This window comes from Methanolacinia paynteri, from assembly GCF_000784355.1.
Lineage (GTDB): Archaea > Halobacteriota > Methanomicrobia > Methanomicrobiales > Methanomicrobiaceae > Methanolacinia > Methanolacinia paynteri.
Genome location: NZ_KN360928.1, coordinates 67,820 through 125,490 on the forward strand (window position 1 = coordinate 67,820; position 57,671 = coordinate 125,490).

Here is a 57,671-nt window from a genome sequence, read left to right on the forward strand (position 1 = left end):
AAAGGCAACCTCGCAAAGGTTCGAGAACTTTCGGCCTGACACTCCCCTCCCTCCCGACCTACCAAGATGCTATTATCCATAAAAACCAACCTGTTCTTTCAAGTGAAGGCTTCTTTTGACGGAGAATGGGTATGCCCCGGGGAAGACGGGACTACCCTGTATGAAAACAGCGGTTACGGCAGGCCGGACGGAAACAGGCTGAAACTGTTTCCCGAGGAGGCCCTCTACCTCGCCGGAAAAGGCAAACTTACGGTTGACAAGCTCGACTTCGATGCACTCGCAATGAAGTTCTCGGAAAAACCCGGGTTCATGCGGAGATTTCTGGTGTACAGGGACATCCGCGAGAGAGGCCTCGTCATCCAGACTGGACCTCAGGACTTCAGGGTATTCCGGAGGGGCGAGAAGCCGGGAAAGGGAAGATCCCAGTACCTGATAAGGGTGCTCTCGGAGCGGGACTTCGTAGACTTCGAAGCGATTGCCGCCGACTCCCATTCTGCGGCAAACATGCGGAAACAGTTCGTAGTCGCTGTCGTAGACGACGAGAACGAGATCACGTACTACGAGATAAAGACAAACGACCTCCCCAAAGGAGAAAGCTGCGACGAGATAAAAAAGGTAAAAGGGCAGCTCACCGGCAGTTCGGTCTTTGTCATGCCGAAGGAAGGAAAGAATACTCTTCCCGAAGGGGCGATGTTCGGAACATGGTTTGACGAAAACCGCCTGGTTCTTTCGCCTCTCGAAACGCTCTATCTTCTCGACAAGGGCCTGCTGGAGATCGGAGGCGGAAAAGAAGAAGAGTTCAGGGAGAGACTTGAAGAAGAGGACCCCGAACTTCCGTTCAAGATGAACGTTTACGAAAGCCTCCGTGACTCATGCTACATACCGAGAACCGCCTATAAATTCGGCCATCACTTCAGGGTGTACAACGAGAGATCCAGCCATTCGGCGATGCTCGTCCACGCGATTCCCGGCGGATCCGGGATGCCGATGAGCAGGGTGTCGAGGTCGGTCAGACTAGCTCACAGTGTCAGGAAGAAGATGCTTTTTGCATGTGTAAAGCAGAATAATATAGAGTACATCGAATTTGCAAGAATAAAGCTGTAATAAACTGGAATACTGTAACATACCGAAGTTGAAAACCCATGCAGTCCGAAATCAACCCGTGGTCAAGCAATCAGGATATCGAGACGAACAAGCTCTTCAGCGAGTTCGGGATCGAACCTATCGAACCGCTTCTTGACAAGATCAAAAACCCGCCGGCGTTCCTCAGGAGAAATATCGTAATCGGCCAGAGGGATTACGGCCGTGTTGTCGATGCGATGGCGAAGAACGAGAAGTTCTTCGTCATGACAGGATTTATGCCGTCCGGCCACCCACATCTGGGCCACCTGATGGTGATGAAGGAGGTTGCATGGCACGTTCAGCAGGGCGGTATCGGTTCCGTTGCTATAGCAGACCGCGAGGCGCATGCCGTAAGGGATATCTCGTGGGAGAAGTGCCGCGAATACGGGAAGGAATATCTCAAATGCCTCTATGCTCTCGGGTTTGAGGGAAGAACATACTACCAGAGCAGAAACAACGATCTAAAAGACCTCGCCTTCGAATCGGCGACAAGGATCAACTTCTCGGATCTACAGGCGATATACGGATTCTCGCAGGATACCGCTCTTGCAAAGGCGATGAGTGTCGCGATGCAGGTTGCAGACATACTCTTCCCGCAGGCAGACGACGAACCCGCACCGACAGTAGTCCCCGTGGGGCTCGACCAGGACCCGCATATCCGGCTGACAAGGGATGTCTCGTACAAGCTCAGGATGTTCCTTGTCGAAGAGAGATGCGAAGGCGGCAGGCAATATATCAGCATCAGGTCGAAGAACGCATCCCCGGCAGCTATGGAGGATCTTGCATCCGAATTCCCTGGTGCAAAGGTGTACGAAGGCCATATAGATATCAGTGGCGGAAACTTCGAAGAGATCGAGGAGATCGTCAGGAAGGTCGAGAGAAGAAACGGCGGGTACGGGTTCATCTCACCCTCTGCTACATACCACACATTCCTCCAGGGGCTCCAAGGCGGAAAGATGTCGAGCAGCGTCCCTGAGAGCCTCTTTGGTTTCTACGAGGACGAAAAGTCGGTGAAGAAGAAGATCATGGGCGCCCTCACCGGCGGAAGAATGACGCTCGAGGAGCAGAAGAAGCTCGGCGGCGAACCGGAGAAATGCTCGATCTATCTCCTAAACCGCTTCCACATGCTTGAGGACGACGTGGAGCTGAAGGAGATGTGCCGCGAATGCAAGGCGGGAGAACTGATGTGCGGTACATGCAAGAAGGAGACCTTCGAGAGGGTGAAGGAGTTCCTCTCCGACTTCAGGGAGAAGATGGACGAGTGCGAGCACAAGGTGGAGGAATAACTGAAATGGAACTTACATACAACGAAAAGAGGCTTCTTGCGGTTTTAAAGCCGCTCAAGGACGCCGAAGAGGCAAGATCGAAGGCTGTCGAACCGATCAGGGAGACTTTGAAAGGAATGGGTGACAGCCGTTCGACCAGGATTAATCCTCTCAAGGATACCCTGAAGGTTCTTGAAGAGACCAGAAATATCGCATTCCTCCCGATAAAAAAGGCAATCGAGCTTCTTGAAAATACGACCGAAGGAACCCTCGGCCCGATGCATACGCCGGATGCGGCATATCTCGCAAGGATAATGGACTCCACTGAAGAAGCGGTCGTCCAGTACGCCAACCTCCTCCAGGATCGCGGCCTTGCAATAGTCGAAAAGAAGAGCGTCGTCACGTACAAGCTCACCGAAGAAGGAGAACAATACAGAAAGAATGGCCTTCCGGAGAGGAACCTGATAGAATCCTTCGATGCCGAAATCCCGATGGCCGAACTCCAGAAGCACCCCCAGTCGAGGCTCGGAATAGGCTGGCTCCGGAAGAAAGGCTGGGTTGATATCAAAGACGGCATCATAATCAAAAAAGGTGAAGCAGCGGAAGGAGCGGACGAATCGGCTCTTAAAAACCCTATCCCCGGCCAGCCCGGCATCCAGGATCTCCTGAAGAGAAAACTGGCTGAAGAGATCGAGAGCGTCTCGTATATAATATCAATAACACCCGGGGGTGAGAATCTCGTCGAATCCGGTCTCGACCTGAGGCAGGAAGTAATGACGCTCACCTCCGAACAGATACGAACCGGCGAGTGGAAGAACCTCAGGCTGAGGAAGTACAGTACGAAGACCCCGAAGAGGATCTACGCGGGAAAGAACCACCCCTACCAACAGCTTATCGACGATATGCGCCAGATACTCTTCGAGATGGGCTTCACCGAGATGAACGGGGGCATCGTCGAGAGTTCGTTCTGGAACTTCGACGTTCTCTTCCAGCCTCAGGATCACCCGGCAAGGGAGATGCAGGACACGTTCTTCCTCGATCTCGAGGAGGAGCTTCCGGCCGGTTACGAAAAGATCAGGGACATGCACATCTCCGGCGGCGACACGACATCAACAGGCTGGGGAGGCGAATGGAAGGAGAAGAAGGCGATGCAGTGCGTCCTGAGGACACACACCACCAGCCTTTCGATCCAGTATCTCAAGGATCACCCCGAACCGCCGGTAAAGGCGTTCTGCATAGGCAGGGTATACAGGCGCGAGGCGATCGATGCGACCCATACGCCGGAGTTCGAGCAGCTCGAGGGAATCGTGATGGACAAGGACGTAAACCTCCGCCACCTGATGGGATTTCTGAAGGAGTTCTACCAGAAGATGGGATTCGAGAACGTCCGTTTCAGGCCGGGGTACTTCCCGTATACAGAGCCATCGATCGAGCCCGAGGTATGGGTCGACGGCCTCGGTTGGGTGGAGCTCGGCGGGTCGGGTATATTCAGGGAGGAAGTCACTGCACCTTGGGGAATAAAATACCCGGTCCTTGCATGGGGTCTCGGCGCATCGAGGGTCGCGATGCTAAAGATGGGCCTGAAGGACCTCCGCCAGCTCTACAGGAGCGATGTCGACTGGGTGAGAAACGAACCGATAGCGAGGAGCAGGAGATATTAAAATGCCGGTCATAAAACTCCCGTATAAATACTTGGTAAGACTCACCGGAGCTGAACGCGATACGATCGTCGACAGGCTCCCGATGATGGGATCTGATGTCGAAAGGATCGAGGAGGAACAGATCGATGTCGAGTTCTTCCCCAACAGGCCCGACCTCTTCTCGGTGGAGGGTGTCGCAAGGTCGATGAGGGGATTTCTCGGGATCGAGACAGGACTCCCCGAGTACAAAGTGGAGCCGGGCAATACAGAGTTCTCTGTCGACCCGAAGCTTGCCGATATCAGGCCATACCTCGGATCGGCGATAATCAGGGACATATCCTTCGACGACGAATCGATCGAATGCCTGATGGGGCTCCAGGAATCCCTCCACTGGGCGGTAGGAAGGGGAAGAGCGAAGGTGGCGATAGGCGTCCACGACCTCGACAAGGTAAAGGCACCGTTCAGCTACATCGCTTCGCCCCGGGACAGGAAGTTCGTCCCGCTCGACTTCGACCGAGAGATGACGATGGAGCAGATGCTGAAGGAGCACCCCAAGGGCGTCGACTACGCTCGCCTCGTAGAGGACAAGCCCCTCTTCCCGCTGATCGTAGATGCGGACGACAATGTCCTTTCCTTCCCGCCGATCATAAACGGAGAGCTTACAAGGGTTACAAAGGACACGAAGAACATCCTGCTCGACTGCACAGGGACCGACGAGAGAGCGGTCATGACAGCAGTTAAGATCATCTGCACCGCAATGGCCGAGGCGGGCGGAAGGATCGAGACGGTGAATGTCAACGGAACTCCAATGCCCGATCTTTCGCCTTCGGAGAGGAGAGTGGATGTCCATGAATGCAACAAACTCCTCGGCCTCACCCTTGCCTCTGCTGAGATGGGGAAACTCCTCGAAAAGATGAGGTTCGGAGCAGTTCCAGACGGGAAATCGCACGTGAAGGTCACCGTCCCGTGCTACAGGTCGGATATCCTGCACGACTGGGACATCTACGAGGACGTGGCGATCGCATACGGTTACGAGAACGTCCCGGCAGAACTTCCTCCGACATTCACGATAGGAAAGGAGAATCCCGTCCAGAGAACACTCGGGACGATCAGGGAGATCATGGCAGGACTCGGCTATATGGAGATCATGCCGTTCACGCTCTCGAACGAGAAGGTGCTCTACGACAACATGCAGAGGGACAGAAAAACGGAGGCCCTTTCGTTGATGCATCCCATATCGGAGGACCATACCCTTGTGAGAACCGACATCCTCCCGCTCCTTATGGAGACCCTGAAGCTGAACCAGCACAGGGAGCTTCCGCAGAGACTCTTTGCGGCCGGCGATGTAGTGGAGAATGTTGAAACGTTCCAGAAGGCCGCCGCTGTAATAATGCATACCGAAGCGGACTTCACGGAGATCTACTCGGCAGCCGATGTCCTCCTCAGGGAACTGGACCTCGAGTACACGATTGAAGATTCATCCGATCCTGCATATATCGAAGGAAGATGCGGCGACATCTATGTCGAAGGAAAGAAGATCGGCTCGTTCGGAGAGATCCACCCCCAGGTCATATTGAACTTCGATATGGATCAGCCCATAGCCGGTCTCGAGATCGACCTGAGAGTTCTCCGGTAAAAAAAGAATTTTAATTAAACTCTTTCAGGTTTAATTTCCTTTTTTAAACCATATACCAGATAGTAGCATCAGTTACGCTTGCGGTATTCTGGCTTGGGTTATACAGAACAATGTTCAGGTACTCGTCAGAAGACTCTTCCAGAACGCTCGATACGACGTCGTTATAGGTGCTTATAGGAGTATAACTTCCCTGGTTTGTCCACATTTTGTTCTCGAAGTTTCTTAGCTCCGTATCATTGAAGAACATGACGACAATCGGGTCACTCGAGATTACCTGGATCTTCAGATTCATAAACTGCTCCGAATCGACACTGGGTGTAAATGCCTGAAAATCGCCAAGCGGACCAAGTGTCTGCCCTGCACCTTCACGCCATAGTATCCATTCCCCCATAATCACTGGTTCGGTAGCCGTAGCGGTCACCAAAGGAGTTGACACTTCAGTAGGTGTAGGGGTGACTTCGGTCTGGGTACTAGTGCATCCGCATACGAAAGCGGCTGCCACAACCATCAGCACGATAATTCCAAAAAGTTTGCGATTGTTTTTCATCCACAATCCTCCGAAGAGTAGATCAATCCAACCAGTATTTAGTATTTTTCAAATTTACATGCATGACATGCGGAAAGGTTCATATTCATTCCCGTAAATCTTCAGTTTATGAGATACTACCCCAATCCTGCCGGAAATCTCGACCTGAAGGCTGTAAACAATGCAATCAGGGAGGCATTCGCAGAACACGGAAGAGGAAACGTCCAGATGCCTCCTAAGGACTATGTATTCTTTGAAAAGGGGGATTTCCGGACTATGCCGGGATACATCCCCTCTCTCGGCATCGCAGGAGTAAAGGTTGTAAATGTCCACCCGGACAACAGAAAGGAGGGGCTCCCGACTGTTATGGCAGTCATCGTGATAATCGATCCCGAAACAGGATACCCGGAGGCGATCCTAAACGGAACAAAACTCACCGATCTCAGGACGGCTGCGGCCGGTGCAGTCGCGGCAAAATATCTCTCCCCTTCCGGTAAAGTATCGCTTGGCGTCTTCGGTAGCGGAAGGCAGGCGCAGACGCAGGTAGCAGCAACCGCCCTGGAGCTCGAGGTGGACGAGATCCGGGTGTGGAGCAGGAATGAATCTCATGCCGAGTCCTTCTGCAGTCTCTTTCCCGATCATGAGTGCCATCCCGCTGACCCGGAAGACGTATGCGTGTGTGACGTCATCGTCACCGCCACCCCGTCACGCGAGCCGATCGTAAAGGATGAGTGGATCTCCGAAGGAACGCATATCAACGCAATCGGTGCCGATGCTCCGGGAAAAGAGGAGCTCGACCCGGCCATACTGAACAGAGCCACCGTTATCGTCGACGACCCGAGGCAGGCCGTACATTCGGGTGAGATAAATGTCCCGATAAAAAAAGGGCTGTTCAGCGAGGACAGAATTGCAGGAACCCTGGGGGAGTATGTTCTCGGAAAAAAGAAGAGAATCTCAAATAAAGAGATTACAGTATTCGACTCCACCGGCCTTGCGATCCAGGATCTTGCTATATCAAGAATCGCGATGGAAAAAGCAGAATGGATTGAACTTGAATTCAGTTGAAAATCACTTTGGATAACGAAATAAATTGGGAATAAAACTGCGAGATTCATAACAGATCAGGAATAAAATTTTTAGAATGGACTTTATTGACTGGTGGTGCAGGCAGTCGGCTTATACAAAGATGCTGGCGGCTGTAACGGTCATTTCCTGTATTGCATATTCAATCATGTCTGCTATGAAAATTCTTCCGGATTTTCTTCTGATTCCAAATTATTTTCCGGTTCGGGACTTCTTCCCCATGATACTGTTTAAATACGACGTGACGGTAATTGCCAGTGCGATAACGGCCGGGATTATAATAAGTCTGTATTTGAGATCCGTTATAAGGATCTGGAATAGAAAGAGCTATTTCAGAGTGCTTGCATTTCTCTACGCGGGATTGCTCTTTTATTTATATTATTTACATTTTGTCGGTCACGCGCCTCCTCCCGGGATAGTGGAAGAGATCTTCTGGGTAATCATATGCGGTTTATCCGTCACCATTTGCGGACTTGTGATAGAATATATCTGCATGTTGCCGTGCAGGTGGTTCTGTCCGGAAAAAAGGTACATAACTCTGGCGGGAATCCGGTATCGCATCTCAGGGGAATCGGAAACATGCCATGCGAAGGCAGGCAGAAATAAGAAAAAAGCCAGTGATACGTTAGAAAACGGATCTAAATTCATCCAGTCCAACGAGAACTCAGTAAACCAGTACGATGAAAGTCAGGAACCGGAAGAAAAGGCTTTGGTGCAAGGTTTATAGCTGCACTCCGGAGCTATAATCTTACGGCAACCCCTTTCTTCGCAAGGTATTCCTTTACATCGGCAACGGTCATCTCCCCGAAGTGGAAGACAGATGCCGCAAGGCATGCATCCGCTCTCCCGTAGACAAAGCCGTCGTAAAAATGCTCAAGCTTTCCTACGCCGCCCGATGCGATTACAGGGATCTTCACCTCTGATGAGATCATGGATGTTACCGGAATATCGAATCCCTGCTTCACGCCGTCGGTTTCCATGCTGGTTAAGAGAATCTCGCCTGCACCGCGGCTTTCGGCCTCTTTCGCCCACTGCACAGCGTCTATTCCGGTCGGTTTGCTTCCCCCATAGATGACAACCTCGTACCAGCAACAGCTTCCGTCCGGCATCTCGATGACGGTCGCACCCTCCTTCATCTCGTTATTCCGGCGGACATCTATTGCAGCTACAATACACTGGTTGCCGAATTTTTCCGCACCTTTCGTGATAATATCCGGGTTCTTCACCCCCCCGGTGTTGATCGAGACCTTATCCGCCCCGGCACGGAGAAGATTCTGCATATCGTCTATGGTATTGATCCCGCCGCCGACTGTAAGGGGCAGGAAAAGCTCATCGGCGGCACGACGGATAACGTCGATAAGAGCTCCTCTCCCCTCTTTTGAGGCTGTGATATCGAGGAAGACTACCTCGTCGGCCCCCTGCGCGTTATACCGTGAGGCAAGTTCCACAGGATCGCCGGCGTCCTTTAGTCCGAGGAAATTCGTTCCCTTTACAACACGCCCGTCTTTGATATCGAGGCAGGGAATGATTCTCTTTGTAAGCACCATCTCTGTTATTATGAATGCAACTGAAGCCGTAAAGTTATTTCGAACCCGGGCCCCTCTGCCGGGTGCACCGCCATATGTATAACATGTAAGTGCATATCGCTCTACCAACAGGAAACCGGAGTTCCGGGAGACATTTCAAATGGTATATAACGGAAGAACAGACAGGAGTGTCAGGCAAATCCTCAAAGATATCCGGGGCGGCTCGATCCCGGATGAAACCGATGTGCTGGCATTACTCAATGCGACAGGACGGGATACCTGGGATGTTGCCTCCGCCGCCGACATTATCCGCGAGGAAAAAGCCGGCAATGACGTAACATGGGTGAGAAACCAGAATATAAACGTTACAAACATCTGTATAAACTCGTGCGGTTTCTGCGGCTTTTGCAGGAAACCCGGAGATCCCGATACATACTTCTTCGATAATGAAACCCTGAGAAAGAAAGTCCGTGAGGCTGAAGCGAGAGGGGTTACCGAGATCTGCACGGTAAGCGGACTTCACCCCGACTTCAACGCCGATTCGTATCTCTCGCTTATAAGACTCATCAGGGAGGAGGCGCCGGAGATCCATATCCATGCATCGAACCCGATGGAGGTATATTATGCTGCAAAGCAGAGCGGCATATCTACAGAGGAGATGCTTACCCGGATGAAGGAAGCCGGATTAGGATCGATGTGCGGAACTGCTGCCGAGATCCTCGTCGACGATGTCAGGAAGAAGATCTGCCCGGGAAAGATCAGCACTGGGGAATGGATTCGAATTATCAAAGAGGCACACAACCTCGGCATCCGGACGACGGCAACGATAATGTACGGGTCTATCGAAAGGCCTGAAGACATCGTCACCCACCTGAAAATTATCAGGGATATCCAGGATGAAACCGGAGGCTTCACGGAGTTCGTTCCGCTGAGCTATATCCACGGCCAGACGCCTCTCTTCAGGCAGGGGCTTTCGAGGGCGGGGGCGACCGGAAGAAACGACATCCTTATCACGGCCGTAGCAAGGCTCTATCTCGATAATTTCACGAACATACAGACATCATGGGTGAAATACGGGACTAAAGTCGCCCAGTTATGCCTTATCTCCGGTGCAAACGACATCGGCGGGACGGTGTACGAGGAGAGCATCTCAAAATCAGCGGGAGGAAAGGACACCGAGTTCCTCGATCCCGTGGAGATGGAAAGGATGTCGGAGGACCTCGGGAGAAGACTTGTCAGGAGAAATACATTGTATCAAAAATTAGACTGAATATTAAGAATAAATATCAGATTCTCTCTTTTCTGGATTCACTACATTTTTTACGGGTTGATTCAACAAGATTCCTGTAATTCTCCACTGCAAGCAGAACCTTTTTGCTGTCGACGGTTATCTCACGCAGATTCCCGGACGGGAACTTCTTCCAGATCCGCCCTTCAACGGGATCGATTCGGGTGGAAGGTGTCACATGCTCCCCGCACTTGTTCAGTTCATCCCTCAGCCGTCTTCCCACAGACACAAGATTCTCCGGGTATTCATCATCCATATTAAACGTGGGAGTACGGTTTGAAGCGTTTTGTAAATAACTATTACCTTTCAGGAACAAAAATAAAACCAGTTTCAATAAACGGTGATATTTTGAAATCCGGTGAACTTAAAATGAGCTGGGCGAGGCAGTACATGCCCGTCCTCGAAGAGATCAGGAAAAGATTCGAGGCAGAGAAGCCCTTTAAGGGAAACAGGATCGGAATGGCCCTCCATGTAGAGGCAAAGACAGCCGTTCTTGTAGAGACTCTTGCCGCAGGAGGCGCAGAGGTCTATATTACGGGCTGCAACCCCCTCTCTACGCAGGACGATGTCGCAGAGGCACTGAACGATGTTCCGGGCGTAAAATGCTACGCAAAGAGAGCATGCTCGGTAGAAGAGTATTACGATGCGATCGATAAAGTCCTTGACGTCAGACCTACGGTAACGATCGACGACGGCATGGACCTCATCCACCGCCTCCATACGGAGAGGCGTGAACTTCTCGACGGGATCATAGGGGGCTGCGAGGAGACGACGACCGGAATTCACAGGCTCCGTGCAATGGCAGCTGAAGGAAAGCTTGAATTTCCTGTAATAGCGGTCAACGACACGCCGATGAAGAGATTCTTCGATAATGTCCACGGTACAGGCGAGAGTGCACTCTCATCAGTGATGATAACCACGAACACGCTCATCGGCGGAAAATGGTTTGTAGTTGCAGGCTACGGCTACTGCGGCCGCGGGCTTGCAAAGATGGCGCACGGCCTCGGTGCAAAGGTCATCGTCACAGAGATCGACCCGAGAAGAGCTCTTGAAGCCCACATGGACGGATACTTCGTGATGACTATGGAAGAGGCTGCAAAGATCGGCGACATCTTCGTCACTACAACTGGCAACACATCGATCATTACCGAGAAGCATTTCAGGGTTATGAAGGACGGGGCGATCCTCTCCAATGCGGGTCACTTCAATGTCGAGATAGATCTCGAATGGCTGCATGCAAACAAGGAAGGCTACGAAGCCCGCGACAGTATAGAGACATTTATAGTAAACGGGAAGAAGATCAATGTCCTCGCCGAGGGACGCCTTGTCAACCTTGCGACAACCAAAGGAATGGGGCACCCGATCGAAGTCATGGACCTCTCGTTCGCGCTCCAGGCGCTCTGCTCCGAGTATATCCTGAAAGAGGGCGCCGGGCTGAAAGGCGATGTCTACGACGTTCCGAACGGGATCGATGTCGAGGTTGCATCGCTCAAACTCGGGTCTCTCGGTATCAACATAGATGCCCTTACCGAAGAGCAGAATCTCTATATGAACTCCTGGGACATCGGGACATAGATTCCTACAAAATTGATAAAAACAGACATTTTTTTCTTATTTCAATTAACAGTCCGCTCTGGTCCGGATAAATTTATGCAGGAATAAAGGAATGAGAAGGCATCCCTGTTTTCTCCTGAAGTAAATACTGCATTAAAACGGCAACTAGGTCAGAATAAAAATCTGTTGAAAAAATATTGAAGATTTGAATTGTTATGTTTATCAGCTCATCCCGAAGAATCCGGCGATGATGGATCTGTATTCCTCATAAAAGTTATAGAACCGCCCCATCTCGCTCCTGAAATACTCGGTGCCCGGAATTCCGAATATCGTTGTGCCGGGAGAAGCACTGCTCAGGTCTACTTCAGTGGCTGTTGTGGTTACAGACGCAGTCGTCTCTACTGCGTATGTTACCGAAGGAGTCGTGGACTTCGCATTGACGGCAATTGTCTTGCTGGAAGTAGTATAGGAGTTCGAACCTTCATAGACGGTCAGTGTAACAGAGTATGAGCCGGCCGAATTATAGGTATGAGAAGTAGTTTTACTGGTTACAGAAGATGTTTTCCCGTCGCCAAAATTCCAGTAATATTGATCAATATCGTAATCTCCCGGATTTGCTGTGAAGGTTACTGCCAGCGGAGCTATACCAGTCGTAGGTGAAGCGGAGAACGATGCCGAGATATCGGAAGTAACCGTAATCCAGTCTTTTTCAACTATTGTACCGGCAACACCTTCCTCATCGACAACAGTGTGCCTGACCGTGTATTTTCCCTCTTCTTTGAACTTAATAGAGGGATTTTTGCTGGTGGAAGTAATCACGTCGATATCGTCATTGTCTTCATCATAGAATTCCCAGTAATAATCCTCGATATCACGATTATCATAATAATCAGACTCATTAGATGCATCTTCAAAACTTACGGTGAACGGAGCACTGCCATACCTGTCATCTACGGAAAACCCGGCAACAGGAGCATACTTTGAGGCTACTACTTCGATCTCCTTATAAGATATGGAATAATTTCCGTTTTCATCGATGACTTTCAGGGATACATTATATGTACCCGTGGAGGTGTAGGTATGTTCGGTATCGGCATCATCAGCGTCGTCTACTTCATGATCATCACTGTAACTGCCGTCACCGTCAAGATCCCACTTCCAGTATTTTATCGTATGTGATTTCTTCTCTGAAGTATCGGTGAACTTCACAATAAGAGGATTACTGCCTATATCAGAACTACCTTCGTTGTAATCTACTACAGAAAAAGATGCAGCGACATTAAGACCGTCATTGGCAACAAGTTCCCCCGCTGAAGCGGGCATACAGATTATTGATAATAAGACCAGCATAAAAAAAAACAGAATGCTGATCTGTCCTATGAATCTCATAAATGACTCCTTCTAATAATTTTATTTTTTAATAGATTATACATACCGACATTCATATCGTTTCTCCATGCCGTAACTTCACACTCACCCGAATATCGAAAAATTGTCCGCACCAAGCATTGTCATAATGATAAAGAGGACTACAAATACCGCCGCAGGGACCAAAACGGCGACAGAAGCCTGATCGGATTCCATGTAATAGGTCTCGCGCATCCCTGTATACTGAAGATAAATGCTCCAGAACGGTGCAATAATGATCCCCAAAAAAGGGATTAATCCTCCGACCGCATAAGGAGCCGCAGAATACGCCGCAACCTTGAGAGCCTGGCCGATATCCTCATCGAATCCCTCGTAATATGAAACGAAGTGCAACAGGACTCCTGTCAGGGCTGCACAGACTGTGCCGAAGATAATCATCTCCACGGATACGAATATGAGTGTCCCCATATTCGCAAGCCCGGAAAGATATGGATATGCAGAAGCATCGGATGCCATCATGCCAAGGAAGAATAGACTGCCGAATGCAAATACAGCAAGCGATACAAGAAGAACGGGAACTGCATCCATTACTTCCCTGCTCCTTACCTGCCGGAAAATTTCCTCAGGAGACCGGATGAGACCAATGATTGTTCCGGGAACGGAATCCGAATCCGAATATCCCCCTCCGGATCTCCTGGAACCATAACCATTCCTCTTCGGAGCGGTCCTCTGCCTTCTCCCTGACGGGGGGGCATATACGAATTCACTATCCGGCTGCCTATCCGGTCTCCAGGAGTCATTTCTTTCAAAACGACGAGTATATTGTGGAGCTACACGTTCGTCAGGGAAAGGATCATATGAATAGGGATTAGTGTTCCTTTCAGATCCGAATCCAAAGGAAGAATCCGCATTCTCATAAGAATCACGCGAATTCCCCGGACCTCGCGGCGGAGGGGGAGGGGGTGGAGGTTGACGGAATGCATCCTTCTGGCGAATACTTCGTGCCGGATCTTCAGAAACCCTCTGAAAAGTATTGCGTTCCGTTTCAAATCCGGGCGGAGAATTATTACTACCATTACGACTCCGGGGGAAATCCCTGGCAGGAGGTCTTGGTGGGGGAGGAGGCTGATGAAATACCCCCCCCGACCGGGACCGTCCCACCGGATCGGCGCCTCCTCCATAGAAAGGGCCTCTTTCGGTTCCGAATCCGGATGAAGGATACTTATTACCGTCATGACCACGGGACAGGCCCCCGGAAGATTGCTCTCCGGGATTAGACGGAGACCCGCGGAATGCACTCCCATACTCAGGACTTTGAATAAACTCTGAATCTTCCGCAGTACCGGGATTCATCTCCTGTCTGGAAGAATTTATGGCATAAGAACTTCTTTTTGCAGAAACCTTTTTGGAATCGGCACCCGATGGTAATTCACCTCGTTCTATAGCATGTAACAGGGCGTCCCTCTCTGACGACCGGTCCCCTGTTCCGGGATTATTTTGGAAAACGAACATCATTCTTCTGTCCGATCCATCAGGAGCTTTTATCGAGACATCAAGAACCGGTTCGCCCGAGTCATTATTACCCGAATTTGCCGATAGAATTACCGGCAGGGGGATCTGGGAAGATATCTCTCCTTTAGAACCTTTTTCAGAGAGAATTAGTCTTTTATTCGTTGAAAACAGGGTGAAAAAAATATCCTTAACTTTAATATCCGGAATTTCAAGTAGCAATGATTCATTATTTCCAAGTTCAGGTCCTGTCGTTATAACCGCCTCACCGTTATCATTCTCCTGGAAAGTCTCAACCGAATGGCCTCAATTATTTTCCATTTTGTTATATTTACTCAACATTGAGATGCTGTTTTATTTAACTTTACCCGGGTATGACATCAAACTGAAGTCCAGAGCCGCAGGTTGTCATTAGCCAAGGTTAATTTAAGATCTATATAAAATTTGTATGAGTTTCGTCGAATAAAAGATCATATCCTGAAAGAATAATAAAAATAGACAGTGAGTGCCACCGTCATATTCCCTTAATCCTTCCAGTTCCACCATTTGAGCAGTTCGGGGTCGCGGATCTCATTCTCTGCAAAATATACAGCGCACCTGAAGACGTAAAGAACACACCTGTCAACATGCCCGCCCTGAAATACACATAGTTTCGAATACATCTCTTCAGGATCTTCACCTTTAAGATCGTCTACGGAGCGATAACCAATATTCATCAGGTCATGTGCAATCGACTTCCCGACGCCGGGTATTCTCATCAAATCCGTCAGTGCGGATCTTTCACCAGGCTTTTCTTTCATTTCCTTCATTCACCATCGCAACCCCCATCGGGCACAGGTCATTCATCTTACATACGGAACAACTCTTCTTCCGGCTCTTTTTATTCCCAAAGATATATGCAATCAGTATAAGCAATACAAGGATCACAACCTTCAAAATCGAAAACTCAAAAACCATCGAGACCGCAAGGACGATTATAGGGAGAAGTGAAACCCCCATCCACAGGAATGGAGCAAAGCGAGCACCAAAACAGCCGGGAAAATCCTCAACATTGCCTTTCTTAAAAATCTTAGACGTGTACCAGCCCCAGCCCATAGAGCAGCGGCCGCCATAATACCGGCATTTTGTACAGATCGACTTCCTCATCACAAAGAGGAACATTAGTACAAGAAATATCCCCCATGCCACAGCCAGAAAAGGTACAACAAGCCAGATTGCATAAATTCCAAGCACAAGCCATATGAATACGACAATATTGGCAATGATAACGCTCTTCAACGTATAATCTTCAGAATCCCCTGTTTCCATTATGGAATACAGGCATTTATTCTGGTAATAAAACTATGGATGCGGGGTGAAAGTTCCGGTTACTGCCGGCCTGCAAAGAGATACTCCTGTGCATAGCCTGCATAATTTCCGAAATGCTCCCTGCCGAAATCCGCTATGCGATCATAATCCCTCTCCGAAAGAGGGCCTGCGGGATTACCGGTTCCGTAGAGATCATTCATGATCCTCCTGATCCAGACATCGACAGGGAATGACTCGTAAAACTGGAAACCGAAAAGTAGGATGCAGTCGGCAACCTTTCGCCCTACTCCCGGATACTTCATGATCTCCTTTCTTGCACCGGTATAATCGAGCGAGCGAATGCGATCAGCCCAATCCGGATCATCCGCGATCATTACAGATGTCCTGCATATATAGCCGGACCGATATCCTGTAGAGCATCCTTTGAGATCTGCGTCACAGCGGCGGGAGAGGTCATCCGCCCCCGGGAAGGCATATGCCTCCTGAACGCCCGGCACTATCTTTTTACCGTTCATCGCGGCCATATTACCAAGCATCCTCTTTATATTTGGAATTCCGGTGTTCTGTGCACAAAGATAAGACAAAAGGCATTCCCAGGGATCCTGCCTCATCACGCGAAGTCCGCGATACCATTCCACGGCCTCACCGATATACTCGTCAGTAGAGAACGATCCGATTGCACTTTCAAGATCAAAATCAAGATGAAACAGATATTCGAGATACTCTTCATCGCACCCGGAATATTCGATCTCACGCCCCGACTGCCTGATGCTTATCACACGTCCGGCCGACACACCGGTCCAGAGGTCCCCGTTCTTCTCCCACCTGAATACCTGGCCGCAGGAAAGTGTCACATCGAGATTGAAAGGCTGATCGGGTTCAAGATGATAAACGGATTTCAAACTTCATCCTCCGCATGTTCCCACCTGTGAAGATAACCGCGTCTTTCTACAACTTCACTATCGAAAAATACCCCGGGAGAGTCTATAACACGGCCTATACACACCCCCTCCACTTCAGGGATAGGCATCATACCGGGATCGCAGGTAAAAAGAAGGCCGAAGTCTCCGCCTCCATACAGGGCCTGCTCTAAGGTTACGCCCGGAGAGAGAGAAATACCTTCAGAGAATATCTCAAAACCCATTCCCGACGCGTCCGCAAGATCATAGAGCGATAATGCAAGGCCGTCGGAGACATCCATCATCGCCGATGCACCGGCCTTTGCAATCAGAAGTGCTTCGGATACGAAAGGATGCGGTTCGACAAGAGACAGCCAGTACCTGTTATCGCCTTCAAGCGCCGCCTGCGCTTCTCCCGGGTGCCCCAGGATGTATACTAAGTCCCCGGGCGAACACCCGCTGCGGATGATATAGCATTCCTTATCAGCAATGCCAAAACCTGTCGTGACTACGGTAAGCTCATTATGAGAATCGATATCCCCGCCGCGAATCTCCGTTCCGTAAAATTCACAGCATTCACGAGCTCCTTTCATGATCCCCTCAAGCCTTTCCTGTTTGTCAAGACCGACGGCGACAAGGATAAAAAGCGGAGCAGCACCCGATGAAGCGATATCTGATATTGTAACGGCGGCAGACATCCACCCGATCTGGCGATCGGTCATTCCCTTCGGGAAATCAGTGTTCTCGTGGAGCATATCTGTGCTCGCCACAATCATCCTCGACCCCAGCGGATACGACGCACAGTCATCGAGTACCTTGTCCCTGCCGACGATGCCTGCGATGGATCTTAAAAGCTCACGATCGTCCATGCCTTCTTGCCTCCAATTCTCTCTCTGACCTGTACTCGCTCACAATCGACTCGATCATCTCTGCGGACTTCTCCTTTTCAAATATCTCCTGGCCCTCCTTCCATTTTTCAAGCGCCTGGTCGAATTCTTTCCTGAATGCAAATCCGATGCTTCCTCTCGTAGCTACCGGAACATCAACTGAGCTGAGAAGGGGGATCTTTTCATGTCTCAGGGTATTTATCAGCCGCTGATCCTGATCAGGCGTTATGACTGCACAGACTCCTGCATCCCTCAGGAACGATATTACGGCATTGCCCCACCCCCCGGTCTTTTCGATATACAGGATATCTTCGGAACCGATACCGTATTCGTCGTCGACCGATCTTACGCACTCACGGGTCAGGTTCCGGACTACCTTTACGGGGATCTGCCGCTGATCGTTCTGGAGATCCGCATAGTTCTTCATGCGCTTTATCTGCCTTATGAATTTCTTCCGCCGTTTCTCTTCCTTCCGGAGTTTCGATTTCAGCGACTTTATCGTTGCATCACGCTTTTCTATCTCCGAATCACGTTTTATTCTCTCAAAGCGCCCTGACCTCTCGTCGCTGATAATCCTCCCGAGATGATCGATCTCCCTCTCCTTTTCGGCAAGTTCGTCCTGAAGATCAGACACATATTCCCTGAGATTCCTGACCATCCCTTCAAGCTGCGAGATTCTCGGGTCTTTTTTACTCTCTGGAGCGGTCGGCTCCTCCGTCTTCCGTTCCGCCACCGGCTCTTTCCGGGGATTGGAATCGGCGACGATCTGTTCGATGGAAAGGCCGCGGATGATCCCCGCCCTTGCTGTATCCAGATCGAATCCTGCAGGGATCCTCTTTTCGATATTTTTGAACTTGTTGTTGAAAGTCCGATATGCTTCGATTGCAGCTGCAAGAGAGTCTCTCTCGTGATCGTTCGCATATGAAAAACCGGAGCATATTGCAACCTTTTCCTCCTGTGTCCGGTCCTCAGGGGGATTATAGCCTGCTGCATGAAACGACCTTCTGATCTTATCAACAGACGAGGGCATATGGGCGACATCGGATGCAATCAGGACAGGTTTTCCCAATGCGGATATCTCCTCGATCCAGTCGTTGATCGACATCTGCCTCGAACTTTTAAGCTCGACAAGATTTCCGTCAAGATCAAGCGCCGCAATACCTACCGTTGTCCCGGGATCTACCCCGACTATGATATTTCTCTTCTTCGAATGCTGCGGCCTGAAATGTATCCGGTCGAGCCTTCTTGCACTGACGTTGACCTGAACATCCGCACGCGTCTCTTCGGATACGGGAATATGCTCCCGTGGGGCATGGACATGGAACTCCACTCTCCTGAGGCCGCCGTATCCTTTATGATCGATCCTTTCGTACCTGAGGATTGCCTCCTTAAGCGCATCCTCGACTTCGACCGCCTTCTGCTGGACGGAGCCGTGAATCTTTCTTATATACCGGTTCTGGCTCCAGCCTCCCTTACCTATCGACCTGTGCCGCGACACTATGATATCGGTGGTTCCCCCGAATGCTATTAACTCATAGCCGCCGCCGAGTTCCGCCACATGGGCGATGGTCCTCGCCTCGACAAAGGGATCGAATTTGTTGTTGAACTTCAGGTTGTATCGTGCGGCAACAACTGCAAGAGGTACCTGTTTTTCGCCACCGGTAACCTGCACAAGCCTTGTCTCGGGCGGAAGAATTCCGAGGACGGAATAGAGGTCATGATGATCCCTTGAGATCTCCTGGAGACTGTCGACAGCAAGGATGTCAGGTTTTTCGGATGCAATCCTGCGTAGAACCCTGAAGAGCGACATCTCCCCTTCTTCGGTGATCCCGTCGTTTTCCCTGACTACAACAGCAAAGACCGGCCTCTTCGTCCTTGAGCGGACAGAACCTTTGATCACGTCTATTCCGAAAACCTTCAACCGATCACCAGATTAATTACCTCGTCAGTCGTCTTCGTAAGCCCGTACTTCTTTGAAAAATAGTTGACAAGGTTGTTGATATCGCGCCTGAGTATCGTATCCGCATTGGGATGTGAAGGCTCTATCCACTGCGGCCAGTCGATGAGCCAGACCTTCTCGCCGTCGACCATGATATTGAATTCAGAGAGATCGCTGTGAATAAAACCGAGCTTGTAGGCCTTTGCAAGGTTCTCCACGACCTCGTCGAAGATCTCCTGCGGCTCTTCGAGGGTCACCTGGTTGAGGTTTAAGCCGGGAATGAACGACATGGCTATGACATTCCTGTTGATCGCGATCGGGACAGGGACAGAAACGCCCCCTTTCTGGAGTGTAGAGAGAGCCGTAAATTCCATCTTCGCAGACTCCATCGATGCAAAGAGCCAGGGGAAATGCTTCCACTCGGGAATATAGCTCCTGTTGAGCCTTACAGACTGGAAGGAGCGCTGTCCAACGCGGTGAATTTTTATTACGAGGACACCTAGACCGAGCGCTTCATATACCTCCGACTCTTTTCCGACGCCTATAAGCGAACCTAAGGCGTTCAGGGTGCCCTTCGTTACGAGAGACGATATTGCAAGAGCGTCATATCCCTTGAATACGAGCTGATAGCCGGTATAGGGTTTGGTGCTGCTCTTAACCATATCCATCTCCATCAGCCGGCCCAACCTGTATTTCATCTCGGATTCAGAGAGTTTCGTTGATTTCCTGAGCACATCCTCGGGGACCCACAGGTATTTCTTCATGAGCCACTCGAGGCTCTTTAAAATCCTGTATTCGTACCTGTGCAGTTCCTTTATTTCGTCGGCTGAGAGCGGCATATCTCTACACATTTTATTTGTAGAAGATGATAAAAACTGATTGCATTAATACAGGACAGGGATATGAAGTGTTCAAAGTGCGGCAGAGACGCCGTACTGTTCCAGGACTACTCGGGAATGCACCTCTGCGAGAGTCATTTTACAGCGGATTTTGAAGGCCGGGCAAAGAAGGCGATACGAAAATATCGCTGGATCTCCCAGGGAGACAGGATAGCCGTGGCGATGAGCGGAGGAAAGGACTCAAGCGCCCTCCTGCACTTCCTCACCAAAACATTCGGTGAAAGAAGAGACATCACCATATTCGCCATCTCGATCGATGAAGGGATACGCTGTTACAGGGATATGAAACCCGTCGAAAAGATCGCCGAAAGATACGGGGTTTCCTTCCATGCGGTCTCCTTCAAAGAGACATACGGGTTCACAATCGATGATATCGTAGAGAAGCAGGGCGACAGGATATCCTGCTCCCGGTGCGGGGTTTTAAGGAGGCATCTTCTCAACAAAACCGCAAGAGAGCTTGGAGCAACGAAGATCGCGCTCGGTTTCAACCTGGACGATGAGGCGCAGTCGGTCCTGATGAATGCACTCAGGGGCGATACCGAAACCCTCGTCCGCAGACAGGTGCCGAGAGAAGGATTCGTTCCGAGAATCAGGCCTTTCATCCATCTCCCGGAGAGAGAGGTCGCACTATATGCATTGCTCAACGTCGAAGGCTTTATCGAGGCGGGGTGCCCCTATTCCAAAAACGCCCTCCGTGCCGATGTCAGGGAGATCCTTAATATATACAACTACAGGCACCCGGCTGCAAAATATGCCCTCGTAAATCTCGGAGAAGAATTAAAAGGAAATGAGGGAGATAATAAGACAGAGCCATCGATCTGCCCGGAATGCGGGGAACCCGTGTTCGGGGAGTGCCAGGCATGCAGGATTGTCAGGGAGATGAAGAGATGAAAAGAAACCGGATTATCAGGCGTCTTAATCATTTCTTATTCCGTGACAGGCTCAATTTTTACATCGAACTGCTGATATTCCAGATTATCTTCTATTCGATTCTGCTTTATTATGCCATACCATATCTCGAGGGAACAAGACTGACCCTTCCGGAATCCGTTCTCTTCGTAATGCAGACGATGACGACGGTCGGCTATGACCTGCTCACGTTCTTCCCTACGGAAAATCCGCTGACAATTATAATTATTATAATAATTATGTCAACAGGCGTATTCACCGTTTTAATGATAATCCCTGCAGCAATGGCACCGTTCATCCAGGAGGTTTTCAGGCCGCAGCCTCCCGTAGCGGTTTCTGAAAAGATCAGCGGCCATGTCATAATCACCGGTTATGACGAACTCGTAAAATCATTGATCGAAAGCCTTCTTGTATCAAGCCTCAGGGTTGTTCTGGTCGAAGAGGATGAAAATAAGGCATTTGCCGCGATGAACGATTTTTCAAAATTTAAAAAGGAAATATATGTCATCAGCGGATCGTATGATGAAAACGAGACCTGGACCGGGGCGGATATCGCAACTGCAGCCAAAATAATCATCTGCGAACAGGAGTATATATCATCAAAGATTATCCTCGGGATCCGGGACAGGACCACCGCAGAGATCACTGCCGTCGTCGACAGGCTGTTATACGGAAGGTATCTCCTCTACGCGGGTGCAGATCACATAATATCACCGAAGGATGTAACCGGAAGAATTCTTGCAAGGCACGCATCGCTGACGCCGGAAGTAGACATCATATACGAAGCCACAAAGGGAAACAGGATACGACGAGCAGAAGTCAGTGAAAATTCCCTTAAATTCGTATATATCACCGTATCGGAAGGATGCGGGATCATCGGCAGGACCCTTGACGAACTGAACCTCTACGAGAATTACGGAGTCGAACCGATCTTCATAATGAAAAAAGGGCATTTCTACTTTGAAAAAGGCGAAAATGTCTCGATCGACCGTTCGACGACGATCTTTCTCTTAGGGCGAACGGATTCGATAACGAAGCTATTTGAAAATGAACTCAAATGTTCAATCAGAGAGGAAAAACTCGCTGTTATATCGGGTTACGGCGATCTCGGACGGGTCGTTGAGAGCGAACTTGAAAAGGCCGGTGTCCAGCCGCTTGTAATTGATCCCAATATTGACGAAATTACAGGAATTAAGGGAGATGCACAGGAGGAGTCGGTTCTAAAGGCCGCACATATAGACAAGGCGGAAGCATGCATAACGGCGGCGGACGACGACGATGTCAACATCTTCACGACGCTGATTGCAAGAAACCTGAACCCGGGGCTTCACATACTCTCAAGAGCGAACAAATCCTCATCCGTCGAAAAACTCTATCGTGCCGGGGCCGATTATGTCGCCCTTCTGCCAACATTGGGAGGGCAGATAATCGCTGCAACAGTTCTCCAGGACATCGTATCGATTCTCCTCGACCTTCCGAAGAACATGAAGGTCGTAATGAAGCATATAACCGAAGATATTTCGATGTCTGTTGGAGAATGCGAACGGATGACCGGTGCGAAGATTATCGGGATCGAAGGGCCGAACCATACTCTTATCAGACCACCTCCTGAGACAAATCTTGAAAACGGGGACTCTGTTATCGCATTCGGCGATTATAATGCACTGAAAAAACTCATAAAATTACTTTCGGGTGAAAAATATGGAAATATTATGCGAAGGCTGTGAATGCGAAAAGATAGAACAGATGATCAGGCATACCTTCTGGTCATCAGGAAGAAAGAGGATTTTCATCGGCCTTTCGGGAGGAATCGATTCTGCCCTTGCCGGGGTTCTTTCATCAAAGGCGATAGGAGGTGAGAACGTGTACGGGTATTTCCTTCCCTCTGATGTTACTCCTGAGAAAGATAAAGAAGATGTGGAGGATTTGTGCAATAAATTTGGAATAAACCTGGCAATAGTTCCTATCTCCTCCATACTCCACTCATTTGAAACAATCCCCGGGTATACCGAAACGAAATACCTGAAGGGAAATCTTATGGCTAGAATCAGGATGACGCTCCTTTATTATTATGCAAACCTGAACGACGGCCTGGTATGCGGAACTTCAAACAAGACCGAATATCTCCTCGGCTACTGCACGAAACACGGGGATGAAGCAGCCGATATCCAGCCTCTTCTTCACCTGTATAAAACGGATGTCCACAGACTGGCTAAAGAGGCCGGAATTCCTGAAACAATACTAAATAAGGAGCCGTCCGCAGGATTTTACACAGGACAGACAGACGAGGATGAGATCGGATTTTCATATGAAGAGATCGATGCAGCACTGAGATCTCTTGAGCAGAACGGCTGGAAGGCTTCGGGAAATACAGAGGAAGACATACTTGAAAAAGTTAAGAACACGGCACATAAGAGAAACAGGCCGCCGAATCTTTTGAAGTTTTAAAAATTTAATGAGTGACGAAGAGAAAGGTCCTCCTTATTCAAGGGAGGGCGACGAATCCCCCTCCCTATAACCCTCCCCCTCATCGTGATAAGTCGCAATATGGGATGGACAAGCATCCCCGATTGCTCCAGATGGAGCATTTCCATTTTGAACCATGACATAATTCAGTCATAGACTTATCTTTTTTCTACCCTGTTCTTCTCCCGGCCGCAGACCGACTATCGCCATAGCGCAAAGCCCTGAGGCCGGGGCGTGTCTACCGAAGGGCTGTCGCCCTTTCGAAACCCAAGGCGACCTTCAGCCCCCGTTTTATTCTATCAGAACCTTGTTCGCGAAGTGAACCTGGTGCAGGGGTTGTCACAAGAAGGATCTTCGCTATTACGGGATGAAAGAAAATTTAATTTAAAAATTATTCCAATTTTTTCAGGGAACTATATCAAAATCATCAAGCAGAGACGGTTTATTGAGGAATGCAAGTTTTTCATCGTCCCCGACGAGATCGTAGATCGATGTTTTCGCCGGAATTCCAATGCAATTCAGGTCTTTGGGTTTTACGGTCCGTATTTCATCGATATCACCGTAGGACGGATTCGCCCTCCAGCCTTCCTCCTCGAATTCATAATATGCTGCTCCACGTTTTTCCTCATAATGCCCGTAGATGCTTGAAAATGCATCGGATACGATATTCGACATCAACAGCTCTTCGGAGGACGGATTTATCGTAACATGACCATATTCCGGGGGAATCAGGACTACGTCACCAGCACCCGCCTCTACCACTACGATATCCGAGAGATCTTCCTTCTGCAAAAGATAATGAGCACTTCCGTGTATAACCTGATATAACTCCGGGTATCCTTTCCCGTCCGGTGCTTCAGGATGATAATGACCCTTTGTCTTGGCAAATTCTCCGGAAATGGTTCCCGGCGGAATCCTCGTTAAGTCAAACCTTAACAAATGCGCGGAAAGCCATTTTTTATCGCTATCGCTTTCTGATAGATCCCTGTACATAAAATAGAGATTATTGTTGGGATATGCGCCGGGAACAGCAAGAACGGGCTGCATATCATCTATTGTTCTTATGGCCGGTGCCGGAAGGTGGCCCTCCCAGAATTTATTCATTATTCTTCTTTTTTCTTGACCATACAAAATACCCTATGCCTACAATGATGAATACCACCAGTGTAAGGACAATCGGATTGGTAAGAATCTCCATACCGGATCTCTTCTCAATAACAACCTGGGCCTTCATCGAATCCGAGATCTGGCTGTTATCAAGCGCATCGCGGTACCTGATCTCCGTATCGATTGCATAGGTTTTCAGTGTAGCCTCGTCATCGACCGTGACTTCATATATTGCCGTTACAACCTCTCCGGGTGCAATATCGCCAAGATATGCCGTATCATCGTTGCTTGTAAACGGATCGACCGCACTTATACGTGCCTGTGCATTATAAACCGTGGTAGCTCCGGTATTTTCATACTGAATCGTAATCTTGCCCTTTTCCCCGGGAGAGAGAACAGAAGGCTCGGATACAACTTCAAAGTCTACCTTACCCCCTACATCGACACCAACCGTAACGGCATCGGAGGATACTGTTTCACCTTCATAGTCTGTATATTCAACAACCACCTGGACAGGATAATTCTTGGCTTCACCGTCATCAGATACGGATGCCTTAAAGACGACTGTTTTTTCTTCGCCAGGCTCGAAAACACTCTCATAAACACTTGCATCTGTCGGAATTACGGGTGAACCGTCAACAGTCTCAAGTTTTATAACTGCATTTTTACCGCTCTCCGATCCGACATTTTTCACATTCATTGTGATATAACCCTCTGTCCCTACGTTGAGAGAATCGGTTGTAACATTCGAAACCTCAAGAACAACCATCGGCTTTATAGTAATAGGAAGTTCCTGATCAAGTTCAACGGTTTTATAGTAATACCTGATACTGTCGGTCCCGAACTGCTCTGCATAATTCAGGTACTGGTAACTGATATCCGCGAGCAGATCATACTCGCCGGCCGGTGCATTTTTATCAATCTTAACAATAAAATTGACGGTTGTACTGGATCCTGCCGCAATATCTCCAATCATCTGCGGATCTGATTTTACAGTAACCGGAGCGTCGTTTTTCAGCAGATCAACAGTGACCATCTTCGCCATATCGGGATTGTCATCGCGATCTACAATATCCGAAGATGTTATCTTCATCTCTTTCAGTCCGGAATTCTGGATCACGATAGGAATCGTTACCTCATCTCCCGGTGAGAATTCGTTTGTGCCGGAGATCGCGACTGTAATTATCGGATCACCACTCAGGTATTTGGTTCCGGCAGATGCAGGAGCAGCAATAAATAATGCCGCAATAATCAAAACTAAAGCCATATATTTAATTTTCATGAGAAAACCTCCCATTAGATCTAACTGTTGTTATTTTCATGACAACATTAATTGCCTTTGAACATATATATATATTTCAATGAACCCAGGCAAAGAAAAATCAGGACAGTTGATAGAGGCCTTGAAATCACTGGGACTGACAAAATATGAGGCCCTGGTTTATATCGGCCTTCTTCAGTTCGAAGGTGCGAGTGCAACCGAGATACACGAGATCTCCGGAGTGCCAAGAGCATCGGTATATCCTGTCCTCGATAAACTCAGCCATAAAGGACTTGTAATAGTATCCAACAGCATACCAAAGAGATTTGAAGCAGTACCCCCGGAAGAGGGAATCATAAAACTGAAAGAAGATATTGAACTAAACGCCGAATACGCCAGTTCCGAACTTCAAAGGATCTATATAAGCAAGATGACTCCTGAAAAAGAGAGGCAGGAACTGATATGGACTCTGTCGGGCCACGAGAATATAATAAACAAGCTTAAATTATCAATAAGCGATGCAAAATCAAAAATACAAATAGTCGCAGACCGGGATTTTATCAAAAAACAGCTGGAAGAAACCCTGTTCGGGCTGGAACAGAAGATTCAGATCGAGATAATCACAGATCAATGGCCTGATGAGGTACCAAAAGGAACCATTGTCCGGATTATTGAGGATAAATTATGTGAATGCCTTGAGACCCAGTACGAGATGGCAGGGATATACATCATTGATTCCAGGAAAGTTATGGTTATAATGAGTTCGCCCGGAAACGATCCCTCGGCATTATTCTCTGAATCAAACGGATTTATATCATTCTTCACAAATTACTGGAAATTCGTTTCATATCACCTGGATAAAAAACGTCCTGTGAAATGTATACAGGGCTAAAAAATGAAATTCATACTGACCTGAAAACAAAGTCAATGGAAAACATAATTCGTTCTTATGAGTAATAGGATCATTGAATGATTCATAACAGGGCAGTAGAAATTGTTAGAAACATTCTTGAATCCGCATCATATGATGTGGAAGAGGGTGATGGACTGATTGATCTGAGCGCGTATTATGACGATGAATGCGTTGTTGTCCTGTGCTCGGATGATTCCGGGAAGATTGACGAATTCAATAAGAAAAATTTCACATTCAGGCTGGATGATGAAAAAGTTGCATGCCGCAAGCTCCTTTTCACGATGAACAGCCATGCCGGGGCAGATAATTGTATTGTCTGGGGGCATCAGGATCTTTCAAAATTCTCAGGACAGGCAGCAGTTGCGTACATCCTCGACCAGTCTCTTGCACTTGAGCTGAAGAAAGAAGAAAGATTCAACGGCGGACCCGAGCAGGTGACTTCCCGCCCCACGCTGGATGACTACGGTCCCGAGCTTCCCCTGATACCGTCTTCAATTACAGAAGAGCGGGCAAGGCAGATTGCAGGAATCAGCGGCGAAATCCGGAGAATATACATTCCGCATTACCTGTATAAATTTACAGGATCAGGAGAAAAACAGTTTAAGTCGCATATTATCGATTTTAAAGCAAAAGAATCCGGCCTGGTAAACGCGATAACCGGAACGGCTGCATCACTGGAAATTCCCGATCCGGGTGCTATTGAAATCAAAAACAGAAGCGTTCCGGTGGGCTCAAAGATCCTGAAACCTGAAAAAGACAAAATGGCCATGGAATATGAGATTATTCAGTCCATGAAGGAGAAACTGACAAGAAATGTCCGTGTCAGCAAGACTGAAGGCGATACAATATCTTATGAAGATATTGAAGTATCACCCGGTGAAGAAAATCTTGATATAAAGATGGAGCTTGTTTATCTTCCGGTAATCCAGATCAGGGGCAGTAAAGTGATAGAGATTGAAACATTCTCAGGAAGCATACTGAAAGAGCCCGTCGATGACGGCGTAGAACTACTCTGAACTGTTTTAAAATGATAACCGTAATAGGAGGAGGACCCGCCGGGAGGCTTGCATCGATGCACCTGGCCCTCGGGGGGAAAGAAGTAGTTCTTATCGATAAAAGGAAGGAGCTCGGGGGGCAGTGTCTCCATAAAGGATGCATGGTTATCTGTGCACTCAATGATATCGCACGATCCCTTGAAGACTGCAGGAATTTAAAGGAACTTGGCGTTTTCGATACCGTCCCCGCGACCGACTACTCCCTTGCGTTAAAAGGAATGAAGAAAACGCAGGAGAAAATTGCAAATGTCCTTGATAAAGAGACCCGCGATTGTGGTGTTGATGTAGTCACCGGCGAGGTTTCGGTTAACGGAAAGGAGTATACCCTCGACGGGGAGAAAACGAAGCCAGACAGCCTTATCATTGCGACAGGTTCAATCCCTGCAATCCCACGGGTTGAGGGAATAGGTCTTCCCGGGGTATACAATCCTCATACGATAACTGAACATGGCATTCTGCCCGAAAAGCTTGCAATTATTGGAGGAGGAGTTATCGCGGCAGAATACGGCTACATATTCTCCTCATTGGGTGTAGAGACAGAGATAATATCCAGGAGCTCGTTTTTGAGAGGAAAACCCGAACATCTTGTCAAAGCCGCAAAAAAGGAGCTTGAATCAGTAAATATCAGGGAAAACTCCGCCCTGCAACGAATTACAGGAGAGGACAACGTCACAGGGGCCGATATAATTCAGAAAGGGGCTGAACTGCATACCGAAGCGGATATGATCCTTATCGCAACAGGACTTTCACCGAACAGCGGAATGATCTCAGGCATCAAAAAAGGGAACATGGGTGAGATAACTGTCAATGAAAAAATGGAAACAGACATTCCGGGCGTGTATGCCGCAGGAGACGTGACAGGTCCACCCTTCCTGACTCCTGTTGCAAGGCTCGAAGGTATAATCGCCGCAGACAATATACTCGGCAAAAAGGTGCGGAGTATTCCCGAATGCATACCCCAGTCAATAAAACTCCGCTATGAACATTCATTCTTTGAAACGGATAACGAAGACAGAACCGAGATCAGCATTCCGGCACCTGCAGGTCCGGGTTCCTTCTGGTATGTGCACAAGGGTCATACAGGAAGAACGATGATATCAACAGAAGCAGGAAAGGATAATATCAACGGGATGTACCTCGGTTCCCCCGGGTCAGGGCCTGCCCTGGCGCAAATGGCTCACAACATCTCTAAATCCGCTGAAACCCCTGATTTTTCAGAATATCTCGAGGTCCATCCATCCACAGACGGAATACCATACCTCATAAAATATATGAATCAGATGAAGGAGAGTAGGCAATAACAAAGATCTTATTTAATATACAGAACTATTTCTTTAAGTGAGCACAATTTTTAATTGGGACACTGATAATAAGAGCACATTCAACCTGTATTTCTCACTAATTGTAGTATTAGTGCTTTTTCTTATAATGGAGATAACATACCAGATGCTCTTTGAAGAGACACTGATGGTTGTCTCCCATATATTTTATTTCCCGATTATTTTATGCTCATTCTTCCTTCAAAAACGCGGCGTAATAATATCCACGTTTATTGCAATGGTATACCTGATAATCATCAATTACCTGATTCCGGGTATGTCCGAGATCGTATCCTCAACGATGCAGTTCTATGTTTATATCAGCCTTTCAGTCACCGTATCCCTGATCTCGGAAAAAATCAGGCAGGACAGGAGAAAATTCAGCAGTATATTCAACTATTCCGAGAGCGGCATCGGACTTTACAATGCAAAGACAGGAGAACTGGTTGACAGAAACAAAAAGTTCCTGAAACTGATGGATAACTGGACCATTCTGGACAATCTGAAAAAAATAGAGGATGCATGTACAACAAAACATGAGGACGGATTTATTGAAAAAATAGATGAGGATTCTTCCGTACATGATTTTGAGATAGCATTTAACGGAGATGACGGCAGGGAATATCACGCAATCGTCAATGCATCAAAGATACCGGGTGATTTCGCTGTTCTGACAATAAGCGAAATAACGGAGATCAGATCCTACCAGAAAGAGATCGCTGCACTGAACAGGGATCTTTCAGATGCAAACGAAAAGGCGAATATGTACCTCGATATCCTCATTCATGATATAAACAATGCAAATGCCGCCTCGCTCGGGTATGGAGAACTGATAAAGGAAGGAATTCCAGAAGACGACGAGGTCTATTACGATAAGATGATGACAAGCATCAGGCACAGCAGCAGCATAATTAACAATGTTGCAAGGATACGGGATATTCACAGTAGCAGTTTCAAAGCTGTACCGACGGATCTCAATAAAGTAATCAAATCCGCAGTGTCCGAATTTACAGATCTAAATGTAGATTCCACAGTGCCTGAACTCAGGATAATGGGGGGGCCGCTCCTTACAGATGTATTTTCCATTATTCTCGAAAATTCATCGGTTTACGGAGGAGAAAATGTTCAAATATCCATCAGGGCGGATGAAGACAAAGAATTCGCATATATTTCTGTCGAGGATAACGGTCCGGGCATACCTGATTTGAAAAAGGAGAGGCTTTTCAAAAGATTCCAGCCGGGCGGAGACGGAAGAAGAGGCAGAGGTCTCGGACTTTCCGTGTGCTGGTACATCATGAACAAATATGGCGGAGACATCGGCGTATCGGACAGAATAGAAGGTAAACCGGAGTCAGGTACGGTTATCACGATTAAACTTAAAAAAGCAGATCAGAATGAAATTTAAACAATCATCTGTGCTTCAATCCAGGCGTGCACAAGATCTTTCAGTTCTCTCTCTGGGATCCCGGGTTTTCCATAATACCTCAGGTACAATTCAAGATCGTCAAGAGTAGGGTGAATCACTTTATTTAGGATCTCATCAGCTGTTGCTCCTTTCATATCTTTTGACCTGTATTCTATCAGCTCCGAGAGATGCCTGATCTCATCTATAGATTCAAGGATCTCGTTCAGGTTCCTGTTGTTGTCTTCCATAGATCATTTTCCGGTAGTTGCTTTCAGGATGAAAGCTTTTCTTTGTATTTATGACACAGACACCACGGGCAGGTGCACTATTAAACAATTATAATTTCTTTTCACAATACTTCCCGGACGTCTCTTTACTTAATGCATATGAGATCTGGCAGGAGATCAGCTCGAGCTCATCTCTCTCAATTTCCGGAACATCGGATTTTTTGGAGAATACCGCAATAAAACCTGCTACAATCCCCTTCCTGAAAAGGGGATATGACAAAAAAGAACCCGGACCGGATAAACCGGGCGCATCCTTAGTTTCACCACAGGCTTCATTCCCGGCATATGAATGAAATACAGGATTACCGTTGAGAATCTGATTATTAAAATCATTTCTCTCCCAAATCTCCTTAAAATCGCTTCCAAACCTCTCATCATTTCCGACACAGTAATGATTTGAAAACGTTTTTGCGTCATTATTAAGGAATATAGCAGCTGCATCAGCATTCAGAGCAGTTTTTGCCGTCTCTGTACCCAGAATAAGGATCTCGTCAGATGAAAATGCAGCTGACATTTTCCGTATCATTTCGGAATTTATCCTGAAAAGTTCTTCACTCTTTTTCCGGAAGGAGACATCGGTCATCACTAAAGACACCGAACGTTCTCCGTTCTCGAAGATACACGGGTACATCTCCACTTTAAGACAAATTTTTTCATCTCCACGCTTAATGGCAATATCCTCAGCCATATGTTTACCCCTCAGAGCCATATCCAGCGATTCGAAAGGGTGGTTTCCGTTGTCATCCGAAAGAAAAACATCATGGACCGGCAGACCGTAATAATCTTCAGCCGTCTCTCCGAAGAGTTTAAGAAATGCAGTATTGAACTGACGTATCTTCATCCTGTCATCAACGACCAGGATGACATCCGAAAGACAATTAATAAGCGAAGCTACAGGCACTCTTTGCGAGAGATAAAATACCTTGGCCTGTCCGAACGGAACCATTTCAACTCTTCCGGAAGCCATTAAGACATCAAGATGTCTTGCTATGGTCACCCGGTTCATACTTATTGCTTCCGAGATCTCCCTTAAGGACATTCCCTGAGGATTATTCTTCAGGATCTCCGTAATTTTTCTGGTGTCGACAAAAATACCCCCTTTCATCTCATTTCAGTTATGGTTCTTTATTTAGAAGTCACATATGATGTTGTCCTGACACCAAATATACTGCACCCATATCTGCCCGGCAAATTGGATTAATCAATTAGAAAACAGATATATAGAATATATTTGCCATCTGAATAATTATAAATAAAATACTGCAGCATAAGTATTTGTGCATGTGGATGGACGGTAAGGAGACATGGATTATACCATTACGGTAACGGTTATTTTTAGGTAGTTTATACACCCCTATGATCAATCCCCCAAAACCCCATCTTCATAAGGAACCTAAATCTCCCCAGATTGCCGTTCCGGAATTCCAAACCGCAGCATGAATTTACGCAGACCCCGCTAACTCCGACATATCTGCGTATTATCCATCCAACATTGCACAATTAAAGGTCTTTTCTCCTATAAATTTTGGTTTTGGCAGGAATGCTTTACCCATTGTTATATTAATATTAATTGACGATTGAGATCTAATTTAAATGATAAAGAAACGATAAATAAAACAGCACCAATATTATGATAACCGGATGACACATATAATATTTAATTTATAATGCAGCAGGAGTTTTCAAAAGAGCATGGCATTCTTGGATAAATTAAAAGGACAAAGTGATAATCCGAATCCTTGGATCGACAAGGCGACAACCCATTTCGAACAGGGAAAATATCACGAGGCAGTAAAAGAATTTGAAAAGGCAATAGAGATAGATCCCGAGAACAGCGGGATCTGCTATCTTATGGGAAGGTCACTGATGTATCTTTCAAAATATCAGGATGCTGAAAGATACCTCAAACGTGCAGTGGCAGCTTCCCCGGAAAACATTCTTGCCTGGCAGGCACTCGGAAATTCTCTCTATGAATCCGGAGATTACCAGGGAGCTCTTCAATGCTTCGATGCAATACTGAAAGCAGATCCTTCAATAAAAGATATTTTAAATAAAAAAGTGGATCTGCTCGAGCTCCAGGGAGATTACGAACAGGCTGCGGAAACATGCCTTAAACTGCTGGAAATTGAGCCTGCAAATATCCGCATAAAGGAAAGATTCGGCATATTATGTATGAGAAGCTCGGACTGGGGGAGAGCACTCGACGCATTTTCAGCAGTCATAAGCACCGACCAGGCAAATACACGCTCAATGGTATATACGGGCGAGATCCTTGAGATCATCGGAAAAAATGACGAAGCCCTTGAAATATACGAAACTGCGTTGAAGCAGGACCCCTCCTGCATCCCTGCACTATATAACAGAGCGTATCTCCTGGAAAAACTTGGCAGATACTCAGAAGCAGCCGAAGCCTTCAGGGAGATAAACACAAACAATCCGAACGATCTAATCGCTGCTTTCAGGAGGGCGACAGATCTTTTCTGGACAGGTGCATATGGTGAATGTGCCCATACAATTGAGATGATACTCAAAAAGACACCTGATGACATAAAGGCATGGCAGATGATGGGCGTCGCACTGGAACTCCTCGGCGAGTATGAACGGGCTGTAGCGTGCTACGACAATGTCCTGAAGGCAGCTCCCGCACATTCCGAGACATGGTATCACAGGGGGATCTGCCTCTCCGGCCTCGGCAGGTATACAGAAGCGTTAAACTGTTATGAACATGTAACTGAACAGACAGGCGGAACGGGAGTCAGCTGGATAAACAACAATGTAGACCTCAGTCTTTTTGACAAAGATACAGCGGAAACACAAAAAGGAACAAAAACCAGCATAAAGAAAACAAATCTCCTCCAGATGAAAGGTGATGCATATATGCATCTTGGACGGTTCCATGATGCATACGAATGCTATTCAAAGATTCTCGAAACGCATCCTGAGAATATTGCCGTATGGAGGAATATCTCGGAATGCCTGATTCGCACAGGTGAGAGCCATAGAGTGGCAGAGGCGCTCAGAAAGGTTCTTGAAGCCTTTCCGAACGACCAGGGAGCTCTTGAAAAGAAAGGAATTGCCCACCTGAATACAGGGGAATATGAAAAGGCGCTCGAATGCTTTGATGCAATACTGAACGAGGATGAGACCAATATATTGGTCTGGGAGATGAGAGCTGACCTCCTCGCAGGCATGGGAATGGCGGAAGAGGCGCTGCAAAGCCTCGATCAGATCCTTGCGATATCCCCGGGCGACCAGAAATCCCTTTTGAAGAAAGCAGAGATTCTTTATGCAATGTCTCTTCCTGAAGAAGCAGCAGCATGCCTGGAACCTATTATCAGTTCAGGAAAGATCAATCTGGTTGCCTGGAAATGCTACATATCTATCCTTGAGACGACCGGAAGGCTTGAAGAGGCATTATCTGCAATTGGCGAGCTTGAATCAGAAGGACTTGAAGAAGTTGGCCTGAAGACCCAGAAAGCAAGAATCCTCGCGAATATGGGTGATATAGAAGGGTCTGCCCGTGAATATGAGGAAATAGTCGGGACGCACCCGGAACAGTCAGGCCTTGCCCTCATCCTTGGCCACGAGTTGGAGATTTTGGGGAGACATGAGGAGGCGGCGGCGGCCTTCGAGCACTTTGTAAGAGCCAACAGGGAAGATGCAGGAGGATGGAGAGAATTCGGCAGATCGCTTGGAAAGATCGGAGAATATGTAAAAGCTGCCAAATCATTTGAAAAGGCTGCAGCATTCCGGCCCGAGGACAAGGGAATCCTTTTTGATCAGGCGATGCTTCTCCTTGAGATCGGTGAATATAAACAATCTGCCGACATATTCGATGCCCTCAGGGGAAGTGACCCTGATAATCCCGCTGTACGACGCGGAAGGGCCTTTGCACTGGCAGGGGCAAAGAAATACTCCGCAGCAAAAGAGGCATTTGAAGAATACTTCGAGAAAGCCAAAGAAAGCAGCGATAACGAAGCCAGAAAGGCCCTGGCTGAAGTATGTGAAAAAACAGGCGACTTCGACCTGGCCGCAGGAAATTATGCTGCCGTGCTTGAGGAGAACAAAGAGGATATTGACACGTGGCTCAGACTTACGAATCTCCTCAGGTATATGAGCAGGTACGAAGACGTAATCGAGGCCACTGACAATATCGCCGAATTCGAACCTGAAAACATACCTGCACTTAAGATAAGAGGAGATGTCCTCTACAGGCTTGGGAGATACGAACAGGCATCAGAGACATTCCAAAAAGTTCTCGAACTTGATGATTCGAACAGATTATGCAGGATGATGTTTGCCGAATCGCTTATCGAATCGGGCAGATACAAGGAGGGCCTCCAGCAGTTCGGAATAGCTCTTGAAGGATCTGAAACAGACCCTGAAAGCTATTACCAGTGTGCAGTCGCCCAGGTTCACATGGGCGGATACGAGAAAGCGATAAAATTCGCAAACCGCGTTCTTGAAAAAGTACCGAATCTCATCGGGGCTATACTTCTCAAGGCCCACGCCAGCGAAAGGTTGGGTCAATTTGAAGAGGCTCTGGATCTTTACGAAGAAGCTCTCAGGATAGACAGCAAAAACCACGGCCTTTGGAGTGCCAGGGGCATGCTCCTGATAAGCCTGGGCAAATATAACGACGCGGGAAAATCATTTGAAAAAGCTCTCGAATACGGCTCCGAAGATCCAAGTGCATGGTACGGAAAGGCTGTCGCCCTTGAACAGCTCGGCAAACATGATGCCGCAATAGAGGCTCTGAATAAAGTGCTCGAGATAAAACCGGACGATTCCGCAGCAGCATATAAGAAAGGCATCTGCCTTACCAACCTTGGTAAATATGCCGAAGCTTCGGAATGTTTCGAAGTAGCATTCAGGAAAGAGAGAAAACAGAAATTTGAAGACTGATCCACACCTTTTTTAAAGTTTAATAAATTCATCAGACAGGCTTTTCAGCTGATTTGTAAGCAAAGGATCTATACTGCCGCTTATACAGATGTATACACCAAGATAATGAAGAAGTCTCAGTTTATTGGACAGAAAATGAATGAATTTTATCAGTGTCTGTGAAGGGGTGTAGATTAACATTGTATTTATCGAATCGATAATTACGCATACCTTCTGACCGCCCAGCCTGGCAAAAGATTTATTCAGTTCAATCCCGATATCCGTAAGACTCCCAGGCTGGTTTATGAAATACATGCTCTCGTCCTTATCTTCAGGAAGTCCGCCGAGAGCATATTTGGTGATCGAGTCGATAAAAAAGACCTTCTCAACATCAATTCCAGATTTTATATATGATTTCTTCAGAATAGTCGAAGGGTTGTTTATGGTAATTATGACTACATTATATTCTTTCTCTGTTAGTTTCCTGACAAGATCCGGAGTACAGTCCTGGAACACCTCGGCCGAAGTCTCGGCAAGCACGACTAATCCGGCGTCTCCGCCGGCCAGGATCTCATCTATAGAAGCCATTATATTTTAAATAAAAAGTCCAGGTTATCCTCTGATATCTTTCCGTCATCACCGGCAACGGCCTTATTCAGTTCGTTGACGTTGCATACGATCTGTCTTATATTTTTTATAAGGACAAGCAGCCTGAGTTTCATCGTTTCAGGATCGGTACCGCTCACAACATCATTTACAAGAGCTTCAAGAGACTGTCCGACAAGGGAGACAGGTTCTTTTATCCTCCGTGAGGTCTCAAGAATGAATTCCAGGAATTCCTCTTCGGACTTTATTACATCCGTTATATCTATGAACGATACAAATACAAGTTTTTTCTTTACGAGATCGTCCGGTGGAAGAGTCGTAACTGAAACAGACAGATCCATATCCGTCCCGTCTTTCCTTTTTACGCGTACCCGCCCGATATAATAATCCTTTTCGGCAACCGTATCAAGGATCTTCTTTTTCAAAGCCTTGTTATCGCCTCCGGCCAGAAAGTCCATTATTGACATGGATGACAGATCATCTCGCGAATATCCGAGCATCCTCAGTGCGGATTCATTTGCATATGTAATTTTCCCGGTTTCGTATTCTATGATTGAAACCCCGTTTATCGAATGCTCTATTGCATATTCCTTTGTCCTAAGCTCCATCTCGGCCTTCCGCCTGTAAACAGAAATCCTGACCTGATGAGAAAGTTCTGCATAGTTGGCTGCGGGGTTCTGGCCTTTCTGGACAACCCCGTCCGCACCACTCCTGAAGGCTTCAATAATTATCTCTTCCCGGGCCTTTCCTGAAAACAGGACGAAAGGAATCAAAGAGTTTCCATCCCTGATGACCCTCAAGAATTCGAGACCATCCATCTCAGGCATCTCGTAATCAGAGATAATTGCATCAAACTCTTCTTCTTCCAAAAGTTTCAGTGCTTCTTTTGCAGAAGTCGATGTCCTGATATCATAATCACCGAATTTTGCCAGATAGATCTCTGCGATGGATAGAATTTCAGGCTCCTCGTCCACCAGTAAAATCTTAATCATACCTAAACCACTATTCTGAATAAAATGACTAACTAATTGATTAGGCTGCCAATTTATTAATTTTGTTAAAGGAAGCGGGTTTTATCAAAGCTTTAAATACCTGGCGTCCGCCATATTGTAACTGATGCATAATATATACAGGGGAGTTTTTCTGGGCGCTGCAATAGGGGATGCACTTGGAATGCCTTATGAAACATCCCCTCCTTCATTCAGGGTCCTAAAGAGGGAGTTTGCCAGGCCCAACAAGATGCACCCGAACTCGGGACTGAAATCCGGATGTTATACCGACGATACCCAGATCGCTCTTTTAGCCTCAGAACTGCTTGTAAGCGGGAATTTTACCCCTGAAAATTATGCCATGAAACTGAAAGAGATGTATATCAATAAGAAGCTGAGGTTTCCGGATGCGACCATAATCTCTGCATGCAGGCACATGATGAAGGGGGATGAAAAAGACGCGGGCTGCAATTCGATGACATCGGGGTGTGTACCGCTTGCAGTTCCTTTCGCCCTTGCCTATAGCGATTATGAAAAGATGAAAGAAGAGCTGTCCATGGCCTGTTCCGTTACACATACGAACAGGGGCGCAATTGCAGGAGCATTCTGGCTTGCAACTCTCATTCGTTCAATCATCGACAGCGAGAGCAATCCATTAAAAAAGGCCCACAAAGCCGCATTTTTAGAGGATGAAACTCTCGGGATGAAGATCAGCGATGCAGTCAGGTATGCGAAAGAAGAGATGCCGATAGAAGCGGCAATTGTCAGGATTGGAAACGACGTCTCCGTATACCAGACGATCCCGATGGCCGTTTATTTTATACTGAAATATGGAGAGGGAGATGATCTTCTGTATTATGCAGCCCAGGCAGGCGGCAATACCGACACTCTCGGTTTCATCTGCGGTGCATGGCTCGGGGCGGAGTTCGGCGTTTCAGGCCTGTCCGAAGATCTCATGCTGACCCTTGAAAACAGGGAGGCGATTGAGACTATGGCCAACAGGCTATACCAGAGATTCGGCAAGAAGGATTAATGCGGGAGCGGCAAATATCTTTTTATGGATATTGCAATAATCGGAGCATCCGGTTATACCGGAGGAGACCTGATCAGGCTCCTTTTAACCCACAGCGATGCCGATGTTGTGGCAGCCACCTCCAGAAAGGAAGACGGACAGCCGATCTGGAAGACGCATCCCAACCTCAAGGGGTTATGTGAACTCAAATTTTCCAATCAGGGGATTGGGGATATTGACGCAGACTTCGTGTTCCTTGCGGTGCCTCACACGGTTGCAATGAATTATGGCGGGGAACTGAAAGAGAAGGGAATTAAAACCGTTGATCTCAGTGCCGACTACAGGCTAAGCAAAGAGATTTACGAAAATACCTATGGAGTGGAGCATAAGGCATATTTCGAGGCTCCATACGGTCTGCCGGAGATCCACAGGGAGGAGATCAGAAAAGCCGGATTTGTGGCAAATCCCGGATGCTTCCCGACAGGAGCGACACTTGCGGCTGCACCTCTTGCAGAAAAGGCTAACACGATAATATTCGACTCAAAGACAGGAGTGTCAGGCGCGGGCGCCAATCCGTCTGCAACCAACCAGTATTCGAATGTGGCGGACAGCCTTAAGGCATACAAGTGGACAGGGCACAGGCATCTTGCAGAGATGAAGCAGGAGATCAAAGGACTCGGATCAAAGGCCGTATGTCATTTTACGCCCCACCTTCTTCCTGTAAACAGGGGAATCCTCACAACCGCGCACATCCTCCTTGATGAACCGATGACAACGGAAGAGGTCTCAGAAACCTACGAAAAATTCTATGAAAAGGAGTTTTTCGTAAGAATGCAGGACCCGGTACTCGCTTCAGTCCGGGGCAGCAACTTCTGCGATATAGCTGTGGAGGCAGAAAAAGAGAGTACAAGAGTTGTTGCCGTTTCTGCTATCGACAACCTGGTTAAAGGCGCAAGCGGGCAGGCAATACAGAACATGAATATAATGTGCGGGTACAAAGAGACGGACGGGCTCCTTTCAGCTCCGATCTTCCCTTAATTATAATTACAAAAACGACAAAAGAGACTGAAAATGCTTGTAAAAGATGTAATGACACCGGACCCTGTTACCATTCAGGCGGATGCAAACGTAAGCGAAGCCGCGGCGATACTCAGGAAAAGAAGAATCGGCGGAATACCAGTAATGGACGGAGAACGCCTCGTAGGTATCGTAACCGAAACCGATCTCCTCTCACTTCTCGACGTAGGAGAGCTCAGCGAAGACCTCTGGCTTCCTTCGCCCCTCGAGATAATCGAGATCCCTATCAGGGAGTTCGTAAACTGGGAAAAGACAAGAAAGGCCTTAACAGATATTAGCGAAAGCCCAATCTCCGACATCATGAGCACGGATGTAATATACATCGACGAAAATGCCGAGATCGAGGAGGCGGCAAAGCTCATGCTGTCCGAAGGGATCGCAAGGCTTCCCGTGGTAAAAGGCGACAGGCTTGTCGGCATAGTCACCAGGCAGGATATAGTGAGGGGTATAGGGACAGCATTCCCCGAAGGGACTGAGGACTAAATAAAAAATGAAGAGCATATGCGAAGTTGAAGGCGTCGAAGCCGCAGGAATAAAGGAAGGCAAATTCGGCCTTGCGCTCATAAAGGCTTCAGGCAATGCGGCAGCGGTCTTTACAAAGAATCTTGTCATAGCAGAGCCTGTGAGGCTGATGCAGAAGACGATGGAGGCAGGGCGCCTTGACGGGATAATCGTCAATTCAGGAAATGCAAACGTCTTCACCGGTGAGCAGGGCTACAGGGATGCTGAAAGGATTGCGACTATAGCGGCAGAGGCACTCGGGACAAAACCGGAATATATTGGTGTGGCGAGCACCGGAGTTATCGGCCGCTATCTCCACATAGACATCATCGAAGACCAGTGCAGGAGGATCAAGGACACACTGGCATCCGATGAAAAATCAGGCGACGATGCTGCAGCCGCCATCATGACAACGGATCTGTATCCCAAGCGTGCCATCGCGAGAAGGGATGGGTTCACTGTTGCAGGCATTACAAAGGGAAGCGGTATGATCGCCCCGAATATGGGAACCATGCTTGCGTTCGTATACACAGACGCCGAGATCGCATCAGCCGATCTGAAAAAAGCACTCCTGACCGCGACAGAAAGGAGCTTCAACAGGGTAGTCGTAGACGGAGATACATCGACAAACGACTGCGTCTTCCTTACGGCAACCGGCCTTAAGGGAACTCAGGACTACGATGAATTCTGCTCGGCACTCGAAGAGGTCTGCATATCCCTCGCAAAACAGATTGCAGAGGATGGGGAGGGTGCAACGAAGTTTGTCGAAGTCTCGGTGACAGGTGCGAAATCCGAAGAAGATGCCGCAGCGGTTGCAAAGACTATCGTAGGATCGCCGCTTGTAAAGACCGCAATATATGGCGAAGACCCCAACTGGGGAAGGATTATCGCGGCTGCAGGAAGGGCAGGGCCGGTTTTCGACCCGATGAATACATCAATATCGATCGGAGACGGCGAAAAGACTGTAATACTTGAAGAAAAAGGAGTAATCAAGGCTGACGATAAGATCAACCCCGCCGCTCTCGCCGCAGCAAAAGAGTTAATGAAAGGGAATAAACTGAGAATAGAGTTTGATCTCGGTACAGGGAACTATGAGGCGACTGCGTGGGGCTGCGATCTTACTGAAAAATATGTTGAAATTAACGGGAAGTACACGACATGAAACGCGTTGATGTTCTGATGGAGGCCCTGCCCTATATACAGCAGTTCCACGGGAAGACTGTTGTCGTAAAGCTCGGGGGCCATGCCATGATCGATTCCGACACTCTCGATACGGTGATACAGGATCTCGTCCTCCTGCACTATGTAGGGATGAAGGTGGTAATAGTCCACGGCGGAGGCCCCGAGATCACATCCAAGATGAAGGCGATGGGAAAAGAACCCAAATTTGTCGGCGGCCTGAGGATTACCGATCTGGAAACACTCGAGATCGCCCAAATGGTTCTTGTAGGAAAGATCAACGACGGCATAGTCTCGCTTATCGCCAAATTCGGTGCACAGGGAGTCGGCCTCTCCGGCAACGACGGCAATATGATCATCGCAAAGAAGATCAGCCCGAAAAAGGTTGTCGTCGATGACGAGGAGCAGGAGATCGATCTCGGCCATGTCGGCGATATAGAGGAGATCAATCCCGAACTGCTTGAAGGGCTTATCAATAAAAGTTACATCCCTGTAATCGCCCCGATAGGAATGGACAGGAAGGGGCACAGCCTGAATGTCAATGCCGACACCGCCGCAGGCGAGATCGCAATCGCACTGAAGGCCTATAAGTTCATCAATATGTCGGATATCGACGGTATCATGAACGCAGGACGGACCAGGACATATCACCGGCTTACGATCAGTGAGGCAAAGAGCCTGATCAACGAGGGAATCATAGTAGGAGGTATGATCCCCAAACTTGACGCATGCATAAAATGTCTTGAAAACGGGGTTTCATATGCACACATCATAAACGGAAACAAAAATCACAACCTCCTGCTCGAGCTCTTCACACGCGAGGGCATTGGTACTATGATAAAAAAAGAATAATTAAATACAATTTTTTTGGGCTTTTTCGTTCATTTCTACAAGAATATCAAATATTTTTACGACACTCTCCTCATCGAGTTCCGACTCTGATGCAAGAACAGCCGCCCTGTCCAGGACCTTTCTTCTCTGGACTTCGTCCCTTACGGAAGATCCCGACTTCTTCTTCTCGGCCGCAATAAAGGCTGAATATTCCTGCCTTTTTGCGATCAAAGCGACAATATCCCTGTCAATCCCCTCAATTGCCAATCTCGACTCTTCAAGATTCATTACATAGAATTTCTTCTCATTAAAAGATAAGCATGCACATGTATAGCAACACAGGAAGAATAAAACAGCAATAATAACATAAATTTAAACATCATATGAAATCAGGTCTGATATCAGCAATAACTGAACATGAAAGAAAAGATCTCCTGATCGGCTGGCTCGCAATCGCGCTCGCCTTTACATTTATCTTTATAAGGGGCGGAGTCACCCCTGACGGTTTCGTGCTTTTCTTCGTAATCTCCCTGTTTACAGTAGGACTCGGATTTCTGCTTCACGAACTCGCCCATAAATTCATGGCTATCAAGTACGGGTACTGGGCTGAGTTCAGGAAGGATACTCAGATGCTTCTGGTCGCAATTGCGCTTGCCGCACTTGTCGGAGTCGTCTTTGCAGCACCGGGTGCGACGATGATCTATTCAAGGGACGGGCGTATGATGACCCGCGAAGAATCAGGGGTCATATCGATCGCCGGACCAGCGGTAAATCTTGTATTATGCATCCCGTTCTTCCTGATGATAGTAGCGGGAGCGGCGATGGGATATCCGAATACAGAAGGAATCCTGCCTTTGATTCTCTTCCTTACTGGAATGGTCGGCCTTTCGGTAAACTCGATGATTGCATTCTTCAATATGCTCCCGATCAGTGTTCTCGACGGAAAAAAAGTCTTCTCGTGGAATCCAGCAGTCTTCGCCGTTGTAATCGTTGTTTCACTTGGACTTATCCTTCTCTCGTCCAACTTCGGCGGTTCTCTTGACGCAGTCCTGAATGCGATACTCTGAATTCAGGACTTTTCTTTTTTTTGATCCTATAAAAATTTAAAATTGTTTAAGCCATGCTCCTGCTCTAATTTTTTCAATATAATCGAAGGTCGTCGTGGGTTTCGAAGGGGCGACAGCACTTAGGTAGGCAACCCTTGCGCAAGTTCACTACGCGAACACGCCCTGACCTCAGGGCTTTGCGCTATGGTGATAACCCGGCCTTTCGGCCGTGGAGAGGACAAAAATGAAGGAAGAAATTAATAGCCAAAGCCTCTTCAGATTCTGAAAGGAGCGATGCAATTCAGGGAGCAAAAGGGGATGCTCGTCCATCCCCTTTGCGACTTATCACGACGAGGGGGAGGGGTATAGGGAGGGGGAATCTTCCCCCTCCCTCAAAAACATCACCCTTTCAACCTGATCTCTTCCGCCACCAGACCGTCTTTCAGCCTGATAATCCTGTCAAAATACTCCCTGTGCCATTCCTCGTGCGAAACCATCACAACGGTCTGGTCCATGGTCTCGTTTATCTCCCTGAAGAGATCGAGGACGGTCCTCGAATTGGCGCTGTCGAGATTTGCACACGGCTCGTCGGCAAAGAGAATAGAGGGATTGTTAACGAGCGCCCTTGCAATAGCAACTCTCTGCTGCTCGCCGCCTGAAAGTTCGGAAGGCAGATGCCCCCCTCTCTCCCCAAGTCCGACCCTTCCGAGATATGATTCACCGGTTGCTATGCACTCTTCATGCAGCCGCCCGGCAGCCATGGCAGGCAGTATGACATTTTCAAGCGCTGTCAGCTCCGGAACGAGTGCATAATCCTGGAATATAAACCCGAATCCGGACAGCCTGAATCTTCCCTTCTCTTCGTCGCTCATCTCCAGAACATTCCTGCCACTTATGGATATCCGGCCTTCGGTCGGCCTGTCCAGAAGCCCGAGCATATGAAGAAGGGTTGACTTTCCCGAACCCGAGGATCCCATTATCCCCACGAACTCCCCTTTTTCGATATCGACATCGATTCCCCTCAGGGCATGGACCTCCACCAGGCCCATCTTATACACTTTCCTGACTCCTGCTGCAGTTATCATCTCAGTTCCCTCTCATCGCATCAAGAATGTTCCCCCGCGTAATCCTCCATGCAGGAATGAATCCTGCAATCGCGGACGAGACAAACAGCAGCAGAGTATTTTCGATGAGCATCCCGGTATCAACCACAGGAGTAACGTTCCCGTCGGGGAATTCCATCGGATACGCCGTAAAATAGAGGACCATCGCCTCAAGTATCATAAATCCGAGTACAGAACCGATAAGGCATACGAATACCACCTGCAGCACGTATGAGTTGATGATAACACTCTTCTTTATCCCGATAGCCTTCAGGATGCCTATCTGTTTTCGGTTGTTGAACGCCTTTATTGTGGTCATTATAAAGATCAAAACAATTGCGATTACCAGGCTGCCAAAGACAGTAATCTGGTTTATTATATTGAATGATTCAACCGAGTCGGTTACTGCGCTGGGGAGCGCCTCCTCCCATGTCTTGACGCTTTCGCCGACACCAAACTCGAGTATGTTCTTCTTGACATCAGAAACATCTGCATTTTTGGATGTTTTTATTAGGATCTCGTCGGCTACATCATTATCATATCCAAGTACTGAGTTCATCTCGTCCCAGGTTACAATTGCCATGTAGTCGGCAGTCCATGATTTTGTATTGAATATACCCTTGACACGGTAATCACGGACGACTCCGTTGCTGTACCTGACCATTATCGTATCACCTACCTCAGCACCCCCGAGAGATGGGTAATAATCCTTAGTTTTATCCTTGTTTCCCGAAACAAGACGCCCGATAATGATCTCATCCATGCTCCCGCTTCCAAGGAAATCCCCTTCGAGCATAGCATCCTGGAACTTCGTAACCTCGACTTCATCCCGTGGATCAAGAGCAGTTATCCCGAGGGTTATCGATTCCTCCTCGAATTCAATCGACGAAGGCATCTCGTACCTCGGGGAGGCCCGCACCACACCTGGGACACGATTTAGAACTGCAAGAAGATCGTCGAGATCATTTATGTAGCGATTGTCCTCCCTCGGTTCGATGATAATATCCGATGTAATGTAGTCCACGTTCTGCTGGTTGAAGACCTCGATCGCCCCCGATATAATCGACGGCAAGAAGATCATATTCGTCAGGACCAGGGCTATGATAACTATATTCATAAAAATTCGGCCCCTCCCACCTCTCTGGGTTGCCCTCGCAGCAAGGAAGGCTGAAACCCTCAGATCCTCAAACATCGCCGATCAGACCTTATCTTCTTCTCTTTTTCTGTAGACAAAGTAGTAATAGCCGCCTGCCGCAGCGGCGATCAGTATAATGATGCCGATGATCAGGCCGGTTTCGTCATTATTTCTCCTTATCGAGAGAGTAAGAGGATAGAGGGATTCATGAATGCCGGTATCATCCTCGTATGAGATCGTGAGCGAGTAATTATATTCTCCCGGAGAACCTGCATCAAGGGTAAAAACTGCCGGTGCATCGTTTCCTGGCTTTATTTTACCGATATATGCCTCTTTGTTTCCTTCAAAAGGCAGGTCTATCTTCGCAACAGTCGATTTTGCATCCCCTGTTCCGGTATTTTCTATCCTTATCGTAAGATCGACTTCCTGACCTCCCGTAATCCGGACGGGATCGGTTTTTAATGAGGCAATGCTCAGTTCAGCCTTCCCGTTTACATCAAGGGCAATCGCATCGTTCTGATCAGCCGAACTTCCATCGACTACATTGTATGTGATCTCAAGAGGTATCTCATGAACTCCGGGTTCCATTCCGGTATCAGAGATAAATGAGATAATAAATGATTCGGACTCCCCCGACGAGAGATCCGGGATATGAAACGACTGCGAATTTATCACGGCAAGCGATGGCTCGTCTTCGACCACTCTTATGAAAATATCCTCTGCAGTGCTCTCCCCGCTGTTATAGAGACTGACTGTGACATTTGCACCGTCTCCGGGTTGAAGAGAGGTATCTCCGGACTGTCCCACGATAAGCACCGGTTTCCTGAGCGAAGATACTGGCATATCGACATTTATGGGAATAGGGTACTGGAGGTTTTCCGAACCCTTCACGCTGACTCTCAGTATCGCATAGTAGATCCCCCTCTTTTCAGGGGCCTCTATCGCAAATGAGATCTTCACGGACTGTTGCGGGCCAAGGTCACCGGAAAATTCGGAATTGCCTCCAAGGACTTTTATATCTTTACCCCCGTCCAGGAACACTCCCGTGATAGTAGGATTTATCTCTTTCATCGTCGTGACTATGGAATCGCTTGTGGTTGTTGTCGACGAAGACGCCGTATTGGTAAGAGTAACCGTGACCATCCCGATATCGCCTGGCATAAGGACCGACGGAACAACCTCGCTGTTTGAAAGTATAACCGTGGGTCCGTATAAACCGGCACTGCACAATCCCGGCAGACATAATATCACTGCAACGGAAACCAGAATATATTTGAGCATTTATTGTACACCCCTCTAAAATGACAGTATAGCCATTATAGTATTATAAATAGCGCTACAGCATTTATACAACAATATTGACTTTTGTTCATTAAAAAAATTTATGGTCATTTTTACGACTCATATTTAAGTAAAACAGAACATAATTGTGTAAGAATATGCCCAAAGTATTACCCGGATACAAAGAAGAAGCAAGAAAAAGGATCCTTGAAGCGGCATTCGGATTATTCTGGAAAAAGGGTTTTAGGGCTACCAAAATGGATGATATCGCACTTGAACTAGGAATAAGCAAAGGTGCGATATATACATATTTTAAAGATAAAAAAGACCTTTTTGCCAAGGCGGCCCAGCATTACAGGCAGGAGTTCGAGAGTGACATGACCCACAGAATGAAGAACAGCGAGGGTCAGGACATCTTTGAAATACTCTTCTATTTATTTACGGAATATCTCAAATTCGGATTTATTCTTCCTTTCGAACTCATGAATCTTGCAGTAAATGACGAAGAGATCAAATCATTTCTGGTGGAAGACGGTAAAGATGACAGGGAATATTTTATCAAATACCTGATTCGTATCCAAAATGAAGGAAAGATCAGACAGGATATTGATATTTACGAAATGGCCGATCTCATCACCACACTTTTCTACGGCTTATATATGAATATGTTCCTGAGTGAGGACATTGAAAGGGCAAAGAGAATCTGGGACAACGCTGTTGAGAAGTACAAGTAAAAATTTGATTAGATTATTTTCTTAAACAAAGTGCTGCCATTATCCCGATAACAGCTACTGCCACTGCAAAGCCCGGCGACTGTGTCGCCTCCGGCTGTGTTGTAGCTGAAGTTGTTGCCGTCTCGGTTATGGTGGATGACGGGGTAGCAGTCACTCCGGTTTCAGTTCCTTTTTGCACGACGTGGACTGCAAAGTCCGAGAACGGCTGGGGGCCCTCGACCGCTGCCCTGCTGCATACATCGGCTGAAGCCTGCCCTTCCACAAAAGTTACGGCAAGCTCGGACTGGCAGCCTTCGGGACTCGTAAATATATATTTCTCACCGGGAACCAGGGTTGTCTCTGTGAGATAATTCTGCCCCTCCCATCCCTGGGACACGCTGACATCAGAGGAATCTGCAGTGCAGACCGATCCGGTGCATTCATTGCAGTCAGCTGTCATCTCATAGGTTATCTTGAAATTATTGAAAAACGGGGATACCAGCAGTGACGGATCGCCCCAGGAATCGGAAAGATATCTTGAGCTTGAATCAGGACGTTCAACACGGGCCACTGTTACAAATATCACTGTAGAGATCTCATCTCCCGTAAACGTCCCCTGGATAATATCGCCTGTTTGGAGATAGTCAAAGATATCTCCGTCCGGAACGGAACCGGTGAGATCCTGCTTATCAAGAGAAGTCACCGAGTACATAACCCATGACTTGCCATTCCATACCTCGTTCGTATGTACTTTAATCACATTGTCGGCTTCGTTTATCTTCGTCACTTCACCAGACACCGTTGTCTCCAGCAGGACCGCAGATGCGGAGAATACACACATGAAGACCAAAATCAGCACTACTACCAGTGCTCTTTTGAAATAACCTAACCTCACTTATACACACCTCTTCCGATATCCGCCCGTCAAATTTTTACGGGCATCTATAGCATACTTAATGATATAAATTATTGTTTATAAGGGTTGTTCACCTGTTTCCCCCGGATAATACTGGTAGAGCTTGAGCAGCATCTTAGTATTCGGGGAGATCAGGCACACGGGGAAGTACCCTCCAAAATTGTGATAATCCGTCCTAAGAAGATTCATTTCAAGAGCTGACCTTTCTGCCGAGATCAGCAGTTCACTGTCTTCAGGGTTAATCCCGTCGTAATCACCTAATCCTTCAGGTTCGATGGAAGACATTTTGCTGCGCAGTTTTTCAAGAAAAAGCAGTTTTAATCTGAGGAAATTTTCCACAATTCTCCTGCTCGATCCTCCCTGTATATACCTTACCAGTATTACCTGTGATATAAGGACTATAACGAAGAATATTATTTTAAACTCCTCTTCTGAGCCGTCTTCAAGGATCCGGCCGAGTGTGAACCCGGGAAGAAGAAGTGCAAGTAGCATAACAACTCCGGCAACTGCCGCAAGTACCGCAATAATCATGATATATTTGAAAAAAGTCAGGAATCCTGTATGATAACTCTTTTTTGCACGGACCTTCAGACCAAGCAGATATGAAAGAAATTCATCCGAATACGGCTTAACGAACCATATTCCCGTATAAAACACAATGATTGCAAAACACTGTACGAGAAGCATTCCAAAGGTAAACCTGTCAAAGATGTTCCAGAAATAAAGCATGGCTCCAAAGATCATGCTGAGAAGAAAAATTCCTATAAACCCTGGTGCCAGCGGCTGACAGTTTATAAAAAAGAGTTTCCACCCGAATTCGACAAAAAATTTCTTTTCTTTCTTTACCACCTTCATGCTGCCCTTTAGATCACTGACAATCCCGCGGGCACTAAAATCCTTGTTTTTGGACGATTCAACCCCTCTTTCACGCCCCGTAGGAAGAAGGAATATGAACGGATTAAACATAAGAAACACGAAAGAGGAAATCAGCCAGTATATAAAGAAATTTACAGGCGACTGAATTAAGACCAAAATGAGGGCAATGACAGCCAGTGCAATTATGAGAGTCGTATACCTGAGTTTCAGGGAGAATAGAGAAAGATTGTCTATCTCCTCCCGGACCTTCACCGACTCTTCGTCAATTTGTTCGAGAAGTTTAACCTTTCTTCTCCTGTACTCCCCGGCTTTCATAATTGTTTCATCAGGAAGTGTTTTCTTGAATATGCTGTTCATTATATAAACTCCATTAACGTCGCGATCACGGGGATTCCTTTTTTTCTGATGCCGCACTCTTTTTCAGATCTGCCATCATCCTCACAATCTCCGCACCCTTTTTTCCCGCGTCTGGCAGTGCATCGGGATGGCCCTCTATCCCGCCCCATCTGTCCATTCCCTTCACTGCAATATTTTCATAATAGTCTATGCCGAAATCGTTAAAAAAAGCCGTAAGTACAGGATAGGCTCCCAAAAAAACATTGTCAGTATCCTGACCCGCTGTCGAGATGAAGACGCCTTTATGAAGCTTGATGTGCTCCGCACTGAATTCAAGATTCCTCAATACGAACTTCCTGGCCCAGAGGAACTGACCCCTGTCGATTAAGGCCTTCAGTTCTGATGTGATTCCCATCGAATATATAGGAGATGAAAGAACGAGGATATCGGTCTCTGCGATCCTCTCAAGCAGGGGAGTAAGGTCATCCTTTACGACACAGACACCTGTCTTGTGGCATTTATTGCAGCCCATGCAGCTTCTGAAACTGAGTTTTTTCAGCAGAACCTTCTCTACATCCCCGCCGGCTTCTTCCGCACCTTTCAAAAACGCATCAAGAAGCTTCTCTGTATTTCCCCTGATCCTAGGGCTGCCCGATATTCCAAGTACGTTTACAGTCAATTCTTTTCACCCCTCCCTAAGCCGGCGGATATGCCCTGTGATATCTTCACCTGCCTTTAATGCCTGCTGTTCTGCGGTAGGATGCGCCCTGATCTCCCCTTTTTTATCGACATTATTTATCATAAGGTAAAACATGTCCTTATCCCTGATCCCCGCGAGATGGAAGAAGCATTTTACGGAAGGGATCGCTCCGTCAAATACCCAGTCCCAGTTCTGCCCGGCAGTGGAGATGAAAAGGCCGGCTTTTTTTCCCCGTTTTTCAGGCGGGATTATCGGCTGTTTGAGAACATATCTTCGCGACCTGAATACCTGCATCCTGTCAATCAGGGCCTTTACCTGCGCACACAGACCCATGCAGAATATTGGTGATGAGAAGATGATCACATCCGCTCCGGTGATCTTATCCTCGAGCATCTTCATATCGTCTTTGATAACACATATGCCCTCTTTTTCACAAGCATTGCAGCCCCTGCACGGATTTACCTCTATCTTCGAGAGTATTATCTCTTCAACCGTTATGCCCGGCTGGCCTGATAAATACCCGATTACATAATCGAGGAGGTCTTCGGAGTTCCCGTGGCGCCTTGGACTGCCGGCTATTGCCAGTACGGATATATCCATATTTATTAAGCTTAATTTGAAACGAAAACTAAAAAGGATTTTGGGTTAGGGATTCAGAGTTTTTTGAAGCAGAGATAGAAATCCTTGCATTCGTACCCTTCGGAGAGCCTCTTTTCCATATCTTTCTGGTTCACAGGCGGAGGTACAATTACCTTATCGCCCGGCTGCCAGTTTGCCGGAGTTGCTATGCCATGCTCATCAGAAGCCTGGAAAGCACGGAGCATTCTTAATATCTCCTGCATGTTCCTGCCGTTTGAGAGAGGGTAATACAGCATCGCACGGAGTATTCCTACAGGGTCTATGAAAAATACGGTTCTTACGGTTGAGGTGGTGCTCTGCCCGGGCTGCACCATGCCATAGAGATTTGCAACCTTCATGTCGAGATCTGCAATTACAGGGAACGGGATCTCCACTCCCATCTTCTCTTTGATGTTTCTCACCCAGGCCAGGTGTGAATGAACACTGTCGATCGAAAGACCGATTAGCTGTGTATTGAGTGATTTCAGCTCGTCATAGATCTCTGCAAAGCCCATGAATTCAGTAGTACAAACCGGGGTGAAGTCGGCGGGATGGGAGAACAATATGACCCACGAACCCTCGAAGTCCGAGAGCTTTAGCGGGCCGTGAGTTGTAACAGCCTGAAAGTCAGGAGCTTTTTCTCCAAGAACTGGTAATCTTGGACCTCTGTCCATTTCAACATCCTCACACATGATTCTGCCTCCAAAATTTTATTTATAGGTCTCTTCGAGTTTTGCTTTGCCGTAAGCATAGGCAGGCATTCCTGAGAGCAGGAATGCAACACGAAGGCCTTCTTCAATCTCTTCTTTCTTTACTCCAAGCTTCTTTGCACCTGCAATTTGTGCCTGTACAGCATGCTCGTCACGAAGCGCTGCGGCAATTGAAATGGCGATAACCTTCTTGGTCTGCCTTGAAAGTGCACCGTCGTCCCATATCAGGTTGTCGAGCGCCAGTATTTTGTCATGAAGCTCGGGATTGTTCTCGGCAAGCTCCCTGAAGATTACGGGGATCTTACCGATCTTCTTTTCCAAATCATTCATATCTGACATCTTTCACTCCTCCTGGAGAGTCATAGGTTCGCCGCAGCAGACAAGTTCGCCGCCGCCGACTTCAATAACTTTCACTACATTGCCGCATATTTCGCAGACAAATACCTCTCCTTCGCTCTTTACATTTACCATAATATCACCTCATTCTGATTATTTTCTCTCAGGAGGATTCTTTACGTCCTCCGGAGTATTAATATCAGGGCGAATATGAGTTATCGGAAAACAGTCGTACATTTCACACGCACACTTTGGGCATTTCCGGAGATCCTGTTCGGTATCGTTTATCTCGAACTCGAAACCGCAGTCGACACAAACATATTTCCCGGGACCTACCTTTTCACCCGATTTCACTTTTTTCACTTCTGTCATTACTCTTTTCCTCAGATTTTGATTTAGATGCAATCTATTTATGTGTTTTGACAGAGGCCAATTTTAAATAAACAAACGTATTATGAGAAGATATGACTGTTAAAATAATTGCCCTGATGGGAAGTCCCCTACCCGAAGGAAACACCGGCAAACTTTTGGACGAGGCGATAAGAGGCGCAAAAGATGCAGGATGCAGCGTCGCACGGGTAAATGTATGCGATCTCAGTTTTTCAGGGTGCATGGAGTATTACTACTGCGAGAAGAATGATTCCTGCTACATAAACGACGAATTCTCCCCCTTCCTCCAGCGTTTCAAAAATATGGACGGCCTGATCATCGCAACCCCTGTCATGACCATGGGAGTTCCCGGCCAGCTCAAGTCATTTATGGACAGGTTTCAGGTCTATTTTATGGCCAAATACAAGAGAAACCAGCCTATCATAACGAAAGAGCAGAAAAAATGGAGACGCACCCTTCTCCTTTCAATCGGCGGAATGAACATAAAAAATGATTTCGACGGGATCAAACTCACGACCGATTCGTTCTGCGACATCATCGACTGCCCGTACTATGACGGGGTCTTCCAGAATAATATGGACGAAGTAAAAGACATAACGACCAGAACCGAAATCATGAATGCGGCATACGAAAAAAGCTTCCGGATGTGTCGCGAAATATCTGAAAATAAAGAAAAGTATTCTTAGATCAGACCGCGCTCCTTAAAACTTACATATCCTCTTTTTGCAGTGATGATATGATCTAAAATGCTGATTCCAAGGATTTCAGCCGCTTCGCACAGCCTTTTCGTGATATCTATGTCCTGGGCTGACGGTTCGGGGCTTCCTGAAGGATGATTATGAACGAAAAGAACGGATGCAGCCCTGTCCGTAATGGCATCGGCAAAGACCTCTCTCGGGTGGACAGGGCTGTGGTTGAGAAGTCCTACCGTAACAATCCTCTGCTCTATAAGTTCTCCAGCCCCGTTGAGGGTCATACATATGAAATATTCCTGCTTCTTGGACCTGAGATGGTCTACAAGGGGCAGTACATCCCCGGGCTTTTCAATCTTATAACTGCTCTTCCCCGAGTATCTTCTTGCAAGTTCGAATGCGGCGACCATCTGTGAGGCTTTTGTCGTCCCAATTCCGTTTATTGCAAGAAATTCATTATAAGAGGGTCTTCCTCTTTTCTCTTTAAGCAGTTTCTCGATATCTGCCGATATTGCATTTACGTCGCGGCCGGTGACACCACGGCCGATAATTGCAGCAATAAGTTCGTTGTCTGAAAGATTCTCAACACCAAGCCGGGCAATTTTTTCCCGCGGCCTGTCGGTATCCCTGATCTCTTTTATTGATTTCATCGATCCCCCATAACCGTTATAATTCAGATATATTACCGAAAGGTCATTAATGAAATGGTTTTTTGAAATTTTTCCTGATTTTTTCGTTGATTGACGATGGTCAGTTCGACCGACAGTATTTTATTATTTTACACTATTAATTATGTAGAATATCCAGGAGGTATGATACCATAACCAGTCAGGAAAAAACAAACCTCAGGCGAGGATATATTCCGGAGGACGAATACCGGGAATTGTCAAATATGGGCGACTACAAAGCCGCCTATGAGAGGTTTTTAAAAGACCCGGAAAAATTCTGGTCGGAAATAGCATCCGAACTCGAATGGTTCAATGAATGGGATAATGTTCTTGAATGGAACCACCCGAATGCTAAATGGTTCACAGGAGCAAAATGCAATATCACGCACAACTGCCTTGACAGGCACCTGAGTACAGAGAAAAGAAACAAGGTGGCCCTCATCTGGAGAGGTGACGATGGCAGCGAGAGGATCATCACTTATCGCCAGTTGTTCAGGGAGGTCTGCAGGTTTGCAAACGGACTGAAAAGCCTTGGCGCCCGTAAAGGCGACAGGATCTGTATATATATGCCGAATACACCCGAACAGGTCATAGCCATACTTGCATGCGCAAGAATAGGTGCGGTTCACAACGTTGTATTTGCCGGGTTCGGAATGGAGTCGCTGCATTCAAGGATCAGGGATTCGGAATCGAGATTTGTCATCACATCAGATGCCAGTTTCAGGAGAGGAAAAAGAATCGATCTCAAATCGATAGTTGACAGGGCGATAGTCCATACCTCTGTGGAAAAGGTCATCGTTCACAGAAGAACAAGGCCGCGGACCGAACTTTATTCGGAGATAGAGATCGACTTCTACGACCTTATGAAGGAGAGGAATTACTTCATCGAACCCGAAGTAATGGATTCAGAAGACCCTCTGTTCATACTCTATACGAGCGGAACAACAGGCACTGCAAAGGGTATCCTTCATACATGCGGCGGTTACATGGTCGGGACGTATTACACGTGCAAATATGTCCTCGATATGAAACCCAGCGATGTCCACTGGTGTACTGCCGACCCGGGATGGATTACAGGGCACAGCTACATCATATACGGGCCCCTGCTTTTCGGAACAACACTGCTGATCAGCGAGACAACCCCGGACTATCCGGACCCGGGAGTATGGTGGGACATGGTGGAGGATTTCGGCGTCACGATCCTCTATACGGCACCGACTGCAATCAGGATGTTCATGAGGCACGGTGAGAAATGGCCTGAGAAATACAATCTCGATTCCCTGAGAATACTCGCATCCGTCGGAGAACCGTTAAATCCCGAGGCCTTCGAGTGGTATTACAGGGTTATCGGGAAGAGCAGGACGCCGATCGTCGATACATGGTGGCAGACTGAGACCGGAATGCACATGGTTACGACACTCGTCGGCGAGGAGATGAAACCGGGGTACGTGGGAAGGCCGATCCCGGGTGTTGTTGCCGATGTCGTTGACAAAGAAGGGAATTCAAAGAGTGCAGGAGAAACCGGACTTCTCGTCATAAAAGAGCCCTGGCCTTCGATGATGAGGGGCGTGTGGGGCAATGACGAAAGATACAGGCAGTACTGGACACAGATAAAGGACTATTACGTAGTAGGCGATCTTGCGGTAAAGGACGATGACGGATACATCCAGATCATAGGAAGATCGGACGATGTTATAATAATCGCAGGCCACAACCTCGGCACCGCCGAGGTCGAATCCGCTCTCGTCGAGCACGAGACTGTTGCCGAAGCTGCTGTCATCGGCATTCCGGACCCGGTAAAAGGCAACATCATCAAGGCCTTCGTAATCCTTATTGACGGCTACAGCGGGAGCGAAAAGCTTGCAAATGAACTTACTTACCATGTAAGGATGACACTCGGTCCGATTGCAATGCCGGCCGAGATTAAATTCGTCGATTCTCTTCCGAAAACAAGGAGCGGAAAGATCATGAGACGTGTCCTCAAAGCCCAGGAGATGGGAGAGGACCCGGGTGATCTCTCCACAATGGAAGAATAATCTTATTTTCTTTTTCTAGTCATCTCCGCATGAAATAAATAATATTAAGCTCAATTATGAAATTAAAGCAAAAGGAGAAGATTTTATGACAACGAAAGATGATGCGGCAGAAGCCTTTGCAGGCGAATCCCAGGCAAACAGGAAGTACAAAATATTTTCGGAAAAAGCCGATGCTGAGGGCTACTCAAATGTTGCAAAATTGTACAGGGCTGCTTCTGAAGCAGAGGCAATTCATGCCAAGAGACTCCTCTTTCTCCTCCAGCAGGTAAATTCAACAGAAGAAAACCTGAAAAAATCCATTGAAGGAGAGACATCAGAGTACACCTCCATGTATCCTTCATTTGTCAAAGATGCCGAGAAGGAAAATGACAAGGAAGCAGGAACGATATTCACCCATGCAATGAAGGCCGAAGAGGTCCATGCAGCAAACTATGGCAGGGCCCTTGAAGCTGTTGCCGGCGGTAACGACCTCGAGGTCTCCAAAGTATTCTTATGCCCTGTATGCGGGAATATAGTGTTTGACTCAGTGCCCGACACATGCCCCATATGCGGCGTTCCCGGAAGAATGTTTAAAGAGATCGAATAACCCGGTAATTATACAAATCCAAATTCTTTTTTTCGTGACACATTTAAATAAATTGATGGAAAAAGCAGTTACTATGCCGGATGTAAAAGTTTACTCGACAAAACAATGCCAGTACTGCAGACTGCTCAAGGCGTTTCTTGACAAAAAAGGAATAAAATACCAGAATATTGATGTAGGAGAAGATATTGAAGCAGCCAAAGAGATGGTTGAACTCTCGGGCCAGTATGCGGTACCTGTAACCGTAATCGACGGCGAGGTCATCGTAGGCTATGACGTCAGGAGACTGAACGAACTTTTCGGGGATACCGGGGAGAAAGGTGAAACCGACATTATTATTCTTGGCGGAGGACCTGCAGGGCTTACAGCAGCTGCATATGCAGCGAGAAAGCTGCTTAGATGCATGATAATTACCGAGGATATAGGTGGACAGGCACTGGAATCCTGGGCCATTGAAAATTATATGGGGTTCCGGATAATATCCGGAAGCGATCTCATGCAGAAATTTGAAGAGCAGGTCAGGAATGAGGATATTGAGATCGAGATAGACAAGGCAGAATCGATTGCCGAAAGCGATGAAAAATTCGTCATCACTACGGTGTCCGGGCAGAAATTTGAAGGTAAATCGGTGATTATTGCAACAGGTGTCAAACCCAGGTGGCTTGGAATAAAAGATGAAGAAAAATTTATAGGCCACGGGATCAGCATATGCTCCACCTGCGACGGTCCGCTCTTCCGTAATAAGATCGTGACAATTATCGGAGGAGGAAATTACGCGGTCACGACAGCCATTGAGATGAGCAAACTTGCCAAACATGTAAACCTTATAGTAAGAAGCAAAATCAGGGCGGACGAGGTATACACCAACCAGTATGAGGGGCTTGAGAACGTTTCAACTTATAAAAACTATACTGTAAGCGCCCTTGGGGGGGACAATATGCTCAAAGCGGTTACAATAAAAGAAAGGGATACGGGCGAAGAGATAAAACTTGAAACCGACGGTCTCTTCCTCGCTATCGGACATGATGCAAATACCGGATTTCTTGAAGGCTTCGTCGATCTCAATGGAAACGGGGAGATCATCACAGACAACAACGGCAGGACATCACATAAAGGCGTCTTTGCAGCCGGCGATGTTACCGATACCGAGAGCAAGCAGGTAATTATTGCTTCGGGAGAAGGCGCAAAAGCTGCACTTTCCGCCTATTCTTTCCTTGTGAATAAATAAATGGGGAAAAACTACGATTTCTCTTTTAAAATCCTCCAATTTTAATTTAAACCA

Annotated in this window: 58 protein-coding genes; 27 read left to right on the plus strand and 31 right to left on the minus strand. The window is 47.4% G+C overall.

Features of this window, described 5'->3' with window-relative positions:
* Positions 1–102: 102 nt before the first annotated feature.
* From endA to pheT, 4 genes are read left to right on the plus strand one after another with little or no spacing between them, the layout of a single operon-like run.
* Positions 103–1,104: a tRNA-intron lyase gene (gene endA / locus METPAY_RS03755; RefSeq protein WP_048149280.1), complete on the plus strand. Its 1,002-nt coding sequence runs from the start codon at positions 103–105 to the stop codon at positions 1,102–1,104.
* Between the two features lie 38 nt (positions 1,105–1,142).
* Positions 1,143–2,408: a tryptophan--tRNA ligase gene (locus tag METPAY_RS03760; protein ID WP_048149282.1), complete on the plus strand. Its 1,266-nt coding sequence runs from the start codon at positions 1,143–1,145 to the stop codon at positions 2,406–2,408.
* Between the two features lie 5 nt (positions 2,409–2,413).
* A complete protein-coding gene (gene pheS, locus METPAY_RS03765; RefSeq protein ID WP_052418643.1) occupies positions 2,414–4,048 on the plus strand; it encodes a phenylalanine--tRNA ligase subunit alpha in 1,635 nt (544 codons plus the stop codon).
* Between the two features lies 1 nt (position 4,049).
* On the plus strand, positions 4,050–5,663 hold the full coding sequence (pheT, locus tag METPAY_RS03770) for a phenylalanine--tRNA ligase subunit beta (RefSeq protein WP_048149284.1): 1,614 nt from the start codon (positions 4,050–4,052) through the stop codon (positions 5,661–5,663).
* A gap of 43 nt (positions 5,664–5,706) precedes the next feature.
* Here the strand turns inward: pheT and METPAY_RS03775 are convergent, their stop codons facing one another.
* Positions 5,707–6,210 carry a hypothetical protein gene (locus METPAY_RS03775; RefSeq protein WP_048149286.1) on the minus strand — a complete coding sequence of 168 codons (504 nt, stop codon included), beginning with the start codon at positions 6,208–6,210 and terminating at the stop codon, positions 5,707–5,709.
* Positions 6,211–6,318: 108 nt separating this feature from the next.
* On the opposite strand from METPAY_RS03775, the gene METPAY_RS03780 reads away from it, so the two are divergent.
* Together METPAY_RS03780 and METPAY_RS03785 are read left to right on the plus strand one after the other, a co-directional pair.
* Positions 6,319–7,254 carry an ornithine cyclodeaminase family protein gene (locus tag METPAY_RS03780; protein WP_048149287.1) on the plus strand — a complete coding sequence of 312 codons (936 nt, stop codon included), beginning with the start codon at positions 6,319–6,321 and terminating at the stop codon, positions 7,252–7,254.
* Positions 7,255–7,330: 76 nt separating this feature from the next.
* Entirely contained in the window at positions 7,331–7,999 is a 669-nt protein-coding gene (locus METPAY_RS03785; RefSeq protein ID WP_048149289.1) for a hypothetical protein, read from the plus strand.
* Positions 8,000–8,012: 13 nt separating this feature from the next.
* Here the strand turns inward: METPAY_RS03785 and hisF are convergent, their stop codons facing one another.
* Positions 8,013–8,819, minus strand: a complete 807-nt coding sequence (gene hisF / locus METPAY_RS03790) for an imidazole glycerol phosphate synthase subunit HisF (protein WP_048149915.1) — start codon at positions 8,817–8,819, stop codon at positions 8,013–8,015.
* A 139-nt stretch (positions 8,820–8,958) separates the two neighbouring features.
* Here hisF and cofH point away from each other — a divergent pair, with 139 nt between their 5' ends.
* Positions 8,959–10,068: a 5-amino-6-(D-ribitylamino)uracil--L-tyrosine 4-hydroxyphenyl transferase CofH gene (gene cofH / locus METPAY_RS03795; protein ID WP_048149291.1), complete on the plus strand. Its 1,110-nt coding sequence runs from the start codon at positions 8,959–8,961 to the stop codon at positions 10,066–10,068.
* A gap of 16 nt (positions 10,069–10,084) precedes the next feature.
* Here the strand turns inward: cofH and METPAY_RS03800 are convergent, their stop codons facing one another.
* On the minus strand, positions 10,085–10,342 hold the full coding sequence (locus tag METPAY_RS03800) for a hypothetical protein (protein WP_048149293.1): 258 nt from the start codon (positions 10,340–10,342) through the stop codon (positions 10,085–10,087).
* A gap of 92 nt (positions 10,343–10,434) precedes the next feature.
* On the opposite strand from METPAY_RS03800, the gene METPAY_RS03805 reads away from it, so the two are divergent.
* A complete protein-coding gene (locus METPAY_RS03805) occupies positions 10,435–11,661 on the plus strand; it encodes an adenosylhomocysteinase (protein ID WP_048149917.1) in 1,227 nt (408 codons plus the stop codon).
* Positions 11,662–11,862: 201 nt separating this feature from the next.
* Here the strand turns inward: METPAY_RS03805 and METPAY_RS03810 are convergent, their stop codons facing one another.
* From METPAY_RS03810 to METPAY_RS03850, 9 genes are all read right to left on the minus strand, one after another.
* Positions 11,863–13,029 carry a PKD domain-containing protein gene (locus METPAY_RS03810; RefSeq protein ID WP_052418644.1) on the minus strand — a complete coding sequence of 389 codons (1,167 nt, stop codon included), beginning with the start codon at positions 13,027–13,029 and terminating at the stop codon, positions 11,863–11,865.
* An 84-nt stretch (positions 13,030–13,113) separates the two neighbouring features.
* Positions 13,114–13,656, minus strand: a complete 543-nt coding sequence (locus tag METPAY_RS15405) for a YIP1 family protein (RefSeq protein ID WP_281174080.1) — start codon at positions 13,654–13,656, stop codon at positions 13,114–13,116.
* 182 nt (positions 13,657–13,838) lie between these two features.
* Complete coding sequence (locus tag METPAY_RS15410) at positions 13,839–14,084, minus strand: hypothetical protein (protein ID WP_245611516.1); 246 nt, start codon at positions 14,082–14,084, stop codon at positions 13,839–13,841.
* Between the two features lie 957 nt (positions 14,085–15,041).
* Positions 15,042–15,317 carry a helix-hairpin-helix domain-containing protein gene (locus METPAY_RS03825; protein ID WP_211251514.1) on the minus strand — a complete coding sequence of 92 codons (276 nt, stop codon included), beginning with the start codon at positions 15,315–15,317 and terminating at the stop codon, positions 15,042–15,044.
* Positions 15,298–15,825, minus strand: a complete 528-nt coding sequence (locus METPAY_RS03830; RefSeq protein WP_048149298.1) for a hypothetical protein — start codon at positions 15,823–15,825, stop codon at positions 15,298–15,300. Before METPAY_RS03830 ends, METPAY_RS03825 begins: the two co-directional genes overlap by 20 nt.
* A gap of 59 nt (positions 15,826–15,884) precedes the next feature.
* A complete protein-coding gene (locus METPAY_RS03835) occupies positions 15,885–16,727 on the minus strand; it encodes a DNA-3-methyladenine glycosylase family protein (protein ID WP_048149300.1) in 843 nt (280 codons plus the stop codon).
* Positions 16,724–17,593: a thiamine-phosphate kinase gene (gene thiL / locus METPAY_RS03840; protein WP_048149302.1), complete on the minus strand. Its 870-nt coding sequence runs from the start codon at positions 17,591–17,593 to the stop codon at positions 16,724–16,726. Before thiL ends, METPAY_RS03835 begins: the two co-directional genes overlap by 4 nt.
* Positions 17,580–19,532: a DUF460 domain-containing protein gene (locus METPAY_RS03845; protein WP_048149304.1), complete on the minus strand. Its 1,953-nt coding sequence runs from the start codon at positions 19,530–19,532 to the stop codon at positions 17,580–17,582. The genes thiL and METPAY_RS03845 overlap by 14 nt, the downstream gene beginning before the upstream one ends.
* Positions 19,529–20,389, minus strand: coding sequence for an RIO1 family regulatory kinase/ATPase domain-containing protein (locus tag METPAY_RS03850; protein ID WP_048149306.1), 861 nt, complete (start codon positions 20,387–20,389; stop codon positions 19,529–19,531). The genes METPAY_RS03845 and METPAY_RS03850 overlap by 4 nt, the downstream gene beginning before the upstream one ends.
* Before the next feature lie 63 nt (positions 20,390–20,452).
* Here METPAY_RS03850 and METPAY_RS03855 point away from each other — a divergent pair, with 63 nt between their 5' ends.
* The 3 genes from METPAY_RS03855 to METPAY_RS03865 are packed head-to-tail and all read left to right on the plus strand — an operon-like array spanning position 20,453 to position 23,806.
* Positions 20,453–21,340 carry an ATP-binding protein gene (locus METPAY_RS03855; RefSeq protein ID WP_048149307.1) on the plus strand — a complete coding sequence of 296 codons (888 nt, stop codon included), beginning with the start codon at positions 20,453–20,455 and terminating at the stop codon, positions 21,338–21,340.
* Positions 21,310–23,085, plus strand: a complete 1,776-nt coding sequence (locus METPAY_RS03860) for a potassium channel family protein (RefSeq protein WP_245611517.1) — start codon at positions 21,310–21,312, stop codon at positions 23,083–23,085. Before METPAY_RS03855 ends, METPAY_RS03860 begins: the two co-directional genes overlap by 31 nt.
* Positions 23,060–23,806, plus strand: coding sequence for an NAD+ synthase (locus tag METPAY_RS03865; RefSeq protein ID WP_052418645.1), 747 nt, complete (start codon positions 23,060–23,062; stop codon positions 23,804–23,806). Before METPAY_RS03860 ends, METPAY_RS03865 begins: the two co-directional genes overlap by 26 nt.
* A gap of 423 nt (positions 23,807–24,229) precedes the next feature.
* Here the strand turns inward: METPAY_RS03865 and METPAY_RS03870 are convergent, their stop codons facing one another.
* Complete coding sequence (locus tag METPAY_RS03870; protein WP_048149311.1) at positions 24,230–24,928, minus strand: glucose-6-phosphate isomerase family protein; 699 nt, start codon at positions 24,926–24,928, stop codon at positions 24,230–24,232.
* Positions 24,921–26,213: a COG1361 S-layer family protein gene (locus METPAY_RS03875; RefSeq protein WP_048149925.1), complete on the minus strand. Its 1,293-nt coding sequence runs from the start codon at positions 26,211–26,213 to the stop codon at positions 24,921–24,923. The genes METPAY_RS03870 and METPAY_RS03875 overlap by 8 nt, the downstream gene beginning before the upstream one ends.
* A gap of 79 nt (positions 26,214–26,292) precedes the next feature.
* Here METPAY_RS03875 and METPAY_RS03880 point away from each other — a divergent pair, with 79 nt between their 5' ends.
* The 4 genes from METPAY_RS03880 to METPAY_RS03895 all read left to right on the plus strand — a co-directional run bounded on the left by METPAY_RS03880 (position 26,293) and on the right by METPAY_RS03895 (position 30,884).
* The gene (locus METPAY_RS03880; RefSeq protein WP_084600677.1) at positions 26,293–27,084 is read left to right on the plus strand and encodes a TrmB family transcriptional regulator; all 792 of its coding nucleotides are present in this window, start codon (positions 26,293–26,295) and stop codon (positions 27,082–27,084) included.
* Positions 27,085–27,161: 77 nt separating this feature from the next.
* Positions 27,162–28,121, plus strand: a complete 960-nt coding sequence (locus METPAY_RS03885) for a hypothetical protein (RefSeq protein WP_048149313.1) — start codon at positions 27,162–27,164, stop codon at positions 28,119–28,121.
* An 11-nt stretch (positions 28,122–28,132) separates the two neighbouring features.
* Positions 28,133–29,461 carry an FAD-dependent oxidoreductase gene (locus METPAY_RS03890; RefSeq protein WP_048149315.1) on the plus strand — a complete coding sequence of 443 codons (1,329 nt, stop codon included), beginning with the start codon at positions 28,133–28,135 and terminating at the stop codon, positions 29,459–29,461.
* A 37-nt stretch (positions 29,462–29,498) separates the two neighbouring features.
* Positions 29,499–30,884: a sensor histidine kinase gene (locus METPAY_RS03895; protein WP_211251515.1), complete on the plus strand. Its 1,386-nt coding sequence runs from the start codon at positions 29,499–29,501 to the stop codon at positions 30,882–30,884.
* Here METPAY_RS03895 and METPAY_RS03900 read toward each other — a convergent pair.
* Complete coding sequence (locus tag METPAY_RS03900) at positions 30,881–31,132, minus strand: hypothetical protein (protein WP_048149319.1); 252 nt, start codon at positions 31,130–31,132, stop codon at positions 30,881–30,883. The two genes, METPAY_RS03895 and METPAY_RS03900, sit on opposite strands and share 4 nt — an antisense overlap.
* 88 nt (positions 31,133–31,220) lie before the next feature.
* Positions 31,221–32,276, minus strand: coding sequence for a PAS domain-containing protein (locus METPAY_RS03905; RefSeq protein WP_048149321.1), 1,056 nt, complete (start codon positions 32,274–32,276; stop codon positions 31,221–31,223).
* Between the two features lie 587 nt (positions 32,277–32,863).
* On the opposite strand from METPAY_RS03905, the gene METPAY_RS03910 reads away from it, so the two are divergent.
* Positions 32,864–36,076 (plus strand): tetratricopeptide repeat protein, encoded by a 3,213-nt coding sequence (locus METPAY_RS03910; protein ID WP_048149324.1) that lies wholly within the window; start codon positions 32,864–32,866, stop codon positions 36,074–36,076.
* Between the two features lie 12 nt (positions 36,077–36,088).
* On the opposite strand, the gene METPAY_RS03915 is transcribed toward METPAY_RS03910, so the two are convergent.
* Positions 36,089–36,643: a DUF7504 family protein gene (locus METPAY_RS03915; protein WP_048149325.1), complete on the minus strand. Its 555-nt coding sequence runs from the start codon at positions 36,641–36,643 to the stop codon at positions 36,089–36,091.
* A complete protein-coding gene (locus METPAY_RS03920) occupies positions 36,643–37,653 on the minus strand; it encodes a response regulator (protein WP_048149327.1) in 1,011 nt (336 codons plus the stop codon). Before METPAY_RS03920 ends, METPAY_RS03915 begins: the two co-directional genes overlap by 1 nt.
* A gap of 124 nt (positions 37,654–37,777) precedes the next feature.
* Between METPAY_RS03920 and METPAY_RS03925 the strand changes: the two genes are divergently transcribed.
* From METPAY_RS03925 to argB, 5 genes are read left to right on the plus strand one after another with little or no spacing between them, the layout of a single operon-like run.
* Complete coding sequence (locus tag METPAY_RS03925) at positions 37,778–38,683, plus strand: ADP-ribosylglycohydrolase family protein (RefSeq protein WP_048149329.1); 906 nt, start codon at positions 37,778–37,780, stop codon at positions 38,681–38,683.
* Between the two features lie 24 nt (positions 38,684–38,707).
* Positions 38,708–39,700 carry an N-acetyl-gamma-glutamyl-phosphate reductase gene (gene argC, locus METPAY_RS03930; protein WP_048149331.1) on the plus strand — a complete coding sequence of 331 codons (993 nt, stop codon included), beginning with the start codon at positions 38,708–38,710 and terminating at the stop codon, positions 39,698–39,700.
* Positions 39,701–39,733: 33 nt separating this feature from the next.
* Complete coding sequence (locus METPAY_RS03935) at positions 39,734–40,222, plus strand: CBS domain-containing protein (RefSeq protein WP_048149333.1); 489 nt, start codon at positions 39,734–39,736, stop codon at positions 40,220–40,222.
* A 7-nt stretch (positions 40,223–40,229) separates the two neighbouring features.
* Positions 40,230–41,402 (plus strand): bifunctional ornithine acetyltransferase/N-acetylglutamate synthase, encoded by a 1,173-nt coding sequence (gene argJ, locus METPAY_RS03940; RefSeq protein WP_048149335.1) that lies wholly within the window; start codon positions 40,230–40,232, stop codon positions 41,400–41,402.
* Positions 41,399–42,271 (plus strand): acetylglutamate kinase, encoded by an 873-nt coding sequence (gene argB / locus METPAY_RS03945; RefSeq protein ID WP_048149337.1) that lies wholly within the window; start codon positions 41,399–41,401, stop codon positions 42,269–42,271. Before argJ ends, argB begins: the two co-directional genes overlap by 4 nt.
* Here the strand turns inward: argB and METPAY_RS03950 are convergent, their stop codons facing one another.
* Positions 42,272–42,538 (minus strand): chorismate mutase, encoded by a 267-nt coding sequence (locus tag METPAY_RS03950; protein WP_048149340.1) that lies wholly within the window; start codon positions 42,536–42,538, stop codon positions 42,272–42,274. It lies immediately after the preceding gene.
* Positions 42,539–42,633: 95 nt separating this feature from the next.
* Here METPAY_RS03950 and METPAY_RS03955 point away from each other — a divergent pair, with 95 nt between their 5' ends.
* A complete protein-coding gene (locus METPAY_RS03955) occupies positions 42,634–43,317 on the plus strand; it encodes a site-2 protease family protein (protein ID WP_048149341.1) in 684 nt (227 codons plus the stop codon).
* A 380-nt stretch (positions 43,318–43,697) separates the two neighbouring features.
* On the opposite strand, the gene METPAY_RS03960 is transcribed toward METPAY_RS03955, so the two are convergent.
* The 3 genes from METPAY_RS03960 to METPAY_RS03970 all read right to left on the minus strand — a co-directional run bounded on the left by METPAY_RS03960 (position 43,698) and on the right by METPAY_RS03970 (position 46,815).
* Positions 43,698–44,381 (minus strand): ABC transporter ATP-binding protein, encoded by a 684-nt coding sequence (locus METPAY_RS03960; RefSeq protein ID WP_048149343.1) that lies wholly within the window; start codon positions 44,379–44,381, stop codon positions 43,698–43,700.
* Position 44,382: 1 nt separating this feature from the next.
* The gene (locus METPAY_RS03965; protein WP_245611518.1) at positions 44,383–45,516 is read right to left on the minus strand and encodes an ABC transporter permease; all 1,134 of its coding nucleotides are present in this window, start codon (positions 45,514–45,516) and stop codon (positions 44,383–44,385) included.
* An 81-nt stretch (positions 45,517–45,597) separates the two neighbouring features.
* The gene (locus METPAY_RS03970) at positions 45,598–46,815 is read right to left on the minus strand and encodes a COG1361 S-layer family protein (protein WP_048149347.1); all 1,218 of its coding nucleotides are present in this window, start codon (positions 46,813–46,815) and stop codon (positions 45,598–45,600) included.
* Positions 46,816–46,973: 158 nt separating this feature from the next.
* Between METPAY_RS03970 and METPAY_RS14055 the strand changes: the two genes are divergently transcribed.
* Positions 46,974–47,549 carry a TetR/AcrR family transcriptional regulator gene (locus METPAY_RS14055; protein WP_052418647.1) on the plus strand — a complete coding sequence of 192 codons (576 nt, stop codon included), beginning with the start codon at positions 46,974–46,976 and terminating at the stop codon, positions 47,547–47,549.
* Between the two features lie 13 nt (positions 47,550–47,562).
* Here the strand turns inward: METPAY_RS14055 and METPAY_RS03980 are convergent, their stop codons facing one another.
* The 8 genes from METPAY_RS03980 to METPAY_RS04015 form a co-directional block, all read right to left on the minus strand.
* Positions 47,563–48,423, minus strand: coding sequence for a hypothetical protein (locus METPAY_RS03980; protein WP_157198987.1), 861 nt, complete (start codon positions 48,421–48,423; stop codon positions 47,563–47,565).
* Positions 48,424–48,501: 78 nt separating this feature from the next.
* On the minus strand, positions 48,502–49,677 hold the full coding sequence (locus METPAY_RS03985; RefSeq protein WP_048149351.1) for a hypothetical protein: 1,176 nt from the start codon (positions 49,675–49,677) through the stop codon (positions 48,502–48,504).
* A gap of 25 nt (positions 49,678–49,702) precedes the next feature.
* Positions 49,703–50,335, minus strand: a complete 633-nt coding sequence (locus METPAY_RS03990) for a flavodoxin family protein (protein WP_048149353.1) — start codon at positions 50,333–50,335, stop codon at positions 49,703–49,705.
* Positions 50,336–50,341: 6 nt separating this feature from the next.
* The gene (locus METPAY_RS03995) at positions 50,342–50,956 is read right to left on the minus strand and encodes a flavodoxin family protein (protein WP_048149354.1); all 615 of its coding nucleotides are present in this window, start codon (positions 50,954–50,956) and stop codon (positions 50,342–50,344) included.
* Positions 50,957–51,009: 53 nt separating this feature from the next.
* Complete coding sequence (locus tag METPAY_RS04000; RefSeq protein ID WP_245611519.1) at positions 51,010–51,648, minus strand: peroxiredoxin; 639 nt, start codon at positions 51,646–51,648, stop codon at positions 51,010–51,012.
* Between the two features lie 36 nt (positions 51,649–51,684).
* Entirely contained in the window at positions 51,685–52,023 is a 339-nt protein-coding gene (locus METPAY_RS04005) for a carboxymuconolactone decarboxylase family protein (protein ID WP_048149358.1), read from the minus strand.
* Positions 52,024–52,026: 3 nt separating this feature from the next.
* Positions 52,027–52,155 carry a desulfoferrodoxin FeS4 iron-binding domain-containing protein gene (locus METPAY_RS04010; RefSeq protein WP_013330539.1) on the minus strand — a complete coding sequence of 43 codons (129 nt, stop codon included), beginning with the start codon at positions 52,153–52,155 and terminating at the stop codon, positions 52,027–52,029.
* 18 nt (positions 52,156–52,173) lie between these two features.
* The gene (locus tag METPAY_RS04015) at positions 52,174–52,392 is read right to left on the minus strand and encodes a zinc ribbon-containing protein (RefSeq protein WP_048149360.1); all 219 of its coding nucleotides are present in this window, start codon (positions 52,390–52,392) and stop codon (positions 52,174–52,176) included.
* Positions 52,393–52,484: 92 nt separating this feature from the next.
* Here METPAY_RS04015 and METPAY_RS04020 point away from each other — a divergent pair, with 92 nt between their 5' ends.
* Positions 52,485–53,096 (plus strand): flavodoxin family protein, encoded by a 612-nt coding sequence (locus METPAY_RS04020; RefSeq protein ID WP_048149362.1) that lies wholly within the window; start codon positions 52,485–52,487, stop codon positions 53,094–53,096.
* Here METPAY_RS04020 and radC read toward each other — a convergent pair.
* Positions 53,093–53,752, minus strand: a complete 660-nt coding sequence (radC, locus tag METPAY_RS04025; RefSeq protein WP_048149364.1) for a RadC family protein — start codon at positions 53,750–53,752, stop codon at positions 53,093–53,095. The genes METPAY_RS04020 and radC overlap by 4 nt on opposite strands.
* A 242-nt stretch (positions 53,753–53,994) precedes the next feature.
* Here radC and acs point away from each other — a divergent pair, with 242 nt between their 5' ends.
* The 3 genes from acs (at position 53,995) to METPAY_RS04040 (ending at position 57,617) form a co-directional block, all read left to right on the plus strand.
* Complete coding sequence (gene acs, locus METPAY_RS04030) at positions 53,995–55,806, plus strand: acetate--CoA ligase (RefSeq protein ID WP_084600678.1); 1,812 nt, start codon at positions 53,995–53,997, stop codon at positions 55,804–55,806.
* A gap of 85 nt (positions 55,807–55,891) precedes the next feature.
* Positions 55,892–56,392: a rubrerythrin family protein gene (locus tag METPAY_RS04035; RefSeq protein ID WP_048149367.1), complete on the plus strand. Its 501-nt coding sequence runs from the start codon at positions 55,892–55,894 to the stop codon at positions 56,390–56,392.
* Between the two features lie 55 nt (positions 56,393–56,447).
* Positions 56,448–57,617 carry an FAD-dependent oxidoreductase gene (locus METPAY_RS04040; RefSeq protein WP_084600679.1) on the plus strand — a complete coding sequence of 390 codons (1,170 nt, stop codon included), beginning with the start codon at positions 56,448–56,450 and terminating at the stop codon, positions 57,615–57,617.
* The last annotated feature ends 54 nt before the right edge of the window (positions 57,618–57,671 follow it).

What these genes read in the sequence shown, in the direction of transcription:
- METPAY_RS03870 (WP_048149311.1), bottom strand. Translation starts at nt 24,928, where the DNA reads ATGAATAAATTCTGGGAGGGCCACCTTCCGGCACCGGCCATAAGAACA.
- METPAY_RS03935 (WP_048149333.1), top strand. Translation starts at nt 39,734, where the DNA reads ATGCTTGTAAAAGATGTAATGACACCGGACCCTGTTACCATTCAGGCG.
- METPAY_RS04020 (WP_048149362.1), top strand. Translation starts at nt 52,485, where the DNA reads ATGACTGTTAAAATAATTGCCCTGATGGGAAGTCCCCTACCCGAAGGA.
- METPAY_RS04040 (WP_084600679.1), top strand. Translation starts at nt 56,448, where the DNA reads ATGGAAAAAGCAGTTACTATGCCGGATGTAAAAGTTTACTCGACAAAA.
- METPAY_RS03995 (WP_048149354.1), bottom strand. Translation starts at nt 50,956, where the DNA reads ATGGATATATCCGTACTGGCAATAGCCGGCAGTCCAAGGCGCCACGGG.
- METPAY_RS03760 (WP_048149282.1), top strand. Translation starts at nt 1,143, where the DNA reads ATGCAGTCCGAAATCAACCCGTGGTCAAGCAATCAGGATATCGAGACG.
- METPAY_RS03890 (WP_048149315.1), top strand. Translation starts at nt 28,133, where the DNA reads ATGATAACCGTAATAGGAGGAGGACCCGCCGGGAGGCTTGCATCGATG.
- METPAY_RS04005 (WP_048149358.1), bottom strand. Translation starts at nt 52,023, where the DNA reads ATGTCAGATATGAATGATTTGGAAAAGAAGATCGGTAAGATCCCCGTA.
- METPAY_RS03800 (WP_048149293.1), bottom strand. Translation starts at nt 10,342, where the DNA reads ATGGATGATGAATACCCGGAGAATCTTGTGTCTGTGGGAAGACGGCTG.
- METPAY_RS03915 (WP_048149325.1), bottom strand. Translation starts at nt 36,643, where the DNA reads ATGGCTTCTATAGATGAGATCCTGGCCGGCGGAGACGCCGGATTAGTC.
- METPAY_RS03825 (WP_211251514.1), bottom strand. Translation starts at nt 15,317, where the DNA reads ATGAAAGAAAAGCCTGGTGAAAGATCCGCACTGACGGATTTGATGAGA.
- METPAY_RS03880 (WP_084600677.1), top strand. Translation starts at nt 26,293, where the DNA reads ATGAACCCAGGCAAAGAAAAATCAGGACAGTTGATAGAGGCCTTGAAA.
- METPAY_RS03855 (WP_048149307.1), top strand. Translation starts at nt 20,453, where the DNA reads ATGAAGTGTTCAAAGTGCGGCAGAGACGCCGTACTGTTCCAGGACTAC.
- cofH (WP_048149291.1), top strand. Translation starts at nt 8,959, where the DNA reads ATGGTATATAACGGAAGAACAGACAGGAGTGTCAGGCAAATCCTCAAA.
- thiL (WP_048149302.1), bottom strand. Translation starts at nt 17,593, where the DNA reads ATGGACGATCGTGAGCTTTTAAGATCCATCGCAGGCATCGTCGGCAGG.
- METPAY_RS04015 (WP_048149360.1), bottom strand. Translation starts at nt 52,392, where the DNA reads ATGACAGAAGTGAAAAAAGTGAAATCGGGTGAAAAGGTAGGTCCCGGG.
- METPAY_RS03910 (WP_048149324.1), top strand. Translation starts at nt 32,864, where the DNA reads ATGGCATTCTTGGATAAATTAAAAGGACAAAGTGATAATCCGAATCCT.
- METPAY_RS03810 (WP_052418644.1), bottom strand. Translation starts at nt 13,029, where the DNA reads ATGAGATTCATAGGACAGATCAGCATTCTGTTTTTTTTTATGCTGGTC.
- METPAY_RS03985 (WP_048149351.1), bottom strand. Translation starts at nt 49,677, where the DNA reads ATGAACAGCATATTCAAGAAAACACTTCCTGATGAAACAATTATGAAA.
- METPAY_RS03785 (WP_048149289.1), top strand. Translation starts at nt 7,331, where the DNA reads ATGGACTTTATTGACTGGTGGTGCAGGCAGTCGGCTTATACAAAGATG.
- METPAY_RS03905 (WP_048149321.1), bottom strand. Translation starts at nt 32,276, where the DNA reads ATGAAAGGGGGTATTTTTGTCGACACCAGAAAAATTACGGAGATCCTG.
- METPAY_RS03775 (WP_048149286.1), bottom strand. Translation starts at nt 6,210, where the DNA reads ATGAAAAACAATCGCAAACTTTTTGGAATTATCGTGCTGATGGTTGTG.
- hisF (WP_048149915.1), bottom strand. Translation starts at nt 8,819, where the DNA reads ATGGTGCTTACAAAGAGAATCATTCCCTGCCTCGATATCAAAGACGGG.
- METPAY_RS04000 (WP_245611519.1), bottom strand. Translation starts at nt 51,648, where the DNA reads ATGGACAGAGGTCCAAGATTACCAGTTCTTGGAGAAAAAGCTCCTGAC.
- METPAY_RS03850 (WP_048149306.1), bottom strand. Translation starts at nt 20,389, where the DNA reads ATGCCGCTCTCAGCCGACGAAATAAAGGAACTGCACAGGTACGAATAC.
- METPAY_RS03875 (WP_048149925.1), bottom strand. Translation starts at nt 26,213, where the DNA reads ATGAAAATTAAATATATGGCTTTAGTTTTGATTATTGCGGCATTATTT.
- argC (WP_048149331.1), top strand. Translation starts at nt 38,708, where the DNA reads ATGGATATTGCAATAATCGGAGCATCCGGTTATACCGGAGGAGACCTG.
- METPAY_RS03860 (WP_245611517.1), top strand. Translation starts at nt 21,310, where the DNA reads ATGCAGGATTGTCAGGGAGATGAAGAGATGAAAAGAAACCGGATTATC.
- METPAY_RS04035 (WP_048149367.1), top strand. Translation starts at nt 55,892, where the DNA reads ATGACAACGAAAGATGATGCGGCAGAAGCCTTTGCAGGCGAATCCCAG.
- METPAY_RS15410 (WP_245611516.1), bottom strand. Translation starts at nt 14,084, where the DNA reads ATGGTAGTAATAATTCTCCGCCCGGATTTGAAACGGAACGCAATACTT.
- METPAY_RS04010 (WP_013330539.1), bottom strand. Translation starts at nt 52,155, where the DNA reads ATGGTAAATGTAAAGAGCGAAGGAGAGGTATTTGTCTGCGAAATATGC.
- METPAY_RS03865 (WP_052418645.1), top strand. Translation starts at nt 23,060, where the DNA reads ATGGAAATATTATGCGAAGGCTGTGAATGCGAAAAGATAGAACAGATG.
- METPAY_RS03970 (WP_048149347.1), bottom strand. Translation starts at nt 46,815, where the DNA reads ATGCTCAAATATATTCTGGTTTCCGTTGCAGTGATATTATGTCTGCCG.
- METPAY_RS03780 (WP_048149287.1), top strand. Translation starts at nt 6,319, where the DNA reads ATGAGATACTACCCCAATCCTGCCGGAAATCTCGACCTGAAGGCTGTA.
- pheS (WP_052418643.1), top strand. Translation starts at nt 2,414, where the DNA reads ATGGAACTTACATACAACGAAAAGAGGCTTCTTGCGGTTTTAAAGCCG.
- radC (WP_048149364.1), bottom strand. Translation starts at nt 53,752, where the DNA reads ATGAAATCAATAAAAGAGATCAGGGATACCGACAGGCCGCGGGAAAAA.
- METPAY_RS03925 (WP_048149329.1), top strand. Translation starts at nt 37,778, where the DNA reads ATGCATAATATATACAGGGGAGTTTTTCTGGGCGCTGCAATAGGGGAT.
- argJ (WP_048149335.1), top strand. Translation starts at nt 40,230, where the DNA reads ATGAAGAGCATATGCGAAGTTGAAGGCGTCGAAGCCGCAGGAATAAAG.
- METPAY_RS03965 (WP_245611518.1), bottom strand. Translation starts at nt 45,516, where the DNA reads ATGAATATAGTTATCATAGCCCTGGTCCTGACGAATATGATCTTCTTG.
- pheT (WP_048149284.1), top strand. Translation starts at nt 4,050, where the DNA reads ATGCCGGTCATAAAACTCCCGTATAAATACTTGGTAAGACTCACCGGA.
- acs (WP_084600678.1), top strand. Translation starts at nt 53,995, where the DNA reads ATGGGCGACTACAAAGCCGCCTATGAGAGGTTTTTAAAAGACCCGGAA.
- METPAY_RS03955 (WP_048149341.1), top strand. Translation starts at nt 42,634, where the DNA reads ATGAAATCAGGTCTGATATCAGCAATAACTGAACATGAAAGAAAAGAT.
- METPAY_RS03900 (WP_048149319.1), bottom strand. Translation starts at nt 31,132, where the DNA reads ATGGAAGACAACAACAGGAACCTGAACGAGATCCTTGAATCTATAGAT.
- METPAY_RS03920 (WP_048149327.1), bottom strand. Translation starts at nt 37,653, where the DNA reads ATGATTAAGATTTTACTGGTGGACGAGGAGCCTGAAATTCTATCCATC.
- METPAY_RS03950 (WP_048149340.1), bottom strand. Translation starts at nt 42,538, where the DNA reads ATGAATCTTGAAGAGTCGAGATTGGCAATTGAGGGGATTGACAGGGAT.
- argB (WP_048149337.1), top strand. Translation starts at nt 41,399, where the DNA reads ATGAAACGCGTTGATGTTCTGATGGAGGCCCTGCCCTATATACAGCAG.
- METPAY_RS14055 (WP_052418647.1), top strand. Translation starts at nt 46,974, where the DNA reads ATGCCCAAAGTATTACCCGGATACAAAGAAGAAGCAAGAAAAAGGATC.
- METPAY_RS03885 (WP_048149313.1), top strand. Translation starts at nt 27,162, where the DNA reads ATGATTCATAACAGGGCAGTAGAAATTGTTAGAAACATTCTTGAATCC.
- METPAY_RS03960 (WP_048149343.1), bottom strand. Translation starts at nt 44,381, where the DNA reads ATGATAACTGCAGCAGGAGTCAGGAAAGTGTATAAGATGGGCCTGGTG.
- METPAY_RS03830 (WP_048149298.1), bottom strand. Translation starts at nt 15,825, where the DNA reads ATGGAAACAGGGGATTCTGAAGATTATACGTTGAAGAGCGTTATCATT.